General features: G+C 50.9%; 24 protein-coding genes, 2 tRNA genes, 1 other RNA gene and 1 pseudogene. 11 read left to right on the top strand and 17 right to left on the bottom strand.

Annotation, left to right across the window (positions count from 1 at the left end; all coding sequences use genetic code 11):
* Positions 1–331: 331 nt before the first annotated feature.
* The 6 genes from QGT73_RS08280 to uvrB all read right to left on the bottom strand — a co-directional run bounded on the left by QGT73_RS08280 (position 332) and on the right by uvrB (position 13,655).
* Complete coding sequence (locus QGT73_RS08280) at positions 332–1,756, bottom strand: alanine/glycine:cation symporter family protein (RefSeq protein WP_280122143.1); 1,425 nt, start codon at positions 1,754–1,756, stop codon at positions 332–334.
* Positions 1,757–2,233: 477 nt separating this feature from the next.
* Positions 2,234–4,222, bottom strand: a complete 1,989-nt coding sequence (locus QGT73_RS08285; protein WP_280122144.1) for a choice-of-anchor J domain-containing protein — start codon at positions 4,220–4,222, stop codon at positions 2,234–2,236.
* Between the two features lie 24 nt (positions 4,223–4,246).
* Positions 4,247–7,009, bottom strand: coding sequence for a TonB-dependent receptor (locus QGT73_RS08290; RefSeq protein ID WP_280122145.1), 2,763 nt, complete (start codon positions 7,007–7,009; stop codon positions 4,247–4,249).
* A gap of 220 nt (positions 7,010–7,229) precedes the next feature.
* Complete coding sequence (locus QGT73_RS08295) at positions 7,230–9,590, bottom strand: C10 family peptidase (protein ID WP_280122146.1); 2,361 nt, start codon at positions 9,588–9,590, stop codon at positions 7,230–7,232.
* Positions 9,591–9,639: 49 nt separating this feature from the next.
* A complete protein-coding gene (locus QGT73_RS08300; RefSeq protein WP_280122147.1) occupies positions 9,640–11,562 on the bottom strand; it encodes a YgiQ family radical SAM protein in 1,923 nt (640 codons plus the stop codon).
* On the bottom strand, positions 11,559–13,655 hold the full coding sequence (gene uvrB, locus QGT73_RS08305) for an excinuclease ABC subunit UvrB (protein WP_280122148.1): 2,097 nt from the start codon (positions 13,653–13,655) through the stop codon (positions 11,559–11,561). Before uvrB ends, QGT73_RS08300 begins: the two co-directional genes overlap by 4 nt.
* A gap of 275 nt (positions 13,656–13,930) precedes the next feature.
* On the opposite strand from uvrB, the gene QGT73_RS08310 reads away from it, so the two are divergent.
* The 4 genes from QGT73_RS08310 (at position 13,931) to QGT73_RS08325 (ending at position 18,888) form a co-directional block, all read left to right on the top strand.
* On the top strand, positions 13,931–14,365 hold the full coding sequence (locus QGT73_RS08310; RefSeq protein ID WP_280122149.1) for a DUF4293 domain-containing protein: 435 nt from the start codon (positions 13,931–13,933) through the stop codon (positions 14,363–14,365).
* Between the two features lie 121 nt (positions 14,366–14,486).
* Positions 14,487–15,350 (top strand): diaminopimelate epimerase, encoded by an 864-nt coding sequence (gene dapF, locus QGT73_RS08315; protein WP_280122150.1) that lies wholly within the window; start codon positions 14,487–14,489, stop codon positions 15,348–15,350.
* 70 nt (positions 15,351–15,420) lie between these two features.
* Entirely contained in the window at positions 15,421–16,644 is a 1,224-nt protein-coding gene (locus tag QGT73_RS08320; protein ID WP_280122151.1) for an LL-diaminopimelate aminotransferase, read from the top strand.
* 54 nt (positions 16,645–16,698) lie between these two features.
* Positions 16,699–18,888, top strand: a complete 2,190-nt coding sequence (locus QGT73_RS08325) for a glutamine synthetase III family protein (protein ID WP_280122152.1) — start codon at positions 16,699–16,701, stop codon at positions 18,886–18,888.
* A gap of 116 nt (positions 18,889–19,004) precedes the next feature.
* On the opposite strand, the gene QGT73_RS08330 is transcribed toward QGT73_RS08325, so the two are convergent.
* Entirely contained in the window at positions 19,005–19,805 is an 801-nt protein-coding gene (locus QGT73_RS08330) for a carboxymuconolactone decarboxylase family protein (RefSeq protein WP_280122153.1), read from the bottom strand.
* Positions 19,806–19,978: 173 nt separating this feature from the next.
* Between QGT73_RS08330 and QGT73_RS08335 the strand changes: the two genes are divergently transcribed.
* The 4 genes from QGT73_RS08335 (at position 19,979) to QGT73_RS08350 (ending at position 22,515) form a co-directional block, all read left to right on the top strand.
* Positions 19,979–20,887, top strand: a complete 909-nt coding sequence (locus tag QGT73_RS08335) for a helix-turn-helix domain-containing protein (RefSeq protein ID WP_280122154.1) — start codon at positions 19,979–19,981, stop codon at positions 20,885–20,887.
* A 15-nt stretch (positions 20,888–20,902) separates the two neighbouring features.
* Entirely contained in the window at positions 20,903–21,613 is a 711-nt protein-coding gene (locus QGT73_RS08340; protein WP_280122155.1) for a hypothetical protein, read from the top strand.
* A 101-nt stretch (positions 21,614–21,714) separates the two neighbouring features.
* A tRNA-Cys gene (locus tag QGT73_RS08345) sits at positions 21,715–21,788 on the top strand.
* Positions 21,789–21,936: 148 nt separating this feature from the next.
* Positions 21,937–22,515 carry a superoxide dismutase gene (locus QGT73_RS08350; protein ID WP_280122156.1) on the top strand — a complete coding sequence of 193 codons (579 nt, stop codon included), beginning with the start codon at positions 21,937–21,939 and terminating at the stop codon, positions 22,513–22,515.
* 248 nt (positions 22,516–22,763) lie between these two features.
* Here the strand turns inward: QGT73_RS08350 and QGT73_RS08355 are convergent.
* Positions 22,764–22,834: transfer RNA gene (locus tag QGT73_RS08355), tRNA-Gln, on the bottom strand.
* A gap of 208 nt (positions 22,835–23,042) precedes the next feature.
* Positions 23,043–23,501: RNase P RNA component class A (gene rnpB, locus QGT73_RS08360), an RNA gene on the bottom strand.
* Between the two features lie 96 nt (positions 23,502–23,597).
* On the opposite strand from rnpB, the gene QGT73_RS08365 reads away from it, so the two are divergent.
* Positions 23,598–24,353: a DNA alkylation repair protein gene (locus tag QGT73_RS08365; protein WP_280122157.1), complete on the top strand. Its 756-nt coding sequence runs from the start codon at positions 23,598–23,600 to the stop codon at positions 24,351–24,353.
* Between the two features lie 122 nt (positions 24,354–24,475).
* On the opposite strand, the gene QGT73_RS08370 is transcribed toward QGT73_RS08365, so the two are convergent.
* From QGT73_RS08370 to rho, 4 genes are all read right to left on the bottom strand, one after another.
* Positions 24,476–27,670: an efflux RND transporter permease subunit gene (locus QGT73_RS08370; protein ID WP_280122158.1), complete on the bottom strand. Its 3,195-nt coding sequence runs from the start codon at positions 27,668–27,670 to the stop codon at positions 24,476–24,478.
* 15 nt (positions 27,671–27,685) lie between these two features.
* Complete coding sequence (locus QGT73_RS08375; protein WP_280122159.1) at positions 27,686–28,798, bottom strand: efflux RND transporter periplasmic adaptor subunit; 1,113 nt, start codon at positions 28,796–28,798, stop codon at positions 27,686–27,688.
* A gap of 60 nt (positions 28,799–28,858) precedes the next feature.
* On the bottom strand, positions 28,859–30,256 hold the full coding sequence (locus QGT73_RS08380) for an efflux transporter outer membrane subunit (RefSeq protein ID WP_280122160.1): 1,398 nt from the start codon (positions 30,254–30,256) through the stop codon (positions 28,859–28,861).
* Between the two features lie 214 nt (positions 30,257–30,470).
* Entirely contained in the window at positions 30,471–32,621 is a 2,151-nt protein-coding gene (gene rho, locus QGT73_RS08385) for a transcription termination factor Rho (protein ID WP_280122161.1), read from the bottom strand.
* A gap of 426 nt (positions 32,622–33,047) precedes the next feature.
* On the opposite strand from rho, the gene udk reads away from it, so the two are divergent.
* Positions 33,048–33,662, top strand: coding sequence for a uridine kinase (gene udk / locus QGT73_RS08390; protein ID WP_280122162.1), 615 nt, complete (start codon positions 33,048–33,050; stop codon positions 33,660–33,662).
* Positions 33,663–33,688: 26 nt separating this feature from the next.
* Positions 33,689–34,477, top strand: coding sequence for an LPS export ABC transporter ATP-binding protein (gene lptB / locus QGT73_RS08395; protein WP_123616060.1), 789 nt, complete (start codon positions 33,689–33,691; stop codon positions 34,475–34,477).
* A 164-nt stretch (positions 34,478–34,641) separates the two neighbouring features.
* Here lptB and QGT73_RS08400 read toward each other — a convergent pair whose 3' ends face one another.
* The 4 genes and pseudogenes from QGT73_RS08400 to QGT73_RS08415 form a co-directional block, all read right to left on the bottom strand.
* Complete coding sequence (locus QGT73_RS08400) at positions 34,642–37,608, bottom strand: outer membrane beta-barrel protein (protein ID WP_280122163.1); 2,967 nt, start codon at positions 37,606–37,608, stop codon at positions 34,642–34,644.
* A gap of 246 nt (positions 37,609–37,854) precedes the next feature.
* Positions 37,855–40,734, bottom strand: coding sequence for an outer membrane beta-barrel protein (locus QGT73_RS08405; protein WP_280122164.1), 2,880 nt, complete (start codon positions 40,732–40,734; stop codon positions 37,855–37,857).
* Positions 40,735–41,127: 393 nt separating this feature from the next.
* Positions 41,128–42,267: an A1S_2505 family phage non-structural protein gene (locus QGT73_RS17405; RefSeq protein ID WP_341874110.1), complete on the bottom strand. Its 1,140-nt coding sequence runs from the start codon at positions 42,265–42,267 to the stop codon at positions 41,128–41,130.
* 57 nt (positions 42,268–42,324) lie between these two features.
* Positions 42,325–42,442: pseudogene (locus QGT73_RS08415) on the bottom strand (IS982 family transposase); the annotation flags it as partial.

Here is a 42,442-nt window from a genome sequence, read left to right on the forward strand (position 1 = left end):
TCATCAAGCCATATGTCATATGCCTGTTCTGTACGTTCGAAGCGCACCATCTCAAACAGTTCGTCCAGCCCCTGGGGCAAGAACATCCAGAATGCTTCCGATGTTTTCATACCGCAAATTTAACAATTTTCTGAAAATTACATGCACCGGAATTTCGGCTTGAGCCGAAGAAACATAAGTTTTTCAATTCATAACAAAAATATAAGACAGGAATACATGAGTAATGATTTATCAAATCGCTCCTGTACTTCTGTCTTTTGATATTATTACACGCCCTGAAAAACTTATGTTTCTTCTGTCCTTATGAAACTTTTGTATCTCTTGTATCTCTTTATTTCCAGCAATCTGTCTCGGAGGAGATTTCGGGGATAGTGTCGGCAGTGTAGACCGGATTACGGCCGGCGGCGCGCTGGGCAGTGTAGTCACGGAGCAGTATCACGGCATAACGTCCGAGGGCAAAGATTGCCGCAAGGTTACACAGCGTCATAAGTGCCATGGTGATGTCGGCAAACCCCCACACAATGTCGAGCGACGTTATGGCACCTATATAGACTATAGCACCAACAAGCAGACGGTAAAGATTGACCAGACGGTCGTCATTGCGGATGAAGCGTATATTGGTCTCGCCATAATAATAGTTGGCGATTATACTCGTAAAGGCAAAGAAAAATATGGCCACGCACACAAATATCGACCCGTAACGATGGCCGCCGCCAAGCTCGGTATCAATAGCCTGTTGGGTCAGCACAATCCCGTCATGCCCCTCGGTGTACACTCCGCTGCACAAGATGATGAAAGCTGTGGCACTACACACGATGAGTGTGTCGGTATACACGCCAAGAGCCTGTATCAGTCCCTGCTTCACGGGATGGGTCACCGAGGCGGTGGCTGCCGCGTTGGGCGTGGAACCTTCGCCGGCCTCGTTGCTGAAAAGTCCTCGCTTGACGCCCATCACCATAGCCGCGCCGACAGTGCCGCCCATGGCCGAATCAAAGCCGAATGCGTTGCTGACTATCAGACCGAATATCTCGGGTATGCGGCCTATATTCATCACCACAATGACAAGAGCCAGCAATATATAGGCTATGGCCATGACGGGGACCACGAGTTCGCTAAACCGCGACACTCTCTGCACTCCGCCCCATATGATCACAAGGGTCATAGCTGCAAGCAACGCGGCCATCCATCCGCGCGGGAAACCGAAACAGGCGTTGAAAGCGTCTGAAATGGTGTTGGACTGCACGGAATTGAAGGCGAAACCAAACGTGAGCGTTATGAGCACGGCAAATGTCACGGCCCACCAGCGTTTGTGCAAGCCTTTCTGGATATAATAGGCGGGACCGCCCATAAATGACTTGTCGCCCTTGACCTTGAAAAGCTGCGCGAGTGTCGACTCGACAAACGCGCTCGATGCTCCAAGCAGTGCTATGACCCACATCCAGAACACCGCTCCCGGGCCGCCGAGAGCTATCGCTGTGGCCACGCCGGCCATATTGCCTGTGCCGACGCGTGAGGCTATCGACAATGCAAACGCCTGAAAGGAGCTGATGGTGCCGTTGGCGGGCGAGTCGTCCTTGCGGGTGTCGTTGTCGCGACGCCCCGAAATCATGAGCAGTCGCAGCATCTCGCCGGCCATTCTGAACTGCACGCCGCGCGTGATATACGTGAAAAACAACGCGGCAACCAGCAGCACACTCACCATGACATAATCGGTAAGTATCCCGCTCACATAACCTACAGCTTCCTGAATAGTCATAACGTGAAATTTTTTTCCACAAGCCTATCTCACAGGACTCAATCGTCCTATGGCACGGCTCAGGTTAAATAATGAGTTTATCTGATTAATTAACGGAAGGATTTATAAAATGTTATCCTTTCACTACAACAATTCTTGATTGTGACATGTTCGGGCAATAATCAGGAGATACAAAAGTTTCAGAAGGACAGAAGAAACATAAGTTTTTCAGAAGAAAATTAAAAGGCAGGAGTCCGGGAGTAAAGTTTAATCTTTTTTCAGTCTAAATCCTGTCTTGCGAAATCTTAAAAAACTTATGTTTCTTCTGTCCTTCTGTAACTTTTGTATCTCTGAAAAGTATCTCTGAAAAAAGACCTGTATAACCTTGCAGCACCATTGTCTGCATTGATTATACAGGTCTTTATATGATTCGAGACATTCGTCTCACTGCTGTATCAGAACGGCTGACAGGCATCAGCCCCGCCGTCCGTCATGTCATTACTCGGCAAGAATGTAGAGCGAGGGATATACTCGGCCGGAGGTAAATTCGCGATATACTCCGTAGCTTGTATGATCGGGAGAATACATCCATGTGCGCACCAGGTCATCGGAATGATTGGTCACCGACCAAGAACCGTCACCGTTGGGTGTCGCAGTCCAGAGATAAGTCTCGTCAATGACATCATCATTAATGACAGGAGCATTTGACACATTGATATTCTGACGGGTAGAACCACCCATGAACAGGTAGCGGCCGTTGGAGTCAAGCATCAGGAATTTACCCTCGGGAGCATTGATAACCTTGCCATTGCTCTCATAGGTAGCAGTAAACAGGAAGGCATTTGCATCAGATGGAGCAACTATCTGAGTACCGCTGGATGACACTTTGGTCACCTCAGGATAGCCAAAAGTCGAACCCTTCTTGATGGGAAGAGCGCAGAAGCCGTCAGTGACGATAATATAACTGCGTTCAAGCATGATTTCCTGCTCCTCAAAGAGATCGAAAATGGCCTTGCCGATATATTTAACAAATCGCCATTCACCATTCTTTTTCTCAAAGCGACCGGTCACAGTCTCGAGACCATTTTCGTTGAGAGTCCAGGCCGAACCGTCATATACGTAGAGATTTGCGGTAGTGCCGTTATAAACCACAAATTCCTGATCTCCGGCCTGAGCGTAAGGCAGCTTGATCTTCAGGAAAGAGGGGAGGTAGAGTTCAGGATCTGACAGATTGTTGTTGCTTGCACCCATGGCTGTATAGTCGGCGGGATTGAGAGCAACCACACCGTCGGCAACAGCCCACTTGCTACCGTTGAAGTAGTAAACGGCATTCTTGCCCTCAGTAGGAACTTCAGCAGCAAGTGCACGGCTGCGTGAGGCTGCACTGGCCTCCTGGATTTTGACATTCTTTACCTCCCAGGTTCCGGCACTTTCAGTAGTACTTACATAGCAGAAACCGATCTGGATAGTCTTGCCATTATAAGCTGAAAGGTCGATATCACCTGAGGGATAGAAGTTGTAGTTTGTATTCTCGGGTGTAGACTGAGGTGTAAGGAGCTGCCATTGTCCGCCTTTCTCGCGCACTTTAACAGTAGCTTCCTGCTTGGCATTCTCAAGAGTCTTGAAGTTCTTCCATGCCTGCTCGAATACGAGTACGGCATTGGCTTTTGCTGAAAGAGTTACCTCCGGTGAGATAAGCCATCCTTCTGAATCAAAACAACCTTTTACAAATCCGCTTGCCTTCATATACGAGTCACCGTTGTATGTGTCATGTTTCCATACATAGGTGGAAGTTCCGGGAAGCTTGACGTTTTCAATGGTAAAGTCACCGATACCTTCGGCAAAAGTCTCTTCTAAATATACCTTGGGACCTTCATCAACTGTGTTGAATATGGGATTGGTAGAAGCCTCCTGATAAGTCACAACTGCATAGTTGCCCTCGACCGCTTCGGGAAGAGCTTCGGCAAGGAGACCGGGAAGTGAGGCGGAAGCCGGCTTCACGGGAGCGAATCCCTTGATGAAATCCTCATTGCTTTCCCACACTGCCTTATAGTCGTCAGTGGTGACAGTATAGGGCTTGGCACCTGCAAGAGCTGTGAGTTCGGCGGGCACTGAAGAGGCCTCGTTGAATATCACGTCGACAGTAGTGCCGTCATCGCCGAGATAGTAAGGAAATGAGGATGTGTTGAGAAACGGCAACACTGCTACCGACGCCGGATATACACTTGTCTTATTGAAATAAGCGTTGTCACCGATAGCTTTCGCAGCAGCCTTTTCAGCATCGGTCGAAGCCTGTTTCTGCAGAAGTTTGGCGATAGCCGAATAATCGTCGGCTGTCAATGTATACGAGCCTTTAGGGCTGTCAGTATAGTCCACTCCCTCTTCAAAACCATCGAGAAAATGGTTGTTCCAGCTATTTTCGTTACAGCCTGCCAGACCAAAGGCGGTAGCTCCGGCCATGAAGGCATAAAGAATATTTTTGTTCATAATAAAAATGAGTGGGATGCTTGATTAGAAATAGAATTTGGCGCGGACATTGAAGGTACGGCCATAGCTGTAAAATACGCGGAATGCATTCTCCCATGTGCCCACCTGTGAGTCGCTGGTAAAGGCATCCATTATATAATAGTTGTTGAACACATTATATACATTGGCCGAGAATGTGCAGCGCACTCCGTCAGTAATGGGGAAGTTATAGCTTGCATTAAGGTCGAGCTGATTGCCGAACGGGATCTTCCAGGGCTCGGAAATCTTAAGGGTCTGACCGGGTTCAAGAGAGAAGTAATTGCGGTCATTAAGCGCGAAGTCGCTGTAGTTATTAGCGTTGCATGTCCAGTCACCGCCAATGCGGAAGCCCTTGAAAGGCTTGAACTGTACGCCCAAAGAACCTGTGAGCTGAGCCGAGCCGCCTACCTTGATACCCTTCTGATCAATCTGAGCATAGAGATGGTCGGGCGAGAGCGGAGTGGTTGTGGTCCAGGGAGTGTCACGGTCACCGAGGCTTGCGAGAGCCTGACCCTGGCTGTTGTAATAGTAGCCAACCGGAGCGTTCTGCCATGTATTGTCAGCCACGGTCAACATACCGTCTACCTCCATCCAGCGTGTGGGGATGTATTTGAAGTTTAACTCAACACCCATGTAACGTGAGTCAACACCATTCATGGTTGTAGAGTAACGCTCTCCGTCATATTCGAGTGTACTGGTCGAGACAAGAGTCCTGTCCTTCCACATGGTATAATAGGCGTTGACCTGAGCGGTAAACTTGGGAGAATGGAACTCATAGCCCAACTCAATAGCCTCTACCTTCTCGTTGCGCGGATCAGGATTTACAGCATTGGAGTTGACAGGAGCTACAAACACACCGTTCTGAAGATAGGGTGCACGTGTAATGTAACCGCCGTTGATAAACACATTGTTGTATCGGTCTATGTTGTAGTTGGCACCGCCCTTGATTGTTCCGGCAAAGAATGACTTTGTGGGCGACTTGCTCTGATCGGCATCAACGTAGAAGTTCTCATAACGGTTGTATGTGTTCATGTTGGCTGAGCCGGAGAGCACAAGTGTGAGTTTCTTGTCCAAAAGCTGATATTCGGCCTGGGCATACACACCCTCTTGCCAGATGCGGCTGTTCCAGTCGCGATAAACCACATCGCCAACACCGAGTTTCTGACGCTGATAAGCGAGTTTGTCTGCTTCGGAGGCAAATGTGCGGTAGTTGTTGTTTGCCGAACGATACATATCAATAAAATACTCACCGTTATAGAGGTCAGAGATTTCATTGCGGTGCTCGCCACGATAGTAACGGATGTCGATACCGGCTGTAATATTGAGATTGTCAGTAATCTCACGCTTATAGTTGCTTATGGCTCCATACCACTGGTGGTTGTTGATGGAGTTTGACATTACCATGAGCGAACCGGTAGTGCTGGCCTGGTTCATGAGCTGAATCTGATCGTAGGCAAAGAGACCGTTCTTGTGACGGAACTCATAAGTCACACCATCAACAGTCGCACTATTCCAGTTAAGATTGCCATTGCTTGAACCATACCAATAGTTCTTATATGTCGAAGTCGCACCCTGGCCGCCAGAGCCATATCCGGAACCTACTGATGCATAGACAACAGTTGAGAGTGATGATTTCTGGTCAATCTGCCATATGTGGTTGAGCATAGCCACGGGCTTATTATAATGATTGAACTGCGAAGCCTTTCTTTCACCATTGAGGCCGTAACCGAATGTCGGGTTATAACGATAAGCCTGACCACGGGGCATGTAATTGGCCACCTGCTGCCAACCTTCGATGGTAAGACCATCCTGATTGCTACGTTTGTAGTGGTCCTGAGGAGCACCTGTGACGGTAAGTGAAATCTGGTTTTTCTCGTTGATACGCTTTGACACGTTGAGGAAGTAGTTGAACGAGTCATAGCTTGTGCCCTGAATGTATCCGTCACCGGTCTTGTGCGAGCCGAGGAATGTCACAGCCCAGCCGTTCTTCATGAGACCGGTCGAGAAGCTGATACCATAGTTCATGGAGTTGTCGTTGCCGAGACCATACCATGCCGTGCCGCCCTTCTTGGCGTCAAGACCCTTGGTTACCATATTGATTGTACCACCAAGCGAAGGTGTCGACATGATTGACGCACCAAGGCCGCGCTGCACCTGCATCGAAGCGGTCACGTCGCCGAGACCGGCCCAGTTTGACCAATAGATACCGCCCCACTCCATATCGTTGACAGGGACACCATTGATCATCGTGGCAGTATTGTTTGACTTAAAGCCGCGGATATTGATTTTTGCATCACCGAAGCCGCCGCCATCTTTTGTGGCCCATACTCCGGGAGTGGTCTTGAGTACTTCAGGAAGTTCCTGGTTGCCGAGCTTTGTCTCAAGGATTGCGGCATCAATAGCTGATACAGCTACCGGTGTACGGCGTGTACGGGCTACCGACTGGGTCACTACTACGTCCTGAAGCATCTGAGACTCTAAGTCGAGTGCTATCTGGCCGAGGTTGGCAGCGACATCGAGATCTACCGGCTTATAGCCGATATAATTGATGTGTACCTTTTTGCCTGCGGGTGCGGTGATGGTAAAGTTACCATCAATGTCGGTCGTAGCTACGATTTTGGTGCCTGGTATCGAGATGGTCGCGCCGATGATAGGCTCGCCCTCTTCGTTGACCAGCACGCCACTACACTTGACATCTTCAGCGGCGGCAAACGCCACCATGCAGTTGAGCCATACGGCTCCCGCTGTCAGGAGGTGTCTCTTAATCATGATTGATGACTGGTTTGTGGGTTAATAGAATTATTTCTGGTTCTTAAATTTTTGACAAAAGTAATGAATTTTTACGAGATATGATGCGACACTCGCGACGAACGTTAAAATTTTAACAATATGAGGAGATACAAACGATAAGAAAGACAAAAGAAACATAAGTTTCCGGGATATTGAAAACTTATGTTTCTTTTGTCTTTCTTATCGTTTGTATCGTCTCTTATCGTTTGATGAATTTCTGAGAAGTACGGTGGCCGTCGGTGTGGACATACACCATAATATATATGCCGGCCGGCAGAGTTGACGATGAGAGCGACTCGGCCGATGAGATGTCAGTGCCGGCGGCGACTCTTACACCTGAGGCATTGTAGATCTCTACCCAAGAGATGTCGCTGTCGCAACCCACACCTTCAATACCTGTCAGAGTGCCGATGGTAAACAGCGGCTGCTGTTCACATATCGGTGTGTTGCCGTTATAGAGCACCATAAAGTATTCTTTACCTACCTCCCCGGCCTGGAATGCGCCGGAGAAAGTAATTTCCTGAGCCGAGGCATTGGCCGGAATCTCGATGGTTGGCGAGGTGATTGCGCCTACACTCGTAACAGTCTGATTGGCCACATAGGGAAATATCACGGCCCTCAACTGTCCGTAGAAATATCCGCCCGGATTGGAGACTGTTGCGTGAACGGTGATATTTTCGGCATCGACCGCACCGGCATCATCAATGGTAAACGAGCTTACACTCAACGCCGGAGCCACATACTGCTCCACGGTGACAGGAATACCGGCACTGATCGGCTCCGCGCTTTCACCCGAAACTTCTGCGAGATAGAGTGTATAGCTGCCGAGGGTGACACCTGTGGGCAATGTAGCCTGGATTATGATGGACGAACTTTCACCAGCCGGGACATCAATGGCATATTTTGTCAGTTCAAGCACCTCGCCGCTGCCGCTTACAAGTATCGGATAAATAGTATTGACATACTCCTGACTGCCATTGTTGACAGCCGTAGCCGAGATGCGGTAAAGATTGCCCGGGCTCATCGGAGTCTCGAGTTTAAGGTCAGTGATGTCGATTGATGGAGCCTGAGGCTGCGACACGGTCACTACTCCCGACGCACTGACGGTGAGATTGAGCCAGCCGGTCGAAGATATGCCGGTCTTGACACGCTGCACACCTCCTGTGGCCGTCTTAAATGCCGGATAAGCCTTGTATGTCCCGGCCGGAAGTCCGGAGAGCGGTACTGTGTATTCCGGCACATAATAGCTCGGTGGCAAAGCCCCAAAGCGGCTCGAAGACTGGTAATAAGCCCCGTTGATTTCAAGTCCGAGACCCCACCCCTCAGAGAATGTGTCGAAAGACCGATTGACGAAACCACCGGCTACGGTGACACTCGCATTGCCTCCCGATCCGTTGAGATCATTGATTACAGCCATTATCTCTACATATTTCGATCCGGCCACAGGCTTGCGGATGCCGATAATAGCATCCTGACTGAAGTTGTATCCACCGGCACTTCCGCCTATTCCCTGCTGACCCGGATCGAGTGCCGTGAGCAGGAAGTAGCCGTTACTCATGCCACCCCAACCCCAGTTGATGTGAAAATATCCGTCCTTATCATATCCGTCACACACAAACTCATGGCCTCCGCTGCCGCTGTCGCCTCCGAGCAATACGGGGCCACAGGTCGAGAGACTTTCATACACGAGGTCTTCCCACTCATACATGCCATACCAGTTGCGGTCACGATAGGAAACTCCTTTATCATAGTTGAAATAGTTGATAAGGGCGTTACCGACGGAAAACGACGATGCTCCGCTCTCATCAGGCCTGTAATCCATGTCGACCGACACACCTGCGGCATACATTAGTGTAGCCACTGCGGTCTTTTCATCTGCTTTGGCATCATCGGTATATGACGGAAGCATCTTGCTCCACTCAAACACAGTATTGGCGAAGTCAAACCCCGCCGACAGTTTGAGTGAATCCGTAGTGTAGCTGTGCGAGCCTGTGCCGTGTACGGGATAGTTGTGATATTTCAATATCTGCGCCATGGCTGTCGCCACACAGCCGGTGACGCAGCGATCGCCCTGATAGAGCGGGCACAGGTCGTTGTAGGGTGAGTTCTGATTCCACATTGTGACACACATGGGCTTGATGGACGCTCGCGAGGGACGTCGCTCTCCGGCAGCGCGCGAAGGGGTGGCCGTCATGGTCGAGGCCCAGGCTATCTGGGCGGTATACTCTTCAAGCCATGCCCGCAGGTTGTCGGGCATGTCGGAGGTCTCAAACTCTCCGACATCGGCATAGCCAAGGAGCGGCTGCACGACATCGTCGGCACTGACAACAAGAAAACCGTCACCGGCCGCACGGTTGAATACATAAAGCCCGTTGTTGCCAGTCGAAGCGTCTTTACATGTGTAAGCGAGTGTGATGATGTCACCACCGCGCGAGGGGGAGGTGTACGACACAGCCTCACCGCCGATGGCACGAGTCAGAGCTTCGGCGGGAGTAAGCTGGCGCGCCTGGACGCTGAGCGTCGCAAGCGTGGCCAGCGAACAAAACAAGATTTTTCTCATAAATAAGGAGTTGAATGTGCAATTATAACAAGTCTTAACATTATTAGGTTCAATGCCTTTTAGGCTTTGGCCTATTGCGTACTTCACGCGATGGTGACGGGCGGCCCTGTCTTACAGGATAGGATACCTGTCGGGGAAAAAGCCTGGCCAGCAGGTCACTGCGGTGCAGCCTGTGGAGCGAGGCTGTGATGTCGGCCCGATAGGCCGGATCATACCAGAAGAAATATTTGCGCTGTGCCTTCTTCTCGTCGGGCGATGTGGCTGTAAACACCGGCTTGAGCGTATAGGGATGAAAACCGGTGTAATATATCTCCGTGGATAGGGTCATGGGGGTTGGAGTGAAGTCCTGCACCTGCTCAAGATGAAGGTTGAGACTCTTGGTCTCGGCGGCAAGTTCGGCCATGTCGGTCTCATGACATCCGGGATGGGAGGAGATGAAGTAAGGTATGAGCTGCTGTTTCAGGTCATGGGCGGAATTTACACGGTCAAAAAAACGCGAAAACTCATGATAAAGCCTAAACGACGGCTTGCGCATAAGGTCAAGCACGACGTCCGAAGTATGCTCGGGAGCCACCTTGAGACGGCCCGAGACGTGAGAAGTTATCAGTTCCTCGTTATACTGACGGTTGGCGCGGTCAATCTTTTCATCACCGGTGTGGTGCATCGACAGATCGTAACGTACACCGCTGCCAACAAACGACTTCTTAACTCCCGGCACAGCATCGATAGCGTGATAGAGATCAAGTAGCGGACGGTGGTCGGTGTTGAGATTGGGACATACCGATGGGTGCAGACACGACGGCTTGAGACACTTGCCGCAGATGGCGAGGTCTTTGCCTCCCATGCGGTACATATTCGCGCTCGGAGCTCCTACGTCACTTAGATACCCCTTGAAATCGTCCATCTGCGTGACACTCCGCACCTCGCGGAGTATCGACTCCTTGCTGCGCGATGCGATAAATTTGCCCTGATGGGCCGATATGGTGCAGAATGAACAGCCGCCGAAACAGCCGCGGTGTATGTTGACCGAATGGCGTATCATCTCATAAGCCGGTATGCGCTTGCCTTTGTAGCGCGGATGGGGCGTGCGTGTGTAGGGAAGGTCAAACGATGCGTCGATTTCGGCGGTGGTCATTGGCGGATACATGGGATTGACCTTTATCCATTGCCGGCCGTGACGTTGCCACAGAGTCTTGCCGTGCATCGAATTACTCTGCTGCTCGATATGCTTGAAGTTCTCAGCCTGGGCCCGCTTGTCTTTGAGACACCGCTCATAGCTGTGGAGCACTATGTCGGACGCTCCGACATATATCCTGCCCTCCTCACACTCCACTCCCTCCGGAGCGGCAACGGAGCGTATCACCGTCTGAGGCAGATCGGTGATGTCGGCGATGCGGCCGCCGGAGTCAAGAATACGGGCAATCTCCACTATGCCTTTCTCACCCATGCCGTAGGATATGAGGTCGGCTTTGCAGTCGAGCAACAGCGACGGACGCAGACGGTCCTGCCAATAATCATAGTGTGACAGCCTGCGCATCGAGGCCTCGATGCCTCCGGCTATTATCGGAGTGTCGGGAAAGAGGTCGCGGAGTATGCCGCTGTACACGATGGTCGGATAGTCGGGCCGTGCTCCGTGACGCGCACCCGGGGTGTAGGCGTCGTCGCTGCGACGGCGGCGTGCAGCGGTGTAGTGGTTGACCATCGAGTCCATGGCTCCGGCCGAGACTCCGAAAAAGAGCCTTGGCGCGCCAAACTTGCGGAAGTCGCGCAGATCATCCTGCCAGTTGGGCTGCGGCACTATGGCCACTCTGTAGCCTGCGGCCTGGAGTGTGCGGCCTATGACCGCGGCCCCAAATGACGGATGATCGACATAGGCGTCGCCTGAGAAGAGAACAACGTCGACCGTGTCCCATCCCAGGGCTTTCATTTCCTTAACTGATGTAGGCAGATATGCTTCGGGGCGATGTGTCATTCTTCGGTAGTCATTTTGGCGAGGCGGTCTTCCATTGCGATGATTTCGTCGCGCATCTGTGCGGCCTCGATAAAGTTCATTTGTTTGGCGGCCTCCATCATCTCCTTGCGTCGCTTGTCGATGAGCTTGCCCAGAGCCTCGGCCGACAGATAGGGCATCACGGGGTCGGCAGCAATGTCGACCTTGGCCGTATACTCGTTGGCATACAGTATGGGCTGTGTATTCTTGAGCTGCTTGGCTCCCTTGGCGGCCTTACCGGCCTTGGTGCCAGGCTTGCCCTGCGGCAACAGTTCGTCGGTGTCGAGACCGATGATGGCGTTGCGGGCCTTGACAATGGCCTGAGGCGTGATGCCGTGCTCCTCGTTATAGGCGAGCTGCATCGCGCGCCGGCGTGTGGTCTCGTCGATAGTCTGCTGCATGGAGTCGGTAATCTTGTCGGCATACATTATCACTGTGCCGTTAAGATTACGGGCGGCACGGCCAACTGTCTGGGTCAGCGAACGGTGGGAACGCAGGAAACCTTCCTTGTCGGCATCGAGTATGGCCACAAGCGACACTTCGGGCAGGTCAAGACCCTCTCGGAGCAGATTGACACCGATAAGCACGTCAAACTCCCCGCTTCTGAGGCCGTCGAGTATCTTGATGCGGTCGAGCGTGTCGACATCGCTGTGTATATAGGCTGTCTTTATGCGCAGACGCTGCAGATAGTCATTGAGCTCCTCGGCCATGCGCTTGGTCAGAGTGGTGACAAGCACACGCTCGTCACGCTCTATGCGTATATGAATCTCTTCCAGCAGATTGTCTATCTGATTGAGCGACGGACGGACTTCTATCAAGGGGTCGAGCAGTCCGGTCGGGCGTATTATCTGCTCCACAACCACACCCTCACATTTCTCCAGCTCATAGTCGGCCGGCGTGGCACTCACATAGAGCACCTGGGGAGTGAGACGTTCAAATTCCTCAAATCTCAACGGCCTGTTGTCAAGCGCGGCCGGCAGACGGAAACCATACTCCACAAGGTTGAGTTTTCGCGAAAGGTCTCCGCCATACATGGCCCTGCACTGGGGCAGCGTGACGTGACTCTCGTCAATGATGGTCAGGAAGTCCTTGGGGAAATAGTCGAGAAGACAGAATGGTCGCATGCCGGGCTGACGCCCGTCGAAATAACGCGAATAGTTCTCGATGCCGGAACAGTGGCCCAGCTCGCGCAACATCTCCACGTCGTAGGTCACACGTTCGAGCAGACGTTTGGCCTCCATCTCCTTGGCCTCGCGCATAAACTGATTGTATTGCTCGCCAAGATCAAGCTCTATCTGTCCTATGGCCGAACCCATGCGCTCGGGCGAAGTGACAAACAGATTGGCTGGATATATCTGAAACACGTCATGGCTGCCGAGCGAAGTGTTGTCGGCCGGATGAAGTGTCTTGATCGACTCTATCTCGTCGCCCCAGAACGTGACGCGCACTATGATTTCCTCGTAAGCCAGACGTATGTCGACCGTGTCACCCTTCACCCTGAATGTGCCGCGCGACAGTTCTATCTCGTTGCGCGAATACAGAGCATTGTTGAGCGTGCGCAGAAACTTATTGCGCGCTATCTTTTGGCCGGTCTTGATTTTTATCACATTGCTGTCAAAGTCCTCGGGATTGCCCATGCCGTAAAGACACGACACCGACGAGACCACTACCACATCCTGCCGCCCCGACAGCAGTGCCGACACGGTGGAGAGACGCAGCTTCTCAATCTCGTCGTTGATCATGAGGTCTTTCTCGATATACTTGTCAACCGTCGGTATGTAGGCCTCGGGCTGATAATAATCGTAATATGACACGAAATACTGCACCGAATTGTTCGGAAAGAAGCTCTTGAACTCACCATAGAGCTGCGCGGCGAGCGTCTTGTTGTGGCTTAATATGAGCGTGGGCTTGTTGACCTGCGCTATGACATTGGCCATAGTGAAGGTCTTGCCCGAACCGGTCACGCCAAGCAGTGTCTGAGCTTTGTCACCGGCCTTGATGCCGCTGACAAGCTGCTCTATGGCCTGCGGCTGATCACCGGTAGGCTGATATTGCGAAGTCAGTTGAAATTGCATATTCTATAATGCGCGTTGCGTAAACATACAAAGGTAAGAATTTTTCGTGACAATTCCTACGACAGCATTCTTTTTGACACTGTTTTACACAGTTTTCACATAACTTTCGTAATGTAATTATCCCGGCCTGACATAATCGCTGACTGTCACCGCATTAAACGAAAGTTGCCGTACAGCATAACTTTTTAGGACCGGGAATTGTTAAATTTTTACTACTTTTACATACTCTAAGTCACGTAAACATATTTTACACCTTAATTAATTATAGTAAAGTTATGCAGATACAACGTATTCAGACTGTCTACATCTTTCTGGCCATCGTAGCCATGGCCATCTTTATGGTTGTCCCCTATGGCGAGGTAGTGGCTCTCGGCCAGACACCCGTGGCCGCCGAACAGCTCTACACCATGGCCGAATATGGAATACTGATACCAGTGGCCACCGTTATCATCCTGCTGCTTGTCGACATGTTTCTCTTCCGCAACATGCCTCTTCAGCGCACAGTGCTGGTCATCAGCTTCATGATCACACTTGCTGTGATAGCCACCGTATGCTTCACTCTGTTCAAGGAAGCACGCGCCGAAGGCATGGATGCCCATTTCAGCGTGTGGGACATCCTTCTGCCCGCCGCCGCACTCTTTGAGCTACTCGGCATTCGCGGCATCATGAAGGACATCAAGCTACTCAACTCCTACAACCGCCTCAGATAAGGACGCGTAACATTTTTTTTAGAAAAAAGCCGTGATATTGTTGTCGGTTTGTGTCAGAATGTTTAACTTTGCAGCAAAATAAGTTCTAAACATCTATTCACTACGGCAACAATTGGACAAAATGACAAACAGTGCCAAAGATAGAGAGGTGATACATTTCACCAAGATGCACGGCATAGGCAACGATTACATATATATCGACTGTATGGAATCGACGCCCGAACGCCTACCGGAGCTTGCCCGGGAAATGAGCGACCGACACACGGGTGTGGGAGGCGATGGTATCGTACTCATATGCCCCTCCGACGTCGCCGACTTCAGAATGAGGATGTTCAACAACGACGGGTCTGAAGCCCGGATGTGTGGCAACGCCTCCAGATGCATCGCTAAATATGTACACGACCATAACCTTTCGCACAATGATAAGATAAGCCTTGAGACCCTTTCGGGTGTCAAGGCTTTATCTCTAAATATGAAGGGTGACGAAGTGGAGTCAGTGACAGTCGACATGGGATGCCCGTCGCTCGAAAAAGAGGACATCCCCGTAATAGCAGACACCGACAGAGTGATTGAGACACAAGTCGACACCCCTTATGGGACTGTCGAGGTCACTGCCGTATCAATGGGCAATCCACACGGAGTGATATTTGTCGACTCCATCGAGGATGTGCCTTTTGATGAGCTCGGCCCCTACATGGAGCGTCACGAAATGTGGCCCGACCGCGCCAACATAGAGTTTGCCCAGGTGCTCGGTCCGGAACTCATACGCATGAGAGTGTGGGAGCGCGGCACGGGCGAGACTCTTGCCTGCGGCACAGGAGCATGCGCCACAGCCGTGGCCGCCGCCTTGACCGGCCGGGCCGGCAATGATGTCACACTGCGTCTGCGCGGAGGTGACCTGCACATACAATGGGCTGAAAACGGCCACGTGCTCATGACCGGCCCCGCCACCGAAGTGTTTGAGGGTGACTACGTCAGAGGATAAGACAAGTTGATAACGCCACGGCTGTCTACATATCTGCCGCGGACTAAACTATATTTATTTAAGGAAAAGGATGTTTAAGGTAAACGACAATTTCACAAAACTGCCCTCGTCATATCTGTTCAGCGAGGTGGCACGCAGGGTCAGAGTCTATACGGAGGCTCACCCCGAAGCTGAAGTGATACGCATGGGCATCGGTGACGTCACCCGCCCGCTCTGCCCGGCTGTGGTCGACGCTCTCCACCGCGCGGTCGACGACGAAGCCCACGGTGAGACTTTTCACGGCTATGGTCCCGAGCAAGGCTACGATTTTCTCGTCAGCAAGATAGTGGATTATGACTATCGACGCCACGGCATAGAAGTGGCCGAGGATGAAGTCTTCGTCAGCGACGGTGCCAAAAGCGACACCGGCAATATCGGCGACATACTCTCGACAGCCAACCGTGTAGCTGTCACCGATCCGGTATATCCCGTATATATCGACACAAACGTGATGGCCGGACGCGCCGGCCAACTCGGAGCCGACGGACGCTGGAGCGCGATAGAATATCTGCCATGCACGGCCAAAAACGGTTTCGTCCCCGCTCTCCCCGCCGGCAATCCCGATGTGATATATCTGTGTTATCCCAACAATCCTACCGGCACCACACTCACCCGCAGCCAACTGAAAGTATGGGTCGACTATTGCCGCGAACACGGAGCTCTGCTGCTCTTTGATGCAGCCTACGAGGCCTTTATCCGCGAGGATGATGTCCCCCACTCCATCTACGAGATTGAGGGTGCGAGAGAAGTGGCCATCGAGTTTCGCAGCTTTTCCAAGACAGCCGGATTCACAGGCATACGGCTGGGCTATACCGTAGTGCCAAAGGAACTGAAAGGTCGCGACGACCAAGGCAACGAGGTTGCTCTCAATCCGCTGTGGCGCAGACGTCAGACCACCAAATTTAACGGTGCAAGCTACCTTACACAGCGCGGAGCCGAAGCCCTCTACAGCGAGGAGGGCCAGCGTCAGATCAAAGAGACCATCGACTATTATCTCAACAATGCGGCAGTGATGCGCAAGAGTCTCTGCGAAGCCGGATATGAATGTGTGGGCGGCATAAACTCGCCCTATGTGTGGATAAAAGTACCCGACGGACTGACCTCATGGCAATTCTTCGATCTCCTGCTCGACCGCTATCACATAGTCGGCACCCCGGGCAGCGGATTCGGCCCCTCGGGCGAGGGTTATCTGCGACTCACAGCTTTCAATACGCTCGAAAACACAGTCAAGGCCATGTCGCGCCTGACAAGATAATCTGATATTATAAAAATTCATACATTTCCATTAATAAACCAAACTTTCGTCTTTATGTCAAGTTTAAGATTCAAAGTTGTTGAGGAAGCCTCCAACCGCAAACCCGTTGCAGTAGAGATTCCCAAAGAGCGTCCGCAGGCTTACTATGCCAGCAAGGTGTTCAACCGTGCCAAGATGTTTGAATATCTCCCGCTTTCGACCTACAACGCGCTCATCAACGCTATTGACAACAAGGAACCCCTGTCGCGAAGCATCGCCGACAGCGTGGCCGAGGGTATGAAACAGTGGGCCATCGACAATGGCGCACGCCACTATACCCACTGGTTCCAGCCTCTCACCGAGACCACTGCCGAGAAGCATGACGGATTTGTAGAACATGACGGCAAGGGCGGCATGGTCGAGGAGTTCTCAGGCAAACTTCTCGTTCAGCAGGAGCCCGATGCATCAAGTTTCCCCAACGGCGGCATACGTAACACTTTCGAGGCCCGCGGCTACTCGGCCTGGGACATCTCGTCGCCCGCCTTTATCATCGACAACACTCTCTGTATCCCCACAATATTCATCTCCTACACAGGCGAGTCGCTTGACTACAAGACCCCGCTGCTGCGCGCCCTCTCCGCCGTCGACAAGGCCGGCACTGCCGTAGCACGCTACTTCGACCCCAACGTCAAGCATGTGATCTCCAACCTCGGATGGGAGCAGGAATACTTCCTGGTCGACGAGGCTCTCTATGCGGCCCGTCCCGACCTCGTGCTCACCGGACGCACTCTCATGGGCCACGAGTCAGCCAAAAACCAGCAGCTTGAGGACCACTACTTCGGTGCGATACCCAAGCGTGTGGAGGCTTTCATGCTCGACCTCGAAATCGAGGCCCACAAACTCGGCATACCCTGCAAGACTCGCCACAATGAGGTGGCACCCAACCAGTTTGAGCTCGCACCCATATTTGAGGAGACCAACCTGGCCAACGACCACAACATGCTCCTCATGTCGCTCATGAACGAGGTGGCACGCCGCCACAACTTCCGCGTGCTCCTGCATGAGAAACCCTTTGCCGGCATCAACGGTTCGGGCAAGCACAACAACTGGAGCCTCGGCACCGACACAGGCGTGCTTCTCTTCGCACCCGGCAAGACCCCTAAGGCCAACCTCCAGTTTATCACCTTTGTGGCCAACGTAATGGCCGCCGTACACCGTCACAACGGTCTGCTCAAAGCATCCATCATGTCGGCCACCAACTGTCACCGACTCGGTGCCAACGAGGCTCCCCCCGCAATCATCTCCATCTTCACAGGCTCACAGCTCGCCGAAGTGCTCAACAAGATCATGAACTCCGACAAGGACGAGCTCATCGCTCTCGCAGGCAAGGAGGAAATCAATCTCGGTGTGGCCCAGATACCCGAACTGATGATTGACAACACCGACCGCAACCGCACGTCACCCTTCGCCTTCACCGGCAACCGTTTCGAGTTCCGCGCCGTAGGCTCAAGTGCCAACTGCGCTTCGGCCATGATCGCGCTCAACGCCGCCGTAGCCGAACAGCTCGCCGACTTCAAGACCAAAGTGGACGCACGCCTTGAGGCTGGCGAAGAACTCGAACACGCCCTCCTGGCCGAAATCAAGTCGCTGCTGCTCTACTCGGAGCCTATCCACTTTGACGGCAACGGATATTCCGACGAATGGAAGGAAGAAGCCGCCCGCCGCGGGCTCGACTGCGAGACCAATCCCGCACTCATCTTTGACGCATATCTCAAGCCTTCGTCGGTCGAGATGTTCCGCAAGACAGGTGTCATGAACCACGTCGAGCTCGAAGCCCGCAACGAGGTAAAATGGGAGATGTACACCAAGAAGATTCAGATCGAAGCCCGTGTGCTCGGCGATCTCGCCATCAACCACATCATCCCCGTGGCCACACGCTACCTCTCCATACTGCTTGACAACATGGTGAAGATACGCGAACTCTTCTCGGGCAACAAGGGAGTGGAACTCTCATCGCAGGATGCCGTCACCGTAGAGAAAATCATGGGCCACTGCTCCGTAATCAAAGAGGAGGTTGCCAAGATGGTCAACGCCCGCAAGGCTGCCAACAAGATCGACAACGAGCGCGACAAGGCCCTCGCCTACTCACTCAACGTCGCTCCCTGCCTCGAGATTATCCGCTATCACATCGACAAACTCGAGCTTCTCGTCGACAACGAGATGTGGCCGCTCCCCAAATACCGCGAGCTGCTCTTCATACGCTAATAGCACATAATATACATATGAATAACCACGAGGGGTCCCGACGCGATGTCGGGGCCCCTCGATTCTCAATCCATACGTGTGTTTATTATAGTATTACTGACGTTTTAGAGGATGTTTCACTTCTCCAGTTCGGCATACGCCTCATCGGTCACAGGCTCAAGCCATTCGGTCGAAGACTCTTCGCCCAGCACAGCCATAGCGAGATGGGCAAACCAACTGTCGGCGGCCGCACCGTGCCAATGCTTGACATTGGCCGGGATATTGACCACATCACCCGGCCGCAGACGGCGAGCCGGCTTGCCCCACTCCTGATACCAGCCTTCACCGGCCACACATATCAGCAACTGGCCTCCGCCCGTCGAGGCATGATGTATATGCCAGTTATTGCGACATCCCGGCTCGAATATAACATTGGCGATATTTAGCTGTTCCGACGATACCGGCGCGAGATAGCTCCGGCCGATAAAATACCGGGCATAAGCATCATTAGGCTCTCCCACAGGAAATATCATCTCACGCTCAAAACGCTGACGGGCGTCGGCAGCATCCGACGCCTCGTTCCACACCTCGGTAGCCAGACGAAAAGCACCCCACGCCTTGGGCCAGCCGGCATAAAAAGCCACCTGTGTGAGTATCTCGGCTATCTCCGTGCGTGTCACCCCGTTATCCTTGGCCATCTGAAGATGATGCTTGAGAGACGCGTCTATAATACCGCTGCTCACCAGAGCCGTAACGGTCACGACACTGCGGTCGCGAAGCGACAGTTTGTCGGTGCGGCTCCACACCTCGCCGAAAAGTATGTCATCGTTAAGCTCCGCAAACTTCGGAGCAAACTCGCCGAGCTGAGTTCGGCCGGCTGTCTGACGTATCTCTGTCGGGGCAGACGTAAGCCGTGTGGGATTCTGTGAATTTGCCATAAATGTAGTGGTCAATAAAATTATTATGAGAGATGAGCGCATCATGGTTAATAATTATTTTTTTTGCAAAGTTACATATGTAAATCCACATCATTTTATCCATTTTTACGGTGTTGCATACCAAAATTGTATATAATCATCAAAAATTAAAAAATAACACATAACTTTGCGACATGCAAAGCAATATAGTAAACCTCGACAGCATAGACGCCTATAACAAACTTTATGGGCTGCCCACCACCCATCCCCTCGTATCGGTGGTCGATCTCAAACAAGCCAAAAGCATCGTCAACCACGTCAGAATCAACTATGGCGTATACGCATTGTTCCTAAAAAACGGCGTTCAATGCTCCATCAAATACGGACGCCGACAATATGACTACCAGGAAGGCACCGTTGTCAGCTTCTCACCCGGCCAGATAATCGACATCGACATGGACGACAACGAAGTCACTGCCGCCCCTGATGTCATAGGTCTGATATTTCATCCCGACCTTATATACGGCACTCCGCTGGCCGGCAAAATGTCATCGTTCAGCTTCTTTGACTACTCCAACATGGAGGCACTGCACCTGTCTGATGACGAGAAAACAAAATTTCTCGACTGTCTCGCCAAAATCAAAGAGGAATCAGAGCATCCGGTCGACCATCACTCAGCCGCACTGCTGTCGGTCAATATCCAGGTATTGCTTGAATATCTCCACCGGTTCTACGACCGCCAGTTCATCACACGCCACAAAGTCAACTCAGAGATAGTGACACGGTTTGAGCACGAACTGAAGTCCTACTACGATACCCATTGCGGAGGCATCCCGAGCGTAGCTTATTTCGCCTCGCGCCTCAACCTTTCGGCCGGCTACTTCGGTGACCTCATACGCAAAGAGACAGGCTCCACCCCCAAAGACCTGATCACACTCCACCTCATATCAATAGCCAAACACCGTCTCGCCACAGGCAACGACGACGTCAGCGTCATAGCCTATGACCTCGGCTTTGACTATCCCGCCCACTTCTCGCGCATGTTCAAACGCCTCACCGGCCAGACACCTACCCAATACCGCACATCACTACACCTCTCCTAATCCCGCCCTTCCGGCATGAAAAAACAACCGACTCAGGAATCACAAGTAATCCAAGCCCTCAGAAACCGGGGTGGTTATGCCACGCTCCGACAATTGTATCAGACAATGGATTTTTCCTCATGGAAAACCAAGACACCCCACAGTTCGGTCAACCGCATAGTCCAAAACAGCAATGCCATCTTCAAAATCCAGCCCGGACTATGGGCTCTTGAGGAAAGCCGCGAGGATGTCCTTAAAAAATTTAATCTAAAATTAGGCAATAAAAAAAGCGAAGAGCAATTTAATCACGGCTACTATCAAGGCCTGTTGGCCGAGATAGGCAGATCCACTTATATACCCGCACAGGACAAAAACCGCCTGTTTCTTGACCGAAGACTCGAAGAAGTGGCCGACTCGATCATTTTGCCGCAATTTATCCACGAGGCCATCATGCGTAAAGCCAAGACAATCGACGTCATATGGTTTAATGAACGTATGATGCCTTCACATTTTTATGAAGTAGAACATACCACCGATATTAAAAACTCTTTGTCAAAGTTTTACGAGCTACAAGACTTTTTTGCCGGATTCTTTATAGTCGCATCATCCGAGCGTGAGACAGAGTATAATGATAAAATAAATGCCTCCATATTCAATGCGATAAAAGATAGAGTATCGTTCATCGACTATGAAGATGTCTCCAGGATGTATACCGGGCTCCGACAGATTCAGGACATCTCATGGTGATGTCTGACCAAAAAGAGAACCGTTTTTACAAAAAATTTCGCTTTAGCTATTGCGTATGTCAAAAAATAGTCATACCTTTGCAGAGCAAAACCAAAAAGCCTGGTTCCTTGGCCGAGTGGTTAGGCACCGGTCTGCAAAACCGTTTACAGCAGTTCGATTCTGCTAGGAACCTCCAGGTAACATCAGAGCGATTTGATTCAGTCAAGTCGCTCTGATACTTTTTTAACACTCTGAAACCGCAGCTTAACATTTCAGTCGTAAACCTTACGAGCCCTATCAGTGTTTTAAGGATAAAATCAGTAATCTCTAAACACTTTACAAAGATGGTTTACGAACTTCCCGAACTCCCCTACGCATCCGACGCCCTCGCGCCCTCCATCTCGCGTGAGACGATTGAATATCACTACGGCAAACACGAACGAGCCTATATTGACAATCTCAACCGCCTCATCAAAGACACCGAGTATGAGGACATGGAGCTTGAAGATATTATCCGCTCAGCCTCTGGTCCGCTTTTCAACAACGCGTCCCAGGCCTGGAATCATATATTCTATTTCTTCACCTTCTCTCCCGACGGCAATCATGAACCGGAAGGACACTTAAGAAAAGCCATTGAGGAACAATTTGGATCAGTCGAAAACTTCAAGAAAGAATTTGTCGACGCCGGAGTGTCACTTTTCGGCTCCGGTTGGGTATGGCTATCAAAGGACAAAGACGGCAAGCTCTTTATCACCAAGGGCTCTAATGCCGAAAATCCAATGACACAGGGCCTCATCCCGCTACTCACATTCGACGTGTGGGAGCATGCCTATTACATCGACTACCGCAACCGTCGCGCCGATGCCTTAAAAGAACTTTGGAAGATTGTCGACTGGGACATCGTTGCAAGCCGATATATCTAAAGCAAAACTCATCCCCTCTCCCATTGTTTCACATGTGGGATACGAGGACTATATATAAAGAATAACAGCAAAAAAAGACAAGCAATATAAGCATAATGTGATGAATGGAGAGAGAGGCTGTCGTGAGACACCCTCTCTTTTTTTGCATCCGCATCGCCCAAGATCCTGGAGCCCGATTAGAGACTACACACAAAGGCGATACACACAGCAAAAAGAGCCTGAGAATAATCTCAAGCTCTTTTTGCGTGTTGCCTTGGAAAGATTCGAACTCTCACAGGCGGAACCAGAATCCGACGTGCTACCATTACACCACAAGGCAATTTTTCAGTTTGTCATCAACTCCGGCGGTCATCGCTATGACCATTTCGTTTTTGACGTTGCAAAGGTAGGCAGTTTCTCAGAACTGTGCAAGTTTTTCGGAAGAAAATTTTCAAAAAACTTTATTTTTGCGAGTTTTAAACCAATCTTAGGCCGATTTTACCTCACAAATCTTTTTCGATAGTCATCAATCGGCTGAAAAAATAAAAAAAGGTAGCAGGACTATAAGCCGGGTTATGTCGTCGCGGGACTTCTCGTCAGGCGTATGTTTGACTGACAGGTTACCGCGGCGGTCGCAGTCATTTATCTAATTGGCGTCTCGCTTAGCTTCGACGCTCGAGCAGCCTACCCCCCGGCGATGGGCGAGCAACCCATTGCGGCGACTCCAGCGGGTGGAGTGCTGTCCGCGTGCCGGTATACATGGCCTTGCAACCCATAAGACGTGCGGCATGCCGTGTCGCCACGACATCCGGTGGGCTCTTACCCCACCTTTTCACCATCACCACCTCTACCCGCAGGGGGCGAGGGGCAGTCATTCTCTGTCACGTTACTCTGCCGTCACCGACAGCTCCCAGTTAAAGAGTATGGTGCTCTGTGTTGCCCGGACTTTCCTCTTGCCGCTCAGTGCCCGAGGGCACACTCGGCAAGCGACACGACCGTCCTGCTACCAGTTACAAAAGTACAAATATAATTTCAATTCTTCGCAAAAATTTCCATACTTTTGCATAATCTCACACATAATCACACTTCAAAGACCATTTTACATGACATATGCCAATGACATCATAGACACTCTGCAGAGCATGGCCGACGAGACCCAGCGCGCTGTGCTCATGCGTTTTTTCAAGACCGGCAAGGGGCAATATGGCGAGGGTGACATGTTTATCGGGCTTAAAGTACCTCAGACCCGCAGCGTGGTCAAAGAGGCCCGGCTCGACGTGCCGTTTGACCAGATAGCCCTACTCCTCGACAGCCAATGGCACGAGGCCCGACTGGCCGGGCTGCTTCTGCTTGTCGAGGAAATGAAGGCCGCCACACCTCGCAAACGAGAGCCGGCCACCGCACGGGCCCAACGACGACTGGAGATAAAAGACTTCTTTCTCCGCCACGCACACAGAGCCAACAACTGGGATCTCGTCGACCTCTCGTGTGAGTATATCCTCGGCACATGGCTCCTCTACCCCCTCCCTGACGGCTCGATGCCGTCAAGCGAAATACTCGACCGGCTCGCCGAAAGTGATAACCTGTGGGAGCAGCGCGTAGCCATCGTGAGCACACTGTCTCTCATACGCGCCGACCGTTATGACGAGACCATCAGGATAGCCACCGGTCTCCTCTCCCATCCCCACGACCTCATACACAAAGCCGTCGGATGGATGCTGCGCGAGGTCGGTAAACGAGACATCGGTGTGTTGCGGTCATTTCTTGAAACACACCACTCGGCAATGCCTCGCACAGCCCTACGCTATGCCATCGAAAAGATGGATGCCGCCGAACGCGCTGCCTGGATGAAAAAATAATCGAAATTGCGGGGAATACATAAGGACAAAAGTCTCAAAAGAAACAAAAGTTTTTTATTCATAGGGGCTTAATAAAATAAAAAACTTTTGTTTCTTTTGAGACTTTTGTCCTTATGTATCTCCTACACTTCGTCTTTCAGACTGTTTTGCGAGGTGTTACTGTCGGAGGATGTGTTTTTGACAGGCTTGTCGGAGGAGGTAAAAAGTTTATTGAGATGCTTCTCCTTGAAATTCTGCAACAGTTCCCAGAATCCCGGCACAAACAATGTTCCGACAATGGCATTGATGGCCATTCCGAACACAACGGCTGTGCCGAGTGCCACACGCGAGGCCGCGCCGGCACCTGTGGCAAAAAGCATAGGCATCACACCAAACACAAACGCAAGAGCCGTCATCATAATCGGCCTGAAACGTATGCGCCCCGCATCCAGCGCGGCCTGACGTATATTGGCCCCCGACTTGCGGAAGTCTATGGCATACTCCACGATAAGGATAGCATTTTTGGCCGAAAGCCCCAGCAAGAGTATAATGCCTATCTGAGTATAGATGGATATTGACTGCGACATGAGTATACATCCTATCACAGTGCCGAGTATGGCCGTAGGCATAGAGATGACTACCGCGATCGGGTCGGTCCAGCTCTCATATTGCGCGGCGAGTACCAGTATGGTGATTATCACTGCAAAAATCAGCACCAATGTAATGGTCGTACCCGACTGGGTCTCCTGATATGCCTCGCCGGTCCAGGCATATGAAAAATCATCGCCGACAGTCTCCTTGAGCAGTTCCTCCATGCCGGCTATGCAGTCGGCACTCGACACGTTTTGGGCCGGAGTGCCTGTGATGGATGCGGTAGTATACATATTGTAGCGGCTCACCGACGCCTGACCAAGCGACGGGACAACGCTGGCAAAAGATGAGAACGGCACCATCTCTCCGTCACTGTTGCGCACCGTCAGCCGCGGCACATCATCGATGTGGCTGCGCGAGGCGGCGTCGGCACTGACTGTAACCTGATATGTGCGGCCAAACTTCACAAAGTCATTGACATACGAGCTGCCCATAAATGATGATAGTGTCGAATATATATCCTCAAGTCTGAGATTCAACATCTTGGCGCGGTCACGGTCGACCTTGACACTATATTGCGGCACCGAGCCCTGAAACTGTGATGTAAGCTGGGCAAACCGCTTGTCCTTCGCACCCTTTTCTTTCATGGCCTCGATAGCCTGAGCCAGCGCGTCGGCACCGAGATTGTTAATGTCGAGCAACTGCATCTGCATACCCGATGTCATGCCGAGGCCCGGTATTGACGGAGGATTGATTGAAAAGACTATCGGCTCCTGGTAACCCTCGGCTATCCTGTCGACCTTGGCCATCACACCCTCGACACTCTCCGAGGCTCCGTGACGGTCTTTCCATGGCTTCAAGACCACAAACAGCGAACCAGTGTTACCGCCCGTTCCGCCACCCATCATCGACTGTCCCGATATGGCTATCACGTCGGCCACTTCAGGCAACTTGAGTATCTCGTCTGACAGCGATGTCACTACCTTGTCGGTGCGGTCGAGCGAAGCCCCTGTCGGGAGCTGTATGGAGGTCATGAAATAGCCCTGATCCTCCTCGGGGAGATAGCTCGACGGCCATTTGATAAAGCCCCAGAAAGCAATGGCGCATATGGCGATATAGATACATATAGCCACTACCGGCCGCCTGAGCAGCGAGCCGATCCACTTGACATAGCGTCCGAGCGTCCAGCCGTATCCTTTGTTGAACCATTTATACAGGAAGAAGCGAGGATTGGGGTCATCCTTCTTTCTAAGAAACAGCGCGCACATGGCCGGCGTAAACGTCAGAGCATTGAATCCCGAGAAGGCTACCGAGGTGGCGATAGTCAATGCAAACTGCTTGTAAAGCTCGCCGGTGATGCCGCTGATAAAAGCCGTGGGGATAAACACCGACAGCAACACCAGCACCTCGCCGATCACCGGGCCCTGAAGCTCCTGCATGGCTTTCTCGGCACTCTGCCGAGGCGTCAGTTTACCCTCCTGGACCAGTCGGGCACAATCCTCCACCACCACTATGGCATCGTCGACCACTATGGCTATCGCAAGCACCAGACCAAAGAGAGTGAGCGTATTGAGCGAAAATCCCAGTAGCTTCATGACCGCAAACGTTGCTATAAGTGACACCGGGATAGCTATCATCGGGATAATGACCGCCCGCCAGCTCTGCAGGAATATGAGTATGACTATCATCACTATCAGCGTAGTCTCCACAAACGTCACAAGCACCTCGTCGATCGAGGCTGTCACATAGGTAGTGGTGTCCATAATCACACGGTAGCTCACACCCTCGGGGAAATATTGCGATAGTTCCCCGAGCTTGGCCTTGACCTTCGAGGCTACTTCGAGAGCATTGGCTCCGGGAAGCTGCTGGATGCCGATAAGTCCGGCCGACTTGCCCGAAACGTGCGAGATGTCGGAATAGGAGTTGCTGCCGAGCTCTATGGTAGCGATATCCTTGAGATGAAGCAGCGATCCGTCAGGCTCGGCGCGAAGTATGATATTGCCAAACTCTGTGGCTGTCGACAGTTGTCCCTGAGCGGTGAGAGTGAACTCAAAGTCCACGTCCCGGCCTGTGGGGGCTGTGCCGACACTTCCCGCCGACACCTCGAGATTCTGCGACTCGATCATCTGCATGACATCAGCCGGAGTGAGTCCGCGCACCTGCATCTTGTCAGGGTCAAGCCACACACGCATGCTGTATTCACCGCCGCCGAAGGCTCCGGCCCCGCCAACACCGTCTATACGCGTGAGTTCATCAATAATATTAAGTTTGGCATAATTGGTCAGATACAGAGCCGAATAGTCGTGCTGCTTGTCACTCTCGAGAGCGATAAACAGCAATATGTTTGATGACTCCGACATCACCGAGACACCCTGCTCCTTTACAGCAGACGGCAGCGTGGGCTCGGCAAGCGAGATACGGTTCTGCACCTTCACGGCAGCTTCGTCAAGGTCGGTGCCGTTCTCAAATGTCACAGTGAGCGAATATGAGCCGTCACTCGAATTGGAGCTCATATACATCATGCCCTCCACTCCGTTGACCTGCTCTTCAATAGGCTCGCCGACAGCCTTGGCTACTGTCTCGGCATCGGCTCCGGGATAAGAGGCATTCACCATTACCGTAGGAGGAGTAATGTCGGGATATTGGGCTATGGGCAACGACTTGACCGTAATAAGTCCCACCAGCACCATTATAATGGCCAGAACGGTGGCAAATATAGGTCGGTCTATGAAAAATTTTGAAAACATAACGCCGTCTTTTTTTTATTTGGTCATTCTTGGGCTGACAGTCATGCCGTCACGCACTTTCAGCAGGGCCTTGGTCACATAGCGGTCAGTGGGACGTATGCCCTTGTTGATGACACGCAGCGAGTCGTGATAGAGAGGCCCCACCTTTACGGGTGTATACACCACTTTGTTGGAATCATTTATGACATAGAGATATTTTCCGAGCTGATCCGACCCGAGAGCCGCATCCTTGACCAGCACGGCGTCGGGCAGTCTGTCATAAGGAAGATCGACTTTGACATACATTCCGGGACGGAGTTCGCCATGCGGATTCTTTATGCGGCACTTCAGTTTAAGCGTTCCTGTCGTATTATTGAGTGTCGGCGAGACATATGATATTTCCCCTGTATAGTCATGAGGCAAAGGTTCGTCAAATGTCACCGGTATGCTCTTGAAGTCCAGCGAATCCTTCAGAGCCAAGGCATTGATGATGTCGTGCAGGCGGCCGTCCTCGATGGCAAAATTGGCCGAGACTGTCGAAGTGTCGTAAATCGTTGCGAGCACCACGGGCGAGCCTTGCCCCGTCACATAATTTCCGGCACTCTTTGTGTTGTCGGTTACCATTCCGGAGATTGGAGCCACCACCGTACAGTAGCCGAGCAGACGCCTGGCGTTGTCGAGCGCAGCCTCGGCATTTTTAATCGATGCCTCGGCCTGGTGGTAGGCACTCTCGGCCTGCACAACCTCCATCTTGCTCACGGCATCACTCTCGAGAGCCTTTTTCACAGCCTCATAATGGGCTTTGGCATAGTCGCGGGTACTCACGGCTGTAGCGAGAGCCGCCTGCGCCTGACTCAGTTGGTCGTTGTAGGTCGATGGATCAATCGTAAACAGCACCTTGCCCTTCTCCACATTGGTGCCTCCGTCAAAATTATTCGTAAGTATCTGACCGTTGACCTTGGCCACCACATCGACCGAACTGCGGGCTGTCAGATAACCGGGATATACGGTGGAGAGTGTGATGGTGTCGACCACCGGGAGCGCGACATCGACAGTCTCGGCTGTCTCTCCGGCCTCCTTTGACGAATGATGACATGACACGAGAGCCGAGGCCGCTGTCATCATCGCTATTAACAGTTTGGTATCCATAATTATTATATGTGTTGGGAAAAGGTTTGTTATATAAGTTATGATATATCTCGTATGGTTTTACTGATTGTCAACCACAGGCGACCCTCCAAGAGCCTTATACAAGTCAATGAGGGCAATCACGGCCTCGCCGCGAGCACTCACGAGCGAATGGGCATAATTGAGCCAGTCAATCTGAGCGTTGACCACATTGGTGAAAGCCGACAGGCCCTGTTTATACTGCTCCACGGCCAGGGCAAACGACTCACGGCTCTGGGCAAAAACCGCGGTGTTGAGCCGCAATGTCTCGAGGGCGGCATTATAGGATGTCATGGCATTCTCAACCTCCGTATAAGCTGTCATTACCGCAAGATTATACGCATCGATACCTATCATCATCTGCTCCCTGGCCTGAGCCACGGCAGCTTTTCGCGAAAATCCTTCAAATATTGTCCATGACAGTTTGGGTGCTATCGAGTAGGAAAAATGGTTGCTGTCAAACATCCCGTCGAGTCTGTCGCCACCCCACCCCAGCGAACCGTTGAGCGCGAGCGTTGGCAGAAAATCCTTTTTCGCCACACCTATCGACGCCGCATATCCTGCAAGGTTGGCCTCAGCCTCGGCTATGTCAGGCCTGCGGCGCAACATGTTGGCCGGAATGTCAACAGGGATTATCTGCTGATAGGAAGGCATCACGTTTGACCTGTTGAGCATCGGCTCTATATCAGACGCATATACCCCGACGAGAGTCGCTATGGCATTGAGTGTCTGAGACAGTTGTGATTTCATTCCAGGCAACGAAGCCTGGGTCGAATAGTAGACAGTCTTGGCCTGGGCAACGTCGAGTTTCGACACCAGTCCGGCCTCGTGACGGGCCTCGGCTATCTCGAGCACCCGCGCCTGCGACTCTATATGCTCGTTGGCCACAGCTATGTCATTTTGCAGCATGCGATAATTGACATAATAGTTGGCTATGTCGGCTGTAATGCTTACCATCGTGGCGAGATACTCGGCCCGCGAAGCATCATAGGCGGCTTTTTTGGTCTTGACCTGCGACGTGATTTTGCCGAATATGTCTATCTCCCAATTCATATCGACACCTACGGCAAAATTATTGGTGTCGGCACGCTTTGCATGCGAGCGCGTGTATCCGGCCGACGCTCCGAGCGTGGGATAGTAGGCACTTTGGGCCTGGCGTATGGCCTGACGCGCAATCTCGCGCCGATGCACAGCCTCGCTGATATTGAAGTTATTGTCGATGCCCATGCTTATGAGCGAATCGAGTGTGGAGTCGCCAAACGATTTCCACCACGGGTCGTCAGACGGTAGGGTCTGCGACACTTCCTGCGTGAAGCTCCACCGCTCAGGCAGAGGCTGACGCAAATAACGCGCATCGTCGCCCCGACTCTGAGCCGAGGTGACACCTGTCATCGCTGAGATGAGCAGTGCGATAGCTGAAACGTGAATTATCTTTGCCATGATTAAAAATTTAACAACTTTAATCTTAATTAGGTTTTATCACAAAACCCGCTTTGGCAAAATAATTCACTTATACAGTATAAGTGATAAAAGTATAGAGTTTAGAGTTAAAAGGCTAAAATTTACAGAACGGATTTCGCTGAATGAAACCGACTTATAAACTTTAGCCTTTTAACTCTAAACTCTATACTTTTATCTCTATACTCTAAGGATACTAATCTCCCATTGTCCGGAGAAGCTCGTCGTTGTCAGACGTACGCTCCATGCGGTCTTTGATAAACTCCATAGCCTCGATAGAATTGCGGTCGCTCAGGAAGCGGCGCAATATCCACATGCGGTTGAGTGTCTCGTTGCGCAACAGCAGGTCGTCACGACGCGTGCTGGAAGCCATGATATCGACAGCGGGGAAGATGCGCTTGTTGGAGAGTTTGCGGTCGAGCTGAAGCTCCATATTACCGGTGCCCTTGAACTCCTCAAAGATTACCTCATCCATCTTGGAGCTTGTCTCTGTAAGAGCTGTGGCTATGATGGTGAGCGAACCGCCCCCCTCGATGTTGCGTGCCGCGCCAAAGAACCGTTTGGGCTTCTGGAGAGCATTGGCATCCACACCACCTGAAAGTATCTTGCCCGATGCGGGAGCACAGGTGTTGTAGGCACGCGCCAGGCGGGTTATCGAGTCAAGCAGTATCACCACATCGTGTCCGCACTCCACCATACGTTTGGCCTTCTCAAGCACTATCTGTGCTATGCGCACATGACGGTCGGCCGGTTCGTCAAATGTCGATGCTATCACCTCGGCGTTGACACTGCGGCTCATGTCGGTCACCTCCTCGGGACGCTCGTCGATGAGCAGTATCATGATATAAGTCTCGGGGTGATTTTCAGCTATGGCATTGGCAATATCCTTGAGAAGAATGGTCTTACCCGTCTTGGGAGGAGCCACGATGAGACCGCGCTGACCCTTGCCTATAGGCGAGAACATGTCGACCACACGGGTGGATATGTTGCTGCTTCGGCCAGAGGTGAGATCAAATTTTTCGTCGGGGAACAACGGCATGAGATGCTCGAAAGCCACACGGTCACGTATAAACTCGGGCGAACGACCGTTGATGGAGAGCACACGTGTGAGCGGGAAATATTTTTCATCTGCCTTGGGAGGACGCACATTGGCCTCGACCACATCGCCCGGACGGAGACCGTATTGCTTGATCTGCTGCTGGGTGACAAGCACATCATCGGGCGACGCGAGATAATTGTAATCGCTCGAGCGGAGAAATCCGTGCCCCTGAGGCTCTATCTCAAGCACTCCCGAGGTAACGATGATGTCGTCAAAATTATACTGGGCCTGATAGCGTGCCTTCTCCTCAGCGTTTGTATCGTTATTTTTGTTGCGGTTTTTCTTATTCTTCTTGCCCTGCTGTTGCTGCTGTTGTTTCTCCATGCCCGGCTCGTTGATTGTGATCGGAGCTGTGGCGGCAGCGATTGACGCCTGCTCCTTCTCCTGAGCGGAACGGGGAGCGAAAGTGCGGCCGCCGGCACGCGGGAAAAATGAGCCGAACGACGAGTCCTTAGGACGGAATCCGCCACGGATAAAGACTCCGCGGTTGGGATGCTCCTCTTGTCCGGCAGCATCCTGGGGCTGGGGCTCACCCTCCTCTCCGGCAGGTGCCGGAAGCGAGAGCATAGGCTGCATGTCAGAATTATTGTCACCGGGGATCTGCTGCTCCGCCGGCTGTGTGAAGTCCGGTTCTTCGACAGGTACCGAAATCTCGGCAGCCTCACGCTCCATCACTTCCTGACGTGACGGGCGTCCACGTTTCTTCTTGGGACGAACCTCGACAGCCGCGTCCTGCCCATCAGGCTCAGGGGCCGAAGTCTGCTCTACCGGCTCGACAACCGTCTCTGCGGGAACTTCGCTTGCAGTCACGGCATTATCTTCCGGTTTAGAACCATCCTGCTCGGGTTGCACCGCTGGCTGTGTATTCTTGGGTTTGCGGCCACGACGCTTGGGTGCGGCAGCCTCGGCCGGCTGCTGCTGTTCGGGCTGCGGGTCATCATTCTTCATGGGTAGCTCCTGAGGCTCCTCACTGTTGACCTCGGGCATATTGTCAGTCTGCGCGTCTGCACCCTTTTTGCGACGTTGCTTACGTTCGCCCTCGGGTGCATCCTTTTTCTTGCGGCAGGTCTTTTCCTGACTCTGCACATTGGCCGAAGCCGATGCGGCATGGTCACGGGCCTGCTTCTCGAGTATTTCGTAAACGAGACCTTCTTTATCTGTCAGATTGATTTTCTTGATACCGATGGCTTTAGCGGCTTCCTGCAGTCGCTCATCATCCATCCTGTTGAGTTCGTCAAAATTATACATATATTATATGTGAAATTGAGGGCTTGATTAATATTGTTTTATCCCGTGACAACGGTACACATTGATTCCTTATGCACCAACCATCACGCACCGCGTGACATGCCTGAGACGGGGAGATATAATGTTAAGAAAATATTTGAAACGGAATGTGGTAATCCACTCGATTTTGGGAAAACAGGAGAGAGTAATAAATCCTGAAATTAAGGGAATGGGGGAGATATTTTCAGCAAATACAGCTTAAAAATCGATGATCCAAACGGATTGGTTGTTATTATGAAGCCAAGTCGACTGTGCGACAGGCTTAATCCTCGTTGCAAAGTTACAACCGATTTTAAATTAAAACAAATTTTTTTGAAAAAAGTTGCCTCTTATATTTTAGTAATCGGACCGTGAGCCGTATCTTTGCATAAAAATTACAACAACAATATGTTAGTTATAGGCATAGCCGGCGGCACAGGTTCAGGCAAAACCACCGTCGTCAACAAGATAATCAACGCCCTCCCGCCCGGTGAGGTCGCCATACTCCCGCAGGACTCCTATTACAAGGACTCCAGCCACATTCCGATGTCTGAGCGAAGCAAAATCAATTTTGACGAGCCGGCAGCCATCGAGTGGCCGCTCCTTGTCAGACACATCGAGGCTCTGAAGCGCGGCGAGACTATCGAGATGCCCACTTACTCCTATCTCACCTGCACACGCCAGCCCGAGACCATTTCGGTGAGCCCGCGCGAAGTAGTGATTGTCGAGGGTATACTCGTGCTTACCGACCCTGTGTTGCGCAACATGCTCGACGTCAAAGTATTTGTCGATGCCGAGGCCGACGAGCGGCTCATACGTGTAATCGCACGCGACTGTGTGGAGCGCGGACGCACACCCCAGATGGTACTTGACCGCTATCGCGATGTGCTCAAACCAATGCACGAGATGTATATCGAGCCGTCCAAGAAGACTGCCGACCTCATCGTGCCCCAGGGCGGCAGCAACGTCGTGGCCATACAGTTGCTCACCGACTATATCGAATCGCGCCTTCGCGCCAAATGACACACACCATCACCCCAACCTGTCCAATGGATGAAATGACCACCGAGCCACATGGCGAACGCATGGTGCTGCGCACCGAAAATCTCGTGAAGAAATACGGCAAACGCACCGTAGCCAACCACGTGTCAATCAACGTGACCCAGGGCGAAATCGTAGGTCTGCTCGGCCCAAACGGTGCCGGCAAGACCACGACCTTCTATATGACCGTAGGACTTATCACTCCCAACGAGGGACAGATATTTCTCAACGACCTCAACATTACTAAATATCCTGTGTACAAGCGTGCCCAGAACGGCATCGGTTATCTCGCACAGGAGGCAAGCGTGTTTCGCAAACTCACGGTCGAGGACAACATCAAGGCTGTGCTTCAGATGACCAACACCTCGCCCGAATATCAGCGCGAAAAGCTCGAAAGCCTTATCAAAGAGTTCAGTCTCGAGAAAGTGCGCCACAACCTCGGCGACCGACTCTCGGGAGGCGAGCGACGCCGCACCGAGATAGCCCGCTGTCTGGCCATCGACCCGAAATTCATAATGCTCGACGAGCCGTTTGCCGGAGTCGACCCCATCGCCGTAGAGGACATACAGTCGGTGGTGTATCATCTTAAAGAAAGGAATATCGGCATCCTCATCACCGACCACAATGCCCAGGAGACTCTGCGCATCACCGACCGCGCCTATCTTCTCTTTGAAGGCAAGATACTCTTTCAGGGCACCTCGGAAGAACTGGCCGAAAATCCCATCGTACGCGAAAAATACCTCGGCCGAGACTTCATATTCTACCGTAAAAAATTTGAAGAACCCATCCGCGAATAACCCAACCCCATAACCTTATAACCTTATAACCTTATAACCTTACTTTTGAGCTTGCTCTAAAGTAATAAAAGAATGTCGCAATCATCACGATGCGACATTCTTTGTGTCAATAGCATCTCTTTTCAAAATAATACACCCTACTCCTTTCCTTATCAATCATTTATTCAATCTTTTCTCTTTTTAGGCTGGATATTTAACCGATATTGCACAGTAGCTATTACATAGCTCGGAAGAGAATTGGTAACAACCGAAGTACGTCCCATAGCATTAACGCTGTAATGGACATTCGACATACGGTGGAGCAAATCGAAAGCATTTACCGTAAACACCCAGCGTTTGCCTTTGGGCGTATAAGTCGCACCAATATCCCAGATGGCATCAGTAGTGTCAAGCTCTTTTGAACCATACCCTCTGCGCGTATACACCGACAATGATGTATTCAATTCAAATCCCGCCGGCAACCTTACCTGACCATACAGACCATAATTGATGTGGAATGCATTGATCTTATTAAATCCCTCGCGCTCCGAGTCGGTGCGTCGGTTAGTGACATCACAGTTGGCTCGGAGAGAATGTCCGCTGCCAAAATGCCAGTCGAGATTCACCCTTTCGCCTATCGACCATGTGTCAGCCGTAGTCTTGGCCGGCTCGGCTCCATTGGTGCTTATCATATCGACACTGTGCATCCGCGACACTGATGTGTTGGCACTTACGGTGAATGAGGTCTTTTTAGCATACCAATAACTCACTCGGTCATTGATAGTTATATCATTGTCGCCGTTGACATTGCCTGCACGCGTGCGGGTGACGCCCGTATGCATGTCATATGTCGACGCCTGTATCATCTTGTCGGTAGTATAGGAATAGCTCACATCCAGCGAATTTGACAACTTGCTTCCCACGCTCCAACTCAATCGGTGGTTATGATGATATGACGATTTCAAATCCGGATTGCCCTCTCGTATATACAGCGGATTAGTATCGTCGGTGATATCCACCAGACTCATCATGTCGGGTAGAGAGGTATTGATGTAATAGGTGTAGTCAACCGAATGGCGCGCACCCTTTTCCGAAAAGACCGTCGAAGGCTGATATGCCACCATCACACTTCCCGACAGTGCATCGCGCAATGAGGATTTATGACGTATGTTATACAGCTTGTTGTCTCGCCAATAATCAAGCCTGCGATTGGACAACGCAAATGTCGGCGACACATGCAGAGACAAAGAATAAGCCTTGCCACACGTCAACGAATAATGCAGATTGGGCGATAAGCTGTGCTTGTGGCTACGCTGTCGTGACATATCACTGTTGGAAGGGTCAAATGCCAGTTGATAATCGGGAGGCAGAGTGCCGTAATCACCCATATCGGCAAGATTCTGAAGCGAATACATATAGGTATCCGACTTGCCGTTGGAGTAATCCAAGCTGTATCGCAGGTCAAGGCTCACCTTGCCGAGACGCGCCGTGTAGGACATCCAACCGCTAAGATTAAGATTATGCACGGGCGAACGGTCACTATATTGCCGGCGGTGCTCTGAAGGAGTGGTGACGTCACCGTAATCAATCATATAGTCATTCCAGTTGTTACCACTCGAAGAGCTGTATCGTCCGCTGACATTTACATTCAAGATATCGGACGTTCCGGGCACTTTATATATAGCTCTGGCCGATATATTTCCATATGCCGTAGTGTTGTCGCCATTGCCGAGGGTACGCGAACGGTTGATAAGCGCGGCAAGAGCCGAAGCCCCTCCGTCGCCATATATATTTTCGATTATCTCCTGATTTATATCCGCCTGTTCCTGATTGAAACTTGCCGAGAGCGATGACGACGCGTTGTCAGATGTATTGTAGCCGCCCGAGAAATCTCCTGAAAGATTGACTCTGCCCAAGTCAAACATCACATCATGGTTAGTATCTAACTGCATATTGCGGCTGCGAGTCCTCGAATAGCTGTAATTATACACCTGATTGTCGGTATAGAATGTCGCCGAGGTGGTGTTGCTGATACCAAGTGCCCTGTGGCCTGAATATTTCACCGAGCCGTGGGCGGTGCGTCGTTGGTCATTTGTCTCCACATCATAATTCAGACCGGCCGACTGATGACGGCTGTCTCCGCTTGACAATCCCGAAGGTCGCCACGAGTCATGCATGCCATGCACCCCGAACACATCACTCACATTATTGAGATTACCCACCATGCTTACATTGGTCGTAGGGCTGAACCATGAGGCAAACAGTCGTCCGAGATAACGCTCTTCTGTACCGTAACCTGCCTGAGCATTGAGCAGATAGCCATGCGAATATTCTTTTTTTAGTTTCACATCCATCGTGAGATGTTTCTGGGCATTGGGGTCATTGACCCACTTCTCCAAAGCCGTCTGACCACGATACACCTCCACATCTTTGACCGTATACGCGCCGAGATTCTCAAGCATCAGTTTGTTGTCACCGCTGAAAAAATGCTTGCCGTTGAGCAGAAGTGTCTCCACCTTCTCACCGTTGACTTTTATTTCACCATCCTTGTTAAGCTCCACGCCCGGCAACTGGCGTATCAGCTCGTCAAGCATCGACCCCTCGGCCAGTTGAAAGGCATCGGCATTATACACAAGCGTGTCGCCGCGGTGATAAAATTTCACCTTCGAGGCCACTACCTGCACCTCGCCAAGCTGATGGGGCGCACGCTCGAGTATGGTCACAGGCATCTCGCGCGTCATCTCGCGACGGCCTATATGCTCCACTTTATATACTACAGTCTGTGAAGCATAACCCAGGGCTCCGATTTCAAACACATAAGTGGAATCCTTGCGCTCGGCCATAAACCTCAGGTATGAATTGTTGCGTGGACGGCGGCCCATAAATGAAAATCGACGGGATGCCTTGATTGTATCTCCCGGATTACCGTCATTGTCAACCGGTATCATGAAAGCATCGGACAACTCGCGCTTGGCCAGCGATTCAATGACCCGCCCTTCGATAAGCAGGCTGTCGGACGGCACATCATCGTGCCCGGACACATACGAACCGCCCACTACCATGGGCACCGCTACAAAGTGTTGGCCTGTCAGGCTAAATGCTCCGACAACCGCCAGCAAGAACGGGATTAAATATTTAAACCGGTCATCCATTATTTGCACAAGTTATATGGTTTTAACCGCAAAGTAAACCAATGATTTTATAAATCACAAGAAAAAGTCTATAAAATCACATTCGACAGACCATTCGTATCACTCTGATTCACAACAAATTACACCATGCAAAATATGCCACAGATTAAACATCTGCCAATTCTGTGATTACCAACAGTTTACAATCGGTATGATTAACAAAAATCATATGTATCAAATGTTAACTGAAACATATTTAGCCCTCCTCTAACGCTTCTTTGGCTGAATATTGAGTCGATACTGCACAGAGAGAAGCAGATAGCGTGGCAATGTATTGGTATATGTGACCGTTCGGCCGGATGCTGTGACAGCATAATGAACATTGGTCAGGCGATGGAGCAGATCAAAACCGTCGAGGGTGAACACCCAACGGCCGCCACGCGGCGTATAAGTAGCACGAGCATTCCACACGACATCGGTCGTGTCAAGTTCCTTCACTCCATATCCGCGGCGCGTGTAGCAGGTGAAATCTGTGCTTATGCCAAATCCGGCAGGCAACACAAATGTACCCGCCACACCATAGTTGCAGTGAGTGGCATTGATGTCGTTGAAGCCTTCGCGGGCCGATGTGGTGTGACGGTCGATGACATTAGCCTTTATTGAGAGCGACTGACGGCCTATCTGCCATGAGAGTTTTAAGTCCTCGGAAAGACCGCGAGTATTGATAGTCGAACGCGACGGTTCAGATACATTCAGCCCGATCATATCTACACTGTGAATCATGGAAACTCCGCTGACCGACGACAGCATGAACTGACGTTTGCGACCAAACTGTAGAGTAAACGTATTGTTCACTCCGACCGAATATTGACCGCTGACGTTATAAGTCCTGTTACGACGCACACCTGTGGACAGGTCGTAAGTATATCCGCGAACAAGCGCGTCGGTGACCGGCGAATAGTTGAAATTAAGAAAATCCTGCAACGGACACTTTCCCGCAAAAAATCTCACCGACATATTATGATTGTGCCGATAACTATTCTTTAGCCCCGGATTTCCGAGCATTATATTCAGCGGGTCGGACGTATCAGACACGTCCACCAGATGAAGCATATCTGGTGTAGATGTAGAGAGCTCATAGTCATACATGAATACATACATATTCTCACGCGCCATCCTGTTGCCGAAAGCGTAACGCACACGACCGTTCATCGACGAAACCACTCCGATAAACGATGTCCGGCGCACAGGATATAATATACCGTCACTAAAATAGTTGAAGTGGCTGTGGCGCAATCCGAGTTCGGGCTTGAAAGTCACACTGAACTGGCGAGTTCCGGCCCCGTTCCAGATGTAATCCAGCTCCGGTCTAACAGTGTGGGTGTTCTCTATCAGAGATGACGTGAAACTGTTTGGAGCGTCCAGCACCAATCCATAGCCGGCCGGAAGCGTGCCATACATGCCCATTTCCTCAAGACGGTCAAGAGCATATGTGTAAGAGTCCTTTTCGCGGGTATGGAGATTGTAAATATATCTAAGCGATAGGTTTAATCCGCCGTTTGACAGATTATAGCCAAGTGTTCCGGAAAGATTCAGGTCATGATTGGGTGTATTGTCGGTGTAGTTTCTGCGGCGCAATGGCTGAAGGCCATCGGCTCCGAAACGCACGTCATAGTCATTCCACAGCGTCTCCTTCTTGTCGTCATACACCACACGCAACTCCGTAAAAAGCCTGTCGTTGCTGCGAGGTATCATATAGCCGGCATAGACCGAACCATCGATATTACCCTGCCGCGACCGACCGTCACTGCGCGTTAGCGTTTGGTTTATCAGCGATGCGAGTCCCGCATCGGAACCGTCACTATATATGGCCTCAAGCGACATGAGCGACCGCTCATATTGCTCGCTGTCATAGCTGGCCGACAACGACTGCGCAGTCCTGTCAATGTGAGAATAATTGCCCTTTAGCGTGCCGTTCACCGTCAGATTTCCCCATTTACGGCCGGTGATATTATTGAGGCTGACTTTTATATTTTTATTGCGTGATAGTGACTGCACGTAGTCATATGTGTTTCGGTCGGCATAAAAATTGATTCTATCTGTATCGGTGTGACTGTTCATATGGTTGTTTTCATATGTCACACTGCCTCGACTATACGTCTTACGGTCATTTGCCTGATAGTTGTACGATAGGCCGGCGAGCTGATATCTCATGCGTCCTGTCGGCATTAGTTCGGGTCGCCAACTGTCGTTCGTACCTGGCTCGCGGGTATCGTTCAGGTTATTTATGTTACCTAAAAACATCACCTGAGTCGTGCGGTTGAACCACATGCCGAAAAGCCTTGCCATATACCTGTCTTCGGTGCCGTAACCTGCCTGTGCATTCAGCAGCCAGCCTATTTCATACTCCTTCTTGAGCTTTACATCCATAGTCAGACGCTGTGGCGCGCTTTTGTCTCCCTTCCATTTGTCTGAAAATGACTGTCCGCGATACACCTCGACACTTTTCACCGTATAAGCGGCAAGATTTTTAAGCATCAGATTGTTGTTCCCGTCAAAAAATTGCTTACCGTTGAGCAACAGTGACTCCACAAACTCTCCGTTGACCTTAATCTGGCCGTTTGAGCTAAGCTCCACTCCGGGCAACTGGGCTATCAGCCCGTCGAGCATCGACCCTTCGGCAAGCTGAAAAGCGTCTGCATTATATACAATGGTATCACCGCGGTTGTAAAATTTTATCTTTGAGGCTGTGACAACCACTTCATTGAGCTTGTGCGGAGCACGTTCGAGAAAAGTGGTCGGCATCTCTCGCACTCTCTCACGCTTTCCGAGATTCTCAACTCTGTACACAACTGTCTGAGGCAAATAGCCGTCACAACCGACCACAAACACATATGTCGAATCCTTATGCACAGTCTCAAACGTAAATATCGAACGGTCAGTCATGAGGGCAAAGCCCCCTTCCATAGCCAGCACTCCGGCCCTGAGAGTATCTCCGGGATTGCCATCGGCATCAATCGGCACGGCATATCCTTTCATTAGATCGGTCTTGCCGACCGATTCCTGTATGTGCCCGCGGATATGAAACTTCTTTGCGTCAGCCCTCACGACAGCAACCGACATGACCACTGATATGACAGCAATCAAAATTCTGAGTTTCGGGATAATATATAAGTTAAAGTGTCTTGACATAACGAGACTGTATTGTTATTATGTCCGGCCGTTTAATAAAAATCCATAAACCCTCGTCAGATTCCCGACAATGATAGCTACGAATTACTAAAAAAACTTACACTGCTATAATCCTAAATTAAAAAGAATGCAATAATACCGATTACCCGCAAATATACACGATAAAAGTCACAAATCAAAATTTTCATTAACTATTTTAGGCGAAATTCCGCTTTACATATGTAAGCAAGGGATACAGAACTCCCAAAACAGATAAAAAAGCCGTTAATATGTAGATTATTGCAGCAAGAAAAGAGGGTATTGCACAACTGATTAAATTATAAGTTTTGCAATACCCTCCTTAGATTATTATCTCCAGTTGAACTCAATGCCAAGGACATCGTTAGCATAGTATTTCCATATTTCCTGGTCGAAGTTGGGTGTGTATTTAGCCATCATCAAGCGGTCTTCCTCGGTCTCATCACTGGGACGCCATGGCTGAAAACGATCGCACAGCTCGACAATCTTCCAGGGTTCTTCGTTCCAGTCAAGCTGATAAAATACAGTTCCGACCCGCGTCATAGTCTTGCACATCTCCGGCGTGATACAATGATTATCAAGAACAAATGCATATATTGCATTTCTATCTTCCATGTTCTCACCTAACGTTCCAAGAGCAAAAGTGCCATAAGAAGATTCTCCATAGAGTTCAAGTACATCTCCGGTGTATATTTTATCACCGTTTGAGTCACGATAACCAGTCTCAACACCGGCAAATATTACTCTGTGACAATAACCTCGCCCCTTGCATTCGTCCCCGAAGTAACCTTCCACCATATCCTGATTGTGGTCATCAGCAAATTCTTTATTGTAGGTCCACACATACAGGTCGCCCGTCTCAATGAAAAAGAAATCGCCAAAATCGGCATACCCGAACCGATCGCGATCTATCACATAGCGGATGCGAATCTTCGGCTTGGGTGCGGCTATAATCCTCGCGCCAATCACATACTTGTATTCATCGCAAAGGCGCATAAGGTCATTTTCGTCGAGTGCCTCAGGTATCTTTACTTCAGGTTCTTCAGGGATGATGCCTGTACAGAATACATCAAGCATTTCATCCTCATCAAGAATAAATAACCATTCTTTAGGCAAGCATACGTTTGGTGTATCTTTTACGTCCTTAAACAGGGGTGCTATCTCTCTATCCGTAAATCCTGCTATTCCACAACCGATGCGGGTAACAAGAAAACGGTTGTCAGGATGATTCCTGACATACTCTACAAAATCATCCACGTATGGCTTTATGTCCTCAACTCCGCCATGCATAGTGGGTATGGCATAGCACTTGCCGGTCGGACCGACACCTACACCCCATTCCGCCCCAAAGCGACTGTGGGCCATGCGGGCGGCTCCGCCGTTATGATGTCCTTTCAAGTTGCTGCCAAATACAAACACTTCGCACATTGACAACTCGGTAATTTTCTCCGGTGTGATTCTTCCTGCCATATTATTCTTTGTTATAGTTGTAACTCATTTTATTTAACGTGAGTTCGATATAAGCAATCAGAACAAAGTTAGCTGGTTATCTGTCACAAACTCCAAAGAGATAGACGGTTTCTTTGGGAAAAAGCAGTAAGCAGCGATAGCACTCAAGGCATTGGTGATAAAATTAGCGAAAGAC

The sequence above is a fragment of the Duncaniella muricolitica genome, assembly GCF_910574735.1.
GTDB classification, from domain to species: Bacteria; Bacteroidota; Bacteroidia; order Bacteroidales; family Muribaculaceae; genus Duncaniella; species Duncaniella muricolitica.

Bases quoted from the DNA above. Each gene is read 5' to 3' on its own strand.
- QGT73_RS08280 (WP_280122143.1), bottom strand. From the start codon at position 1,756: ATGACTATTCAGGAAGCTGTAGGTTATGTGAGCGGGATACTTACCGAT.
- QGT73_RS08335 (WP_280122154.1), top strand. From the start codon at position 19,979: ATGCAAAGCAATATAGTAAACCTCGACAGCATAGACGCCTATAACAAA.
- QGT73_RS08400 (WP_280122163.1), bottom strand. From the start codon at position 37,608: ATGGATGACCGGTTTAAATATTTAATCCCGTTCTTGCTGGCGGTTGTC.
- QGT73_RS17405 (WP_341874110.1), bottom strand. From the start codon at position 42,267: ATGGCAGGAAGAATCACACCGGAGAAAATTACCGAGTTGTCAATGTGC.
- dapF (WP_280122150.1), top strand. From the start codon at position 14,487: ATGACAAACAGTGCCAAAGATAGAGAGGTGATACATTTCACCAAGATG.
- lptB (WP_123616060.1), top strand. From the start codon at position 33,689: ATGGATGAAATGACCACCGAGCCACATGGCGAACGCATGGTGCTGCGC.
- udk (WP_280122162.1), top strand. From the start codon at position 33,048: ATGTTAGTTATAGGCATAGCCGGCGGCACAGGTTCAGGCAAAACCACC.
- rho (WP_280122161.1), bottom strand. From the start codon at position 32,621: ATGTATAATTTTGACGAACTCAACAGGATGGATGATGAGCGACTGCAG.
- uvrB (WP_280122148.1), bottom strand. From the start codon at position 13,655: ATGCAATTTCAACTGACTTCGCAATATCAGCCTACCGGTGATCAGCCG.
- QGT73_RS08300 (WP_280122147.1), bottom strand. From the start codon at position 11,562: ATGACACATCGCCCCGAAGCATATCTGCCTACATCAGTTAAGGAAATG.
- QGT73_RS08380 (WP_280122160.1), bottom strand. From the start codon at position 30,256: ATGGCAAAGATAATTCACGTTTCAGCTATCGCACTGCTCATCTCAGCG.
- QGT73_RS08340 (WP_280122155.1), top strand. From the start codon at position 20,903: ATGAAAAAACAACCGACTCAGGAATCACAAGTAATCCAAGCCCTCAGA.
- QGT73_RS08325 (WP_280122152.1), top strand. From the start codon at position 16,699: ATGTCAAGTTTAAGATTCAAAGTTGTTGAGGAAGCCTCCAACCGCAAA.
- QGT73_RS08320 (WP_280122151.1), top strand. From the start codon at position 15,421: ATGTTTAAGGTAAACGACAATTTCACAAAACTGCCCTCGTCATATCTG.
- QGT73_RS08330 (WP_280122153.1), bottom strand. From the start codon at position 19,805: ATGGCAAATTCACAGAATCCCACACGGCTTACGTCTGCCCCGACAGAG.
- QGT73_RS08365 (WP_280122157.1), top strand. From the start codon at position 23,598: ATGACATATGCCAATGACATCATAGACACTCTGCAGAGCATGGCCGAC.
- QGT73_RS08350 (WP_280122156.1), top strand. From the start codon at position 21,937: ATGGTTTACGAACTTCCCGAACTCCCCTACGCATCCGACGCCCTCGCG.
- QGT73_RS08370 (WP_280122158.1), bottom strand. From the start codon at position 27,670: ATGTTTTCAAAATTTTTCATAGACCGACCTATATTTGCCACCGTTCTG.
- QGT73_RS08310 (WP_280122149.1), top strand. From the start codon at position 13,931: ATGCAGATACAACGTATTCAGACTGTCTACATCTTTCTGGCCATCGTA.
- QGT73_RS08285 (WP_280122144.1), bottom strand. From the start codon at position 4,222: ATGAACAAAAATATTCTTTATGCCTTCATGGCCGGAGCTACCGCCTTT.
- QGT73_RS08295 (WP_280122146.1), bottom strand. From the start codon at position 9,590: ATGAGAAAAATCTTGTTTTGTTCGCTGGCCACGCTTGCGACGCTCAGC.
- QGT73_RS08290 (WP_280122145.1), bottom strand. From the start codon at position 7,009: ATGATTAAGAGACACCTCCTGACAGCGGGAGCCGTATGGCTCAACTGC.
- QGT73_RS08375 (WP_280122159.1), bottom strand. From the start codon at position 28,798: ATGGATACCAAACTGTTAATAGCGATGATGACAGCGGCCTCGGCTCTC.